Below are 55,678 nucleotides of genomic sequence, written 5' to 3'. Positions count from 1 at the left end.
CGTACCGACGTCGCCGTAGAATAATCCCCAAAACATACAAAATTATATATGATATAGTGTTGTATCTGTGTCGGATGATCGGGTTACTCACCTCGTCGCTGGACGACGCAGAACCGCTCACAGTCACCAGTTCGGATTTCGACCGCGGGACGCGACTTCCCGACTGGGCTGGCTTTACCAACGAGAACGAAAACCCCGAACTTCGGATCAGCGGCGTTCCGGACGAGGCCGAGTCCCTCCTCGTCACGATGATCCACCCCGAGGCAGCTGAGGTCGTCGATCATCCCTGGATTCACTGGATGGTCTGGGGCGTTTCACCCGAGACGGCGGTGCTCCCGAGAGACGGAATCGGCGACGACGCTACCGAGGGGTACAACGACTTCCTTCGGCAGGGGTGGGGCGGCCCGTCGCCGCCACCCGAACAGACCGAAACCTACCGGTTCCGGGTCTACGCACTCGACATCGATCTGGACCTTCCACCCGAGACGAGACGTGCTCGAGTCGCCTCGACGATCGGTCTCGAAGGAGAGATCCTGGCCGCTGGCGAGTTGACCGGCCAGTACAGCGCCGAACAGGGGTCCGTCTTCAACACCGTTGGGCCGCGCGGGCTTCGTCCCTGACGTCGCCGCCGGCTCGAGCCACACGGCCGTCAATTCGAGCGCCGAACGCAAATCCACGACGGCGTGCTGGTGATCGGTACGACAGCCGCGTTCCCATCAAGTGCAACGCTCATCGTTAACACGAGTGACGACGCACGCTCTCACATGGTACCAGATCCACGAGAAGAGGAGGGCGTCGACGAGGGCGAAAACGTCGGAACCGACCCACGAGAAGGGGAGAACGTCGAAGAATCGGACGAATTCGTCTGTCCGGTCTGCGGTGAAACGTTCGAAACGCAGCAAGCGCTAGAAGAGCACGGCGAGGAAGCACACGAAGAGAGCGAAATTCAGTCCAAACAGCCGTAGAAGTACGCCCACATTTTCTGGAACGAGACCGCCGCGATCAGCGTCGGCGCTGGCTGCCGTCGATCACTGGATCGAGTATCCTGCAGCGATGGTCAGCAGGAACACCATAAACAGCGACAGCGCCATCAGGTACGAGACCGATCGCGGTTCTTCGATCAGGTGCTGGTAGTATCCCGTGATGAGCAGCGTTTTGAATATCGCGAGGACGAGGATCCCGGCTGCTGCCATCCAGTAGGTGAAGTACTGGTCGAACGTAAAGAAGACGAACTTTCCGGTTCCCAATCCCAGCAACGCGACGTAGATCAGTGTATAGGTTCGAAGGCTCGCCATTAGTGATGCCATCTCGTACCACGCACTTATACCTTCTCCCCCGATAAAACGAGAACGACGATGGATGTGCGTTCGCTTCGACGGGGGCAGACGAGAAGCATCACCTCGACGGTCGGTCGTCTCGTCGCGACCGCCCTTGCGGTCGGGCTGGCAGTGCTATCAGTGGGTACCGGAGTCGTCGCCGCGAGCAACGTCGTCGCCGGTCTGTCGGGCTCCGGTGGTGACGTCTCCGTCCCGACGTGGCTCTATCTCGCGACCGGCGGCGGCGTCATCGGTGCGTCGGCGCTGTTGACGATGCTCGTCACCGACCGCGAGGTCATCGACGGCTACCACGACGGATCGGCGCTGTTCTCGCTCGAGGCGATCCGTGGCGCCGGCTCGCTCGTCTTCGGAACCGTGGGGATCGCCGCTCTCTCGTTCGTGGTCGTCGTCGGCCTCGTCGGCCCCAGACTCGGCTCGCTCAGCGCGGCCGTCCTGCTCACGTTCGTCGGCGTCCGGTCGGTCCTGACGATCGTCGCGTACGCCGTCGGCAGTCCGTGGCGCGCGATCAATCCCTGGCGGCGGATCGCGTCGGTGCTCCCGAACGGCTACCTGTCGTATCCGTCCGGGCTCGACGCCTGGCCGGCCGTGGCTGCGCTGCTCGCGTTCGTCTGGCTCGAGCTCGTCGCACCGCTGACCTCGTCGTCGCGAGCGCTCGTCGCGGTCGTCCTCGGCTACTCGGTGCTGACGATCGCTGGCGGGGTCGCGTTCTCGCCCGAGACGTGGTTCCGGCGAGCCGATCCGCTCTCCGTGTGGTTTCGCCTCTACGGTGCCGTCGCACCGATCCAGCGGACCGACGATGGCCTCGAGATCCGCCCGCCAGGAGCCCGACTGAGCGACAACGATCTCGTCACCGACCGCTCGACCGTCGCGTTCGTCCTCGCGCTGATCTGGGAGTTAACCTACAGCGGGTTCGTCGTGACGCCGCCGGGCGTCGCGACGGTCGAGACGCTGGTCGGCGTCGGCGTGCCACCGGCGCTCGTCTATCTCGGGCTGCTCGTGGCTGGATTCGTGCTCTTCTATCGGGTCTACCTGTACGCCGTCGACCGGACTCGAGAACTCGCCGAGACGTACGTCTCCCAGCGCTACCTCGCGGTTCGATACGCGCCGCCGCTGCTCGCGATCGCCGCCGGCTATCACTTTGCACACTACGTTGGCTTCTCGATTTCGCTGTGGCCGTCGCTCGTCGACACGATGGCTGCACCGCTCTCCCCGCCGTCGAACCCGACCGTCCTCGCGCTTCCGCCGTGGTTCGGGTACGTCGAAATCGTCGGCATCCTCCTGGGTCACGCTCTCGCCGTCTGGATCGCACACACGGTCTCGTTCGAGCTCTTCCCGGGACGACTCCAGGCGATCCGCAGCCAGTATCCGCTGATCGTCGTGATGATCTTCTTTACGATCGTGAGCCTGTATCTGGTCTCGCTACCGACGGTGAGTCCGCCGTACGTCCCGGGCTAGACGCCCGGAACGCCGACCGCCTCGAACGCCATGATTCCGACGATTGCGAGCACGTACAGGACGATCAACACCGATACCCACGCGACGAGCGTGATCCCGAGTGCCTGCACCCAGCCGCCGGGGTACCGGTAGTTGATCACGGCGAGGTACGCGAGGAGCACGAGTATCGGTCCGAGCAGCGGAATCCACCCGAGAAAGAACCCGACGATTCCCCAGACGACTGCCCCGAGCAGCGCCGTGACGACCGCGTACGTGTAGTCATGTGCGTCGACGATGAGGCTCGCTCCGACGTAGATTCCAAGCGCACCGATCAGGAGACTGACGACGAATACGACGATGCTATCGATGAGCGCCATGGCCGGAGGAACGCGGAACCTACCGTTAGTTATCAGTGCCCTAGCCACCGAAACGCTATCTGTCAGCAGGAGACCGTTTCGCCAACGTTCACGTGACTGTGACGGACGATCCGGCCCAGTCCCGGAAACGCTTCAGTACCGCTGGAACGGCCAGGTTCGTTTTTGATCCATTCGAAAAGGGGTTCACTCGATCACGTCCCGGTGAATCTATTCTCATCCGATCACGCACGCGTCTCGTTCGGGGACTCAACTGTACGACTCGCCCTCCCGATCGATCATCGTAGCCTCCTCGAGCGACTCGCGGCCGACGAGATCGCGAATCCCCGTCTGGAGGCCGATCGTCGCCTCGAAGCCGAGCGTGCGACGAGCTTTCGACACGTCCGCCCTGCTGTGTCGAACGTCACCCACCCGGGGCTCGCGGTGGACGATCGGGACGTCGGCGTCGGTCGCCTCGCGGATCGTCTCTGCCAACTCGAGGATCGACGTTCGCTCGCCGGTTCCGACGTTGTACGCCTCGCCGACGTCGTCGGTCGTCGCCGCCAGCAGGTTCGCCCGGACGAGGTCCTCGACGTGGACGAAATCGCGCGTCTGCTCCCCGTCACCCTCGACCGTGATCGGGTCGCCAGCTCGCGCCTGCTCGAGAAACGTCGAGATAACGCCGCTGTAGGGACCGCGCTGGCGCGGCCCGTAGGCGTTGAAGTACCGGAGCGCGACCGTCGGCAGGTCGTACAGATCCGCGTACAGCCGCGCGTACTCGTCGAGTGCGAGCTTCTGGATGCCGTACGGCGACGCGGGATCGGTCGAAGCTGTCTCCGAGACCGGCAGCTCGTCGGGGTGGCCGTAGACTGCCGCACTCGAGGCCAGCACGACTCTGGCGTCCTCGCGACGCGCCTGCTCGAGCAGCTCGAGGCCCGCCTCGAGGTTCACGCGGTTCGTCTCCGCGGGCTGTTCGACGGTCTCGGTCACGCCGACGACGGCCGCCTCGTGGAAGATCAGGTCGACGTCCCGGGTCGCCCGCTCGAGTGCCTGCTGGTCGCGGACGTCGCCCTCGAGGAGCGTCGCGTCGTCGTGGACGTGCTCGCGCTCGCCCGTCGAGAGGTCGTCGAGGACGCGAACGTCGTTGTCGTCGACGAGTGCGTCGACGAGGTGGCTGCCGATGAAGCCGGCACCGCCGGTGACGAGGATCGTCCGATCGCGGATCGATGGGGGAGTCATCGCTCGCGCTTCCAGCCGCCGAACGTTTAGTATCCGACTCGTACCGTGGTTCGTTGGGTGCGCGTCTCGCGAGAAAGGGGCTATTACCGTCCACTCGGTCCCCGGACGCCGTCTCGTCTGTGGTCGACGACGGGTGCGCTTATACGGTCTGCTGTCCCTATCTTCCGCAGCGACCGCGTCCCGTCGGGCGGTCGCTGCGGGACGGACGTACAGCGGTCCGTATCACAGCCTCTCGGCGCAGTGCCGACAGTACGTGTAGGCGGGATCGTTCGCGGTCGAGCAGTGCCGGCAGGAGATCCGCGTCGACTGGTTCGACTCGCGTGTACCGTCGTCAGACGCCGACTGCCGTCCGGTCTCGTCGGCGAGTTCGTACGGCTCGAGTTCGCCCGTCTGCCGCTCGCGACGGCGCTTTCGCGCATCCTCGACGATCCCCCACAGGACGGGAATCGAGACGATCAGGGCGACGATCGCCCCGAGGACGAAGACGACGGAAAGCAGTTGCAGCCCCACGGCCATGTCGGCTACCACGACCTGCAGGCACAAAGGACTCGCCGTGGCTGCCGCAGGCAACGTAAGCTATATCCGCGCCGCTCGGAAACCCACGGCAATGTCTGTCGACCTCGTCGTGGAGAACTGTACCGTCGTGACGCCCGCCGGTCGCGTTCCCGACGCGGGCGTCGCCGTCGAGGACGGCGAAATCGTCGCCGTCGGCCGCAGCGACCGCCTCCCGGCGGCCGATCGCACCATCGACGCCGCGGGGAACGTCCTCGTCCCAGGGATCGTCGACGCCCACATCCACAACCGAGAACCCGGCCTCGAGTACAAGGAAGACTGGGAGTCCGCGACTCGAGCGGCAGCGGCCGGCGGCGTCACGACCGTCGTCGGGATGCCAAACACCGACCCGGTCATCGACCGACCGGAGCACCTCCAGCTCAAGTTCGACCGCGGGGAGGCGTCGGCACACGTCGACTTCCAGAGTTTCGTCGTCGTGACCTCGGAGAACATAGATCGCATCCCGGCCCTCGACGAGGCCGGTGCCCTGGGATACAAGATCTTCCTCGGGTCGACCGTCGGCGACGTGCCACCGCCGAGCGACGGGGAAGTCCTCGAGGCGATGAAGCGGATCCGGGAGACCGGCAAACGGCTCGGCTTTCACGAGGAAAACGGCGAGATCATCGACTACTACGAAGCGCAGGTCAAAGCGGCGGGACGAAACGACCCGATCGACCACTCCCACTCCCGCCCCGTGATCGCCGAACGCGAGGCCATCGAACGGATGATCACCTTCGCCGAGGAGACCGGCGCGAAGATCCATATGTACCACGTCTCCTCGGGGTCGGGTGCCGAGGCCGTCGCCCGCGGGAAAGACCGCGGCGTCAACGTCACCGCCGAAACCTGCCCGCACTACCTCTGGTTCACCGAGGAGGTCATGCGCGAGAAGGGCAACGTCGCCCGCATCCAGCCGCCAATCCGCGACGAGGCCGAACGAACGAAGCTCTGGGACGCCTTCGACGCGGGCGCGATCGACTCAATCGCGACCGACCACGCACCCCACACGGACGACGAGAAGAAAGTCGACGACCCCTTCGGGAACACCTGGGACGCGGCCGCGGGCTTCGTCGGCCTCGAGACCGAGGTCCCCACGATGCTCACGTTCGTCGACGAAGGCCGGCTCACGCTCGAGGAGTGGGTCTACCACCACGCCACTCGCCCGGCGCAGGTCTGGGGGATGTACCCGCAGAAAGGCTCGCTGCAGGTCGGCACCGACGCGGACTTCACGATCGTCGACCCCGACCGTGAGTGGACGCTCGAGGATCGCCACGACCTCCACTCGAAGAGCACGGTGACGCCTTTCGAGGGCGAGTCGTTCGTCGGCAAAGCCACGACGACCGTCGTGCGCGGCGAGGTCGTCTACGAGGACGGCGACGTGGTCGGCGAGTCGGGGTACGGCACTCGAGTCGACGTCGACGACGCGTAGGACGTTCCTTTTCCCGTTGCTATACGAGGATACCCGAAACGCTCGAGTGAAGCCGACTGGCGGCGAGGACGGCCCAGACGACGACGAAGCCGCAGACGAGGCCGACGAGGTGGGGGTGGACGCCCGCGGTCACACGGACGGCGAGAAAGAGGTCGCTCGTCGAACCGAGAAAGATGAGCACGCCGGAGACGTAAAGCGAGACGTCGAGTGCCGCGTTCGGGTCGCGCAGCATCCGTTTGACGTTCCAGCCCGACAGGGACAGGTAGGCGAGTCCGGACACACCCAGGGGGGTGAGTACGAGCGCCGTCCAGCCGGCGTACGCCAGCGCGACGAACGTCGCGATCAGGAACAGACAGCCGCTGGTCGGTCCGGGCGGGACGGGAAACCGCAACCGCTCGCGCTGGTGGATCGCGATCGCGACCGCGAGCAGTCCCACGAGCGCGGCGACGACGAGCGAGAAGCCGGCCCCGCGGTAGTAACCGATCGCCTCGGGGGCGGTCCGTCGCAGGTACAGTTCCGAGACCAGTGCCGACAGCGGCGGCACGAAGACGAGAATCGACGCGACGGACGCGTAGTAGAAGCGACGGCGCGAGACGCCGGCGAGCAGCAGTAGCGACAGCAGCGACAGGACGAGATAGCCGAACACGTTCCCGGCGAGGTGGGCGAGGTTGGCGTGACCCACGAGCGAGAGGTACGCCGCCTGCCACCCGCTCACTCCCGGTCGGAACAGTACCGATTCGAACGTGACCGGCGAGACGTAGACGACGACCAGCGTGACGGGAACGACGAGGTGGACGGCGACGTCACGGCGACTGATCCGGTCTCGGACGAACCGCGACAACTGGGACGTGCTCATTCGAACTGGTGTAGCCGTATCGAGTGGACCCGTTCGAATGCCTCTTTCGGAGTCGACTTCGTCTCTGGCCTCGAGTCGGCCCCCGGCCGTCGATCGTGGCGGCGACTACGCTCGCCGGACGAGGTGATCGCGAACCGCTCGCTGGCAGTCCGCACAGACGGCGTCGAGTCGAACGACGGTCGCGAGCACTGGATAATCCACCGGAAAGTCGTCGTAGAGGTACGTGACCAGCGTCCGGTGAGCGACTGCACCCTTCGCAGTTTGGTTCGTCGTCTCGGCGAGGTGTGCCTGGCGGTCGCGTACGAGACGATCGCACCGTTCTCGGTGGGCGGCCAGCCGATCGTGGCGCGTCGCGAGTTCGTCGAACTCGCACTCCGACAGCGGCGTGTCGTCGGCGTCGACGAGCCAGTCGGTGATCGTCGCGATTTCGTCGCGAACGTCGGCGAGGTGCGTCGCCTCCCGATCCAGTGCCGCGGCGACGACCTGCGTCTCGTCTACCCGATCTCGAGTGCTCGAGAGAACTGCTCGTTTCAGGTCGGGCGTAAACGCTCCGTCGGGTGTCGAACCGAGTGCCGTCGCGATCGAGTCGGACAGCTCCGACGCGATCGTCTCGAGAAGCGACTCGTCGTCGTCGAGGTCGTCGACGCTGTGTGAGCGGACGGTCTCGGCGAACGCGGTTCTGACCTCGTGACGGCCGCCGTCGGTCGGCGACGAACGAGCAGCGAGCGTTCCGCCGCCGGCCGTGGTGCTGGCTCGCGTCGGTGGCGGTGTCGGATCGACGGAGACGTCTTCGACGCGAGCGACGAACCGCTCGAGTGCCGCCCGTTTGTCCTGCACTGCGTCTCGTTCCGTTCGGACTCGCTCGAGCGCGCGATCGACGGTCGTCGTGACGGTCATCGGTCGTTCGTTCGATCGTCGGGGACGGAGAGAGGTCGTGGGTCGCCCCGGGCTGTCGAGTGCGACAGCAGGACGCGGTCGGTCCCATCCTCGGCTGTCGAGGGCCTGTGATCCGACCGCCGTAGCGACGCCGGCGTCTCGACGACGGTCATGTCGTATCGGTACGTTCGCGGATCGTACCGACGCAGCGTCTCTCGGTAGACGACGACGGCTCGCATGGCTTCTTCCGCTGCCGCTCGATCGGGAAATCGTTTTCCAGTCGCGGGGAAGGGCCGTTCGCCGGTCCGTTCGCAGACGACGACGTAGGAGCCATCGTCGCTCGCGAGCGACTCGATCGTCGCCCGAATCTCGGAGAGCATCGTCGCGTCCATGCTCGTCACTCGTCTCGAGGCGACGCGCCCGTTTCGCGGTCGCTTTCGGTCGATTCACTCTCGACACCGATCCGCTCGTCACGGCCGACGGTCGCGCTGGCCGCGTACGCGGCGTCGTCGATCCACGGCGGGAGACGTCTACTCGAGCCCATATGATTTAGGCAAGCCTAAAACACTGTAAACGTATCGGTTTTTAGGGTGGCCTAAACGAAGGTCGCGACTCGACGTGACGTTCACTCGAGGTCGGCCCCGACGGCCTCCTCGACCGACTGGAAGCCGTCGCGCTGGAGCAGGTCGACCAGGCCGCGGTTGATCTCCCGGGCGGTCGACGGACCGTTGTAGACGAAACCGGTGTACAGTTGCACGAGCGAGGCCCCGGCGCGAATCTTCGCGTAGGCGCTCTCGGCCGAGTCGACGCCGCCGACGCCGACGATCGGCAGGTCGGTGTACTCGGCGAGCGTGCGGATCACGTTCGTCGATCGGTCCTCGAGCGGTTTGCCGCTCAGCCCGCCCCACTCCTCGCGCCGGTCGGATTTGATTCCCTCGCGACTCGTCGTCGTGTTGGTCGCGACGATGCCGTCGAGGTCGAACTCCTCGACGATGTCGACGAGGTCGTACAGCGACTCGGCTGGCGAGTCGGGACCGACTTTCACCAGCAGCGGCCTGTCCGCGTCGTTTTCGGCCTCGAGCGTCTCGAAGACGGTCCGCAGGTGGCCGGGCGACGCCTCGTCGAACTCGTCGGGCGTGTTCGGACAGGAGACGTTGACGACGACGTAGTCGGCGTACGGCGAGAGGCGATCGAACACCCGCCGGTAGTCCTCGACGGCCTCCTCCTCGTTCGAGGAGTTCATCTTCCCGACGTTGACGCCGATCGGGATCGACGGGAGCCCCTCGCGCTCGAGTCGCGCTTTCACGCGCTCCATTCCCTGGCCGTTGAACCCCATCCGGTTGATCATCGCCTCGTCCTCGGGGAGTCGGAACAGCCGCGGCCGTTCGTTGCCAGACTGGGGGTACGGCGTTACGGTTCCGACCTCGACGAATCCGAAGCCGAGCGCGGTCAGCGCGTGGGTGACCTCGGCGTTCTTGTCGAACCCCGCCGCGACGCCGACCGGGTTCGGGAAGGTGGTGTCGAACAGGTCGACCTCGAGTGCCGGGTGCTCGTACCGGTAGGCGTACCGGAGCGTGGCCCTGGTCGGCCACGTCGCCCCCGCCGCTCGGAGCGCCCGCTTGCCCAGGTCGTGGGCGGTCTCCGCGGGAAGCTTGAACGCGAGCGGGCGAAGCCTCGAGTAGATCGTCATTGGCCGTACGTCGGGGATTCCGATACGTAAAGTCCCCGAATGGCCCGGGTCGTGTGGGCGGAGAACGTGACCTTTGTCAGTTCGACCCCACGATCGGTTTCCGTACGCCGAAAAAACGACCAGAAGGATTCGTCTATCGGAACGGAGACTAACGGAGAACGAAATAGTTTTCCTCCGGGTACCGCTTGGTTCGACTAACAGAATTCGAGCCATGAGTCACGAAAGCCGGTCGCCTGGAGGTGTACCCCGTGGCGGATAAGCGGCTGCTCGTGCCGCTGTCGACGTCGGTGACGGTTCGCCAGACCGTCGGCTACGCGGTCCGGTCGGCGCTCGAGGGGGGCGGGCCGGCCGAACTCCACTTCGTCGTCGCGATTCCGGACGACGCGGGCATGTCGGGTGACACGCGTCACCTCGAGGAGGCCGACGACCTGCTCGAGCGCGCTCGCACGTGGGCTGACGAGGACGCAGACGACGAGTCGCTATCCATCGAGACGGCGGTACTCGGGACCGACGAGTACCTGTTCGGTCCGCGAGACTACGCCGAATCGTTCGCCACGTACGCCGACGCTCACGACGTCGACCGCGTCGTGCTCGATCCGGAGTACCAGCCGGGAGCGACGTCGCCGATGCTCCAGCCGCTCGAGCGCGAGCTCGCCGCGGTCGGACTCGCGTACGACGAAGCGCCGGTCGAGCGGCCGGCCCGGCGCGAACGGCTGGTCGGCGCCGAGAGTCTCGACCGATTCATCGGGATGTTCGGCATCTCGTTTGCCTTCTACCTCCTGCTTGGCGATCCGACCTACTGGTTCGACCTCGTCACCGGCGTGGTCGTGGCGGCGATCGTCTCGATTACGCTCTCGCACGTGACGTTCAGCGTCGCGCCACAGAAAGTCCAGTCGCCGATCCGGACCGTCCGCTTTGCGCTGTACGTCCCGCTGTTGCTGTGGGAGATCGTCAAGGCGAACGTCGCAGTCGCGGTCGTGATTCTCCGGCCATCGATGCCGATCGAGCCGAAGCTGACCCGGATAAACGCACGGGTCAGCGGCGGACTGCCCCTGCTGTCGCTCGCAAACAGCATCACGCTGACGCCGGGAACGTTGACCGTCCGGGCGAACGACCAGCGACTGGTCGTCCACACGCTCATCGAGGACGCCCGCGAGGACCTCTTCGAGGGCCGACTCGAGCGGGCGGTTCGCTTCGTCTTCTATGGCCGTGAGGCGGCCGCGATCGCCTCGCCGGAAGAACGCGGCGACGCCGAAGTCATTCGGGGTGACGAGTGGTGACGGCCGAGTTGCTCGACGACGTGTTGCTCACGGTGGCCGCGCTGTTCGTCGTCCTCGCGATCGCGATGTTCTACCGCGCGGTCGCCGGTCCAACGACCCAGGATCGGGTGCTGGCGGTGAACGTCCTCGGGACGAACACCGTCGTCATCCTCGTGTTGCTGGCGGCGGCGCTCGACGAGCCGTGGGTGCTCGACATCGCGTTGATCTACGCGCTGCTCAATTTCCTGATGGCCGTCGCCATCTCGAAGTTCACCGTCGAACGGGGTGGTGTCCTGTGATCGAGACGATCCGCTTCGGCGCGATCGTCGTCCTCGTCGTCGGCGGGCTGTTCTTCACGTTCGTCTCGACAGTCGGCGTGCTCCGACTGCCGGACGTCTACGCCCGGGCACACACGGCGTCGCAGGCCGACACTCTCGGTGCCGGGCTCACGCTCGCCGGCGTCGCGCTCGCACTCGGCTGGCAGTCGGCGACGATCTACACCGTCCTGTTACTGTTTTTCGTGTTCCTCACGAACCCGACGGCGGCACACGCGATCGCCCGCTCGGCAGCCGAGACGGGCGTCGAACCGCTGACCGACGAGGAGGGTGAGAACCGATGAGCGTGCTCGCGTACGCGCTCGTGGCGTTCGTCCTCGTGACTGCGATCGCGACGGCACTGTTTCGCGACGTGCTGTCGACGATCGTCGTCTTCGGGGCGTACAGTCTGGGGATGGCGATCCTCTACACGTACCTGCTCGCACCCGACGTCGCGATGACGGAGGCCGCGATCGGGGCCGGCGTGACGACGGTCCTGTTGCTGTTGACGATCGCCCGGACGACCCGTCCGTCGCCCGATCAGCTGTTCGAACGGCTTAACGTACCCGCGGTCGTCGCGGTCGGGGCGTTCCTGCTCGTTGCCGGCACCCAGGTGCTCCCGGAGATGTGGGCCGTCGGCGATCCGACCGCCCCCGTCTGGTCGAACGCCGAGGTCTCCCAGTACTACATCCAGAACACGTACGCCGACACGCACGTCCAGAACGCGGTGACGGCCGTCCTCGCGGCCTACCGTGGATTCGACACGTTCGGCGAAGCGGTCGTCGTCTTCGCCGCCGGCGTCGCCGTCTTGCTCGTGTTGAAACGGGAGGTGTTCGTCTGATGGCCGACGACGTAGCGGACACGTACACGGAAAGCCAGGTGATCATGACCGCAGTGAAGGTCATCGCGCCGTTTACCCTCACCTACGGGATGTTCATGACCCTTCACGGAGCCGACACGCCCGGCGGCGGCTTCCAGGGCGGGGCGATCGTCGGCGTGACCATCCTCATGCTCGCGTTCGCCTTCGGCATCGAACCGACCCGCCGGTGGCTCCGCAACTCCGTGCTGGTCTCTCTCGTCACCGGCGGCGTCGTCGTCTTCACCGGCGTCGGTCTCGCGACGCTCGCACTCGGCGGGAACTTCCTCGAGTACGATCGCTTCTCCGAGATCGGCATCGCCGGCAAGTGGGGGATGGAAGCCATCGAGGTCGGCGGCGTCTCGCTGATCGTCTCGGGCGTCGTGATCACGCTCTTTTTCGCGATGGCCGCCGGCTTCACGGCCGAACGAAGCCCGACAGCGACGGATGCGGATCGAGGAGGTGACGACTGATGCTCGAGTTACTCGCTACTCACTACGCCTACGCGCTGATGTTCGTTCTGATCGCCATCGGACTGTACATGATGATCGCCAACCAGAACCTCGTCAAGAAGGTGATCGGCGTCAGCCTGTTCCAGACGGCGATCTTCCTGTTTTTCATCTCGATGGCCTACGTCGAGGGCGGCTCGGCACCGATCGTCCCCGCCGAGGAGAACCCCGGGGAACTTGTCGTCGCCAGTCCGCTGCCGCAGGTGATCGTGCTCACGGCAATCGTCGTCGGCGTCGCGCTGACGGCCGTCGCGCTGGCGCTCGTCGTGCGAATCTACGCCGAGTACGGCACGCTCCGGGAGGATACGCTGACGGAGGTGCGTGCCGATGAGTAGCGTCGACCTCGTCCCGGTGTTGCTGATCGCCACCCCGATCCTCGCGGCGACGCTCCCAATCGCGCTCGGGCTTCGATTCGATCGCGTCGGCTGGTCGATCGCCGTGCTCACCACCACCGGCCTGTTCGCCGCGACGGCGTTCCTCGCGACCGTCGTCTACGGCGACGGGACGACCGTCACCCACGCGCTCGGGGACTTCCCGCGACAGTACGGCATCGAACTCGTCGCCGACGAGCTGTCGACGCTGATCGCGTTGCTCGTCACCGGCGTTGCGACCGGCGTGCTCGCGTACACCCGCACGGGCGGCCCGCGCGGAAACACGTTCTACACCGGCTACCTGCTGCTGACCGGCGGCCTGCTCGGCCTGACGATGACCGGCGACGTGTTCAACCTGTTCGTCTTCCTCGAGATCACGGGACTGGGAACGTACGCCATGATCTCCAGCGGCGACGGCCCCGAATCGGCGGTCGCGGCCCTGAAGTACCTGATCCTCGGCACCGTCGGCGCGTCGATGTACCTACTCGGCGTCGGCTTTCTCTTCATGGCGACGGGGACGCTCAACATGGCCGAACTCGCGACGGCGCTCCCCGACGTCGAGGGTCAGGGCGAGACCCTCGTTCGCGTCGCCTTCGCGTTCGTCTTCGTCGGCTTTTCGATCAAGGTCGCCCAGTGGCCGCTGCACACCTGGCAGCCCGACGCCTACCAGCACGCGCCCGACGGCGTGACGCCGCTGATCGCCGCACTCGTCTCGACGGTCTCGGCGTACGCGTTCGGACGGGTGGCGTTTACGGTCTTCGGCGCCGACTTTCTCGCCACCACGCCCTACGCGTCCGAGGTCGTCGTCACCGTCGGCTCGATCAGCGTCCTCGCCGGTAGCACGCTCGCCGTGATCCAGCGGCGGGTCAAGCGGATGCTGGCGTACTCGTCGGTCTCGCAGTTCGGACTGATCGTCGCCGCCTACGGGCTGGTCACCGAGACCGGCCTCGTCGGCGCGGTCGTCCACCTCGTCGGCCACGGGCTGACCAAAGCGGGGCTGTTCGCCGCCGTCGCCGTCATCTCGGTGAGCACCGGCGCTCGCACCGTCGACGAGTACGCCGGCCTCGCCAAGCGGCGGCCGGTCGCCGCGATGGCGATGACCGTCCTGCTCGTCTCGCTCGTCGGCATCCCGCCCTCGGTCGGCTTCGTCGGCAAGTGGTACATCGCACTCGGCGCTGTCGAGGCCGAACTGTGGCCGGTCGCCGCCGTGATCTTCCTGAGCACGATGCTCACGCTCGCGTACGCCGCCCGGCTGCTCGAGAAGATGTACTTCACGCCGGCGGCACCGACCGAGCGTCCAGTCCCCCCGGGTGCGGCCGCGACTGACGGCGGCTCGCCGGTCGAGACCGCCGACCCCGACCGCGTCACCGTCGGCATGATCGGCCTCGTCGTCGTTGCGGCCGTGCTGGTCGTCGCGCTCGGCTTCGCCGGTGGAACGTTCTACGACTTGCTCGAGCCGTTCGTCGAAGAGGTGTTCAACTGATGGTAGAGGTCGTCTCCGATCCGCGTCCGATCGCCGCCGTGCTGGCGTCTGCGGTCGCGGTCGTTCTGATCGTCGCGTCGCATCGCCGTCCGAACATCCGCGAGAGCTGGTCCGTCCTGGCCGCAGTGACGAAGTTCGGCCTCGTCGCGAGTATGCTCCCGGGCGTCCTCGGTGGCGTCGTCTACGAGTGGCGTCTCGGCACGTTCGTCGCCGGCGTCGACTTCGCGCTCCGTGCGGACCCGCTCGGAATGCTGTTTGCGCTGCTCGCGAGCTTCCTGTGGATCTTCACGTCGTTCTACGCGACGGGGTACATGCGCGGGCTCGACGAGCACGCCCAGACGCGCTTTTTCGCCGCGTTCGCCGCCAGTCTCTCGACGGCGGTCGGCATCGCGTTCGCCGCGAACCTGCTGACGATCTTCGTCTTCTACGAGCTGCTCTCGCTCGTGACCTACCCGCTGGTCGCCCACAACGAAGACGAAGAAGCGCGTATCGCCGGCCGGAAGTACGTCACGTACACGTTCTTTGGCGGCGGCGTGTTCCTGCTCGCCGGGACCGTCCTGGTCTACTGGCTCACCGCTGGCGTGGGCGACCCGACGCTCGCGTTCGAGGCCGGCGGCATCGGTGCGCTCGCCGAGGCGGCGAACGCCGAGCCGATGTACGCGCAGGCCGCCTTCTTCCTGCTCGCGGCCGGCTTCGGCGTGAAAGCCGCCGTCATGCCACTTCACTCGTGGCTCGCCGACGCGATGGTCGCGCCGACGCCCGTCTCCGGACTGCTCCACGCGGTCGCAGTCGTCAAGTCCGGCGCGTTCGGCATCGCTCGGCTCATCCTCGAGGTCTACGGTCCCGACCTCGCCGGCGACCTGGGCGTGAACGTCCCGCTTGCGATCCTGGCGGCGTTTACGCTCGTGGCCGCGAGCATCATCGCGATGCGCAAAGACCACCTCAAGCGTCGGCTGGCGTACTCGACGACCGCACAGCTGTCGTACATCGTCCTCGGGCTGTCGCTGTTACATCCCTACGCCATCCTCGGCGCGCTGTTTCATATCCCCGCCCACGCGTTCGGGAAGCTCACGCTGTTCTTCTGTGCGGGTTCGATCCACGTCGAGACCCACACGGACTACATCAGCGAGATGGCCGGAATCGGCAAGCGGATGCCGCTGACCATGACCGCGTTCACGGTCGGTGCGGCGGGGATGGCCGGCATGCCGCTGGTCGCCGGCTTCGTCAGCAAGTTCTACATGCTGATCGGCGCGCTCCGTGCCGACTGGTGGATCTTCGCGCTCTCCCTGCTCGTCTCGGGCGTCCTCAACATCGCCTACTTCTGGCCGGTGGTCTACACCGCATTCTTCGAGAGCGAGGACCGCCACGACGCCAAACCGCTGCTCGAGTTCCCCATCGGCGGCATTCGGGAGTCGTACTTCAGCTCTGCTCCGGCGGTCGCCGACGGCGGCACGTCCGAAGGCGAAAAGGAGTACGAGTACGCCGTCGACGAGTATCCAAGCGACCACACGGTGCCCGACGAGGACGAGGGTGACGGCGAGCACGCCGTCGAACCCGACCACGCCGCCTACGACGATCACGGCCACGACCACGATCACGATCACGACGAGGGCCACCACGGCGGCCCACCGGCCGAGGGCTGGCAGCGCCACTCGCCGCTGACCGAGAGCACGTGGCTCATGCTGGTGCCCATCGTCGTGATCGCAACCGGCGCGCTCGTCCTCGGCATCGTTCCCGACCGCGCCGTCTTCCTCGAGCTCGCCGGCTACGTCGTCGAGGTCGTCACCGGGGAGGTGATCCTCTGATGGCAATCGAGGCACTCACGATGGTCTACCCGCCGCTGGTCGTCTTCGCGGCGGCGCTGCTCGTGCTCGTCTTGCCCCGGATCGCCGGCTTCGCCGTCGGGTCGGCGAGCCTGCTCGCCGTGATCGCCCTCGCGTGGTTTACCCCAGAGGGCGCACACCTCACCGGGAGCTTCCTCGGCTTCGAGGCCACCCTGTTCCTCGTCGACGACTTTACCCGGATGCTGGGGATCGTGATGGGATTCCTGGGTGCGTTCGCGGTCGTCTACGCCTACTCGAGCGAGGCCACCCGGCGGATGACAGCCTTCGCGCTCGCGTACGTCGCGTCGGCAGTCGGAGCGGCGTTCGCGGGCGACTGGCTCGTGCTCGTGTTCATGGCCGAGATCATGGCGATGACGAGCACCCTCCTGGTGTGGGACTACGGCGGCGACGCCGTCCGGGCTGGCTTTCGGTACGCGATCGCCCACGGCATCGGCGGCAGTCTCCTGCTCTTTGCCGTCGTCGCCCACTACGCCGAGGTCGGCTCGTTCGCCTACACCGCAGACGGCATCACCACCGGGCTACCCCTGTTGCTCGCAGTGCTCGGGCTCGGCATCAACTGTGCGTTCATCGGCCTGCACACGTGGCTGCCCGATACCTACCCCAAGCCCCACTTCGCGGCCTCGGTGTTCCTCGGCGTCTACACGACGAAGACCAGCGCGTACATCCTCTACCGGGCGCTTCCCGACGACGGGAACCTGTACGTCGCCTACATGGGCGGCCTGATGGCCATCTACGGGGCGACCTTCGCGTTGCTCCAGCACGACATGCGCGCGCTCCTGTCGTATCACATCCAGGCTCAGCTCGGGTACATGGTCGCCGGCGTCGGCATCGGCAGCACCCTCGCGGTCGCCGGTGCGATGGGTCACCTGTTCAACAACGTGCTGTTCAAGAGCCTGCTGTTCATGGCCGTCGGCGTCATCATCTACCGGACCGGCGAGAACGACCTCTACGAACTCGGCGGCCTCTGGCGGGAGATGCCCCTGACCGCCGTCGGCTTCGGACTCGGTGCGTTCTCGATCACCGCCATCCCTGGTTTCAACGGCTACGTCAGCAAGGGGATGGTGATAGATGCCGCCGACCCCCACTACTACGGTGCGCCAGAGTACGAGGTGCTGTACTGGCTGTTGATGATCGGTGCCGTCGGGACGCTGCTCTCCTTTATCAAACTCGGCTACTACGCCTTCCTCCACGGCGAGAGCGACCTCGAGGTCGCCGACGCCAGACCCGGCCAGACAGTCGCGATGCTCGCGGTCGGCGGCGCGTGTCTCGCCCTGGGCCTGTGGTGGCAGGGCTTCGTCGACCTCCTCCCCGGCATCGAAGGGCAGGCGTTCGAGTACACGGGCGGTGAAGGCCACCTCCACCCCTACAGCACCGGCCACCTGCTCGACTCGGTCGTCCTCGTCACCGTCGCGGCCGTCGCGTTCAAACTCGTCCGCAAGCCACTGTCGAAACTCGGGCACGTCCCCGACGTCGAGGTGATCGTCAATCCGGCGATGTACCACCTCGGACGGGGGTCGATGCGGGCGATCACCGAGACGTTCGCCGCCGTCGACGCCGTCGCCGTCGGGTTCGTCCGCCGGTGTTACTGGATCGGCAACAACCCGACCGTCGCAGCCGACCGCGTCGCCCGCAAGGTACCCGACCGGCTCGTCGACACCCGCGACCGACGCGTGGCAAACGGCGGCCAGCCCTCGCGGCTCCTCCTGCGTGCGGGAATCGGTACGACGGTGCTGTTCGTCACAGTCTCGTTGACGATCGTACTGTGGCTGCTGGTCTAGACCAGCGGTAGTTTCGCCGAACGAGACCCTCTCCCTCGAGTTGTCGTCAGCGAGACGATGATGTTTCCCTCGACTACTCACGGTACGGCGGGACTACACCGGCCCCGTCGCACTCGATCGCTCTGCGATCGACCCACCCTCCGTCCTGCCGCCTGATATACTATCAAATATCTTTGAACTCTTTCGTTTTCCACACATAGATGGCGTAGAGACGTTCTCTACTGCCCGAAAATGTATTCTTGACTTATGGCAGCAAAGGTGAAGAATAACAATCACTCGAGGGCCGGACTACCGGGACAGATGAGGGCGAACGTGACACGACAGACGACGGTGCCGGTTCTGGACGGCGATCGGATTCGGGTGACAGTCGGACCGCCGGGGTGAGTAGACCCATGTACGACGAACACTCCGTCGCGGTGGTCGTACCGGCGTACAACGAATCGGGGCTCGTCGGCGACGTCATCGACACGATTCCCGCGTTCGTCGACCGGATCTACGTGGTCGACGACTGTTCGACCGACGGTACCTGGGACGAGATCGAGCGTCACGCAAGACGCCGCAACCGAACCGCTGTCGCGGCGTCGACGAGCGACGAGGACTCGACCACGTCCCGATCGGACGACGAGACCAGCGGTGCCGTCGCCGACGGCTCCGGGAAGACGGTCGTCCCCATCCGCCACGAGGAAAACCGGGGCGTCGGCGGCTCGATCAAGACCGGCTACCAGCACGCACTCGAGGACGAGGTCGACGTCACCGCCGTCATGGCTGGCGACGGACAGATGAACCCGGACCACCTCGAGTGGCTCCTCGATCCGATCGTCGACGGCCGGGCCGAGTACGCCAAGGGCAACCGACTCGGTGGTCGTGACCGTTCGGAGATGTCGACGTGGCGGCTGTTCGGCAACCTTACGCTCTCGTTTCTGACGAAGGTCTCGAGCGGCTACTGGCGGATGATGGACCCCCAGAACGGCTACACGGCGATCTCGCTCGAGGCGCTCGAGCGGATCGACCTCGAGCGGCTCTACGAGGAGTACGGCTTCTCGAACGACCTGCTGGTTGCGCTGAACACGCGCGGCGTGCGGATCGCCGACGTGTCGATGCCGGCGGTCTACGGCGAGGAGGAGAGTCACATCCAGTACCGGTCGTTCGTCCCGAGGCTCTCGTGGCTGTTGCTCCGGCGGTTCGCCCGGCGGCTGTCGGTCAGGTATCTGCTGACCGACTTCCACCCGCTGGCGTTGCTGTACGCGGTCGGAGTTGCGAGCGGTGCGGTCGCACTCGCCGGCCTCGCCGCCGCGTTCGGCCGTCGAATGGACGGGGGGACCGACGCGGGACCGCTGACGCCGATCGTCCTCCTGACCCACGCCGCGCTCTCGATCCTGCTCGCGATGACGTTCGACCGCGAGGAAAACGAGGATCTGGTGGTGAGAGTCGAATGAGAGTCATCGTCACGATCCAGCATCCAGCACACGTTCACTTCTACCGGAACGCGATCGACATCCTCGAGGACCGGGGCCACGACGTGTTCGTCTTCGCCCGCGAGAACGATCTCGCGGTTCCGCTGTTGCGGGAGTACGGCATCCCACACGAGGTGCTCGCGGGTCCCCAGGACTCGCTGCTCGAGCTGGCGAAAGTCCAGGCGACCTACGAATACCGGCTCTTTCGGCGGGCTCGCGAGATCGATCCCGACGTGATGACGGCCATCGGCGGCGTCGCCGTCTCGCACGTGGCACCGCTGGTCGGCGCGCGAAGCGTCGTCTTCGTCGACAACGAGGGCATCACGTCCCACCGGATCACGACGCCGTTCGCTCACGTGGTCTGTACGCCAGCGCGGTTCGGCGACCACTACGGGGACAAACACGTCCGCTACGAGGGCTACCAGGAACTCGCGTACCTCCATCCCGACCGGTTCGACCCGTCGCCGGACCGATTGCGCGAACACGGCGTCGAACCCGACGAGCGTTTCTCTCTGCTGCGCTTCAAGAAGTGGGACGCGCTCCACGACGTCGGTGAGGCCGGCCTCTCACCGGCCGGGAAACGACGTCTCGTCTCGCTGCTCGACGACTACGGCGAGGTCTACATCACCAGTTCCGACGACCTCCCGTCGAACCTCGAGCAGCACCGCCAGCCGATCCCGCCACACCTCGTCCACGACCTGCTGTACTACGCCGACTTTTACGCCGGCGACTCCGCGACGATGGCCACCGAGGCGGCCGTCCTCGGGACGCCGGCCGTCCGCGTCCAGTCGTTCGCCGACCCCGAGACGGACATGAGCAACTTCGTCGAACTCGAGGAGGAGTACGGACTGCTCCGGTCGACCGCCGACGAGGAGGAGGCGATCGACCTCGTCTCGCGGCTCGTCTCCGACCCGACGCTCGCCGAGACGTGGCGCAGACGACGCGAGCGCCTCCTCGAGGAGAAGATCGACGTGGCATCGTTCGTCGCGGACGTCCTCGTCTCGCAGACGCGAGACGGTCGCCGTCCCCGGGCGCGAGCAGTCGGCACCTCGCAGTAGTCAGCCGCCGGTCGCGACCGCGACTCGTACGGACCGCTGTAAGTCATTGTCTGAGCAACCGCGAACCGCCTGCGGTCGTGCCGGGAAATCGGTCCAGCAGACCGTCTCACTCCTCGTCCCGCTCGTCGGGTGATCGCCTGCCGTCGTCGGTTGATCCCGGTGGTCGCTGGTCGGCGACGACGACCGACTGTTCGTGTATCGTCTCGCGCAACGCCGTCCGCGTCGTCGACGCGTCCCGGCGGTAGTGGTCCTCGCCGAGGCCGCGCCGCGCCCCCCGCGGTTTGAGGTAGTCGCCGTCGATGTCGACGGCCGCGTCCTCACAGAGCCGTTTCAGGATCGAGCGAGCCCCTTCCGTCGTGATCGCCGGGGGCGCGATCGACCGCTCGCGGGCGAGTTCGCTCGCCGTCCGTTCCTCGAGGAGCGTCTCGATCTCCGCCTCGTCGTGGCCACGCTCGCGGAGGACAGAGCGGACGCGCCGCGCGATCGACGGCGCGTGACGGGTCGGGAACAGCGGCCACTCGTTCGACGGCGGATCGAGGACGACGCGATACCGGCGCAAGGGCGTCCGGGCGGCCGCCGGCAGTGGGACGTCCTCGAGTCGCTGTGACTTGCCGAGGACGCGGATCGTGCCGGTGTAGAAGTCGACGTCGTCCCAGGTCGCGCCGGTCCGGCGATCGTCCTCGGGGACGCGAAAGAGTTCGGCGCTCCGAACTCCGGTGTGGGCGAGCATCACGACCATCGCGTACTCGCGCAGCCGACGCAGTCGCTCGCTGCGGTCGGCGTCTGCGGCCTCGAGCGTGCGCTCTCTGACGTAGGTCTCGAGCGCGCGGCGCTTCTCGGGCGTCCAGAACTGTCCCTCGGAGCGGTCGGTCTCGGTCGGAAGCGCCTCCGTCGCGGCCTCCGTCGCGGCGGGGTTCGTCTCCAGGATGCCGCCACTGACACACCACGAGAGAAAGGCGCGGACGACGGCGAAGTAGGTGCTGGCCGTCGAGGCCGTGTACTCGCCGCGGTCGGTCCGCTCGTCGAGTTCGCGGGCGTACGAGCGCATGTGTTCGACCTCGAGTGCGAACAGCGAGGTGACGCCGTGTTCGTGCTCGAGCCACTCGCTGAACCGCCGCAGGATCGACTCCGCGTTGGACACGTAGGCCCCGGCACCGGGACCGTCGGGATCGCCGACGGCCTTGCGCTCGATGTACGCGTCGACGGCGTCGGCGACGCTGACGTCGGTCACGGGTCGCTCACCCCCGACGTGCTACGGACGACGACTGCAGGCGACGCAGACCTCGTCGTCGCCCGGGCGGACGCCTTCGACGGGTGCGGACAGTCGGGTGACCAGCCGTCGTCTGTCATCTACAACGAGTGACGGTCTCCGTCCCCGTAAAGTTGCCTTTCGACAGTGGCCAGGTTGCTCGATGGCCGTTCAGGGCGGTGCTCGACTAGGCGGCAGCCTCGTCGGACTCGAGTCGGTCGACGACGTCCTGGGTTTCGACGACGTCCGAGAAGATCACGTCGTGGATCGTGGCGATGGTTTCGGTGAGTGCTTCGGGATCCAGTCCGTCGATGGGGAACGCGGCGGTGGCGTCGGTGACGTACGTCGCGTCGTAGCCACGCGCATCGGCCTCCCGAGCAGTCGTATCGACGCAGACGAACGACAGGAGGCCGGTACAGACGACGTTTTCGATTCCGTTCCGTTTGAGAATGGCCTCGAGTCGGGTATCCTGGAAACAGCTCGGTTTCGTCTTCGTCAGCAGGTATTCGTCGTCTCTGATGTCGATGTCGTCGATAATCTTCGAGTTTTCGGTACCCCACGCAAACACCGGAGCGTCCCGTGTGGGCTGGACGTGGCGAGCATGGACGACGGTGACGTCTAACTCTCGAGCGCGCTCGAGGATTCGCTGGCAGTTTTCCAGTACGCGGTCACCGTTCGGGACGTACCACGGGCGGTCCTCGTCGAAATACTCCTCCTGGAGGTCGATAACGATCACAGCCGTTTTCGAATCCTTCATAGAACGATATGTGTATGTGGTATAATAAAAGCACGCCTGACAGAACTCGTCGTCTCGGAAGAGACCGATAGGCGGCCCCGTCGTGTCCTGCCGGGAGACAGGCACAGCAGGCAGATCAGTCTTCGGCCGTCGCCTGCGTCGGCGTCTCCGGCGCGGGCGCGGGCGGTTCGTGGGTGCCGAAGTCGGGGTGGGTCTCTTCCATCCACAGGTAGACGATCGCCCCGGAGACGAACATCGCGACCGCGGTCATGTAGAAGGCGGCCTCGGCGTTTACGAACTCCATCGAGAGGCCGATCAGGATCGCGCCGACGCCGTAGCCGGCGTCGCGCCACATCCGGTAGACGCCCATGCCGGCCGACCGCCAGGTCGGGTGGGCCGCGTCGCCGGGCACCGTCATCAGGTTTGGGTAGAGCAACGCCATTCCAAGTCCGGAGGCGGCCGCCATGATCGCCCACGGGAGGTAGCCGTCGACGAGCACCATTCCGAGGACGCCCGCGCCGGCGAGGAACATTCCTGCGACGACGGGCGGGCGTCGCCCGATACGGTCGGCGAGACCACCAGTGGCGATCTGGAGGAAGTACATCGCGCTGTGGACGCCGACGACGACCCCGACGGCTTCGATCGCGAGGTCCTGACTCGTGAGATACAGCGGCACGGCGATCCAGAACAGCGTGTCCACGAAGTTCTCGATGTGGCCGGCCTGGGCCGCCGCGAACAGCGTCCGATCGCCGTAGGTCGCCCGCTTCAGCACCTCGTCGAACGGGAGGTTCGCGTCGTGGTGGTCGTCGTCGCCTTCCATCTGTGCGAACTGGACGGTTTCCTTGATGAGGAAGATCGAGATCAGGAACGCCAGAACCACGACGGCGGCCAGGAAGTAGAATGGCTCCGGCCGGAGGTTCGTCTGGCCGGCGATGACGCCCGTGATCCAGGCACCGACGGCGACGCCGGTGTAGCCAAAGGCCTCGTCGATGCCGACGGCCAGCCCGCGCTGGTCGGGACCGGCGAGGTCGATCTTGGCGTTGATCGCCATACTCCAGGTCAGCGCCTGGTTGATACCCAGCAGGATGTTCCCCGCGGTGATCCACCACCAGTTGGGCGCGAAGATGAGGATCACCGGGATCGGCAACGCGGTGAGCCAGCCGGCGACGAGCACCGGCTTGCGGCCGTACTCCTCGCCCCACTTGCCGGCGTAGAGGTTGAGCAGGGCCTTGACGAACCCGAAGGAGACGACGAACGAGCCGATAACCAGGAACGACTCGACGCCGAGAACGTCCTCACCCAGAACGGGGACGACGGTCCGCTCCGACCCGATCGTCAGCCCGGTCGCAAACACCAGCAGGACGTGCAGCGAGAACTGTCCGAGGTGCTCGCGGATTCCCTGTCTCAGCTCGGTCTGCTCACTCATTGGTTACTCGACGACGCGGCGATCGGCTCTCGGCTCGAGGATGGACGACGCGGTAATTCGGACCTGACTCGCGGTCGGACGACGCTCCGTCTTCGCGGATTCCTGTCATCGTTGTCCACCAGTACGAACGAGATCCAGATGTAGGTGCTGCCGGACATGACCGGCACCGTTAATCGACTCGAGGCCAAACGTCGTCGTATGAGCCTCTACGAGGCCTCGTTCCGGGTGAAACACGAGTGCCCCTACCGGGAGATCTCAGAACGCTACCCGGATCTCACGATACGCGAGTGGTACCTGAGCGAGTGCCAGGTGCTCGAGATCACGTCCTCGGAAGCGCCGACGGACGACCTCCTCGAGGAGATCGACGGGCTGGGGACGATTCTCCACCGCTCGGTCGACGAGTCCGGACTGCACGTCGTCACCCAGTCGTGTCTCTGTTCGCTCGAGGAGTCGATCATCGACCGGTTCGAGGAGTACAACTGCCTGTACCAGCCGCCGACGATTCACCGCCAGGGGTGGGAGCACTACACGGTGATCGCGTTCGACGAGGGCGACGCTCGAGCGCTGCTCCGTGACCTCGAGGACGACCGGCACGTCGACGTCCTCGCCAAGACTGCCATCGCGGAACAGCAGATCCCACACAGTATGCTAGCCCCGGTCGATCAGCTGTTCGAGGGGCTCACCGACCGACAGCTCGCGGCGTTACAGCTGGCGCTCGAGAGCGGCTACTACGAGCAGCCGCGACAGACGTCGCTTCGCGAGCTGGCCGGCCGGACGGCCGTCGCCCGATCGACGTACGAAGAACACCTTCGCAAGGCGGAGAACAAACTTCTCACGAACGCCGGCACGTTCCTTCGGCTGGTGACCGCGACGTCGAACGATCCGCTGCGAGTCGACCGGTCGGGAACGGCCGAACAGCACGCCGACTGATCCCGTCGGTGGACGTTACGTCTCGCCGTCGTCGGTCACCTTTCCATCCAGCCGATCGGCCTCGAGCGCCGCCGGATCGCGTTCGGCGAGATCGCCGTGACCGCCGCCGCCAGGCGTTCGGACCGTCACCGTCGTACCGGCGGGGACGTCGACGGTCGTCTTCGCCGGGACCTCCTCGCCGTCGATCAGGTTCTGTCCCGTCGCGCCGTCCTCGCCGCTGGCGACGCCTTTCGGCGCGTGTCGACGGCGTTCGGTGAGCAGCGAGACCGTCGCGTCCGTTTCGACGGTGACGGCGCGCTCGAGGCCGAGTCCGCCCCGGAACCGGCCGCGACCGCCGCTGTCCGGACGCAGCGCGTACCGCTCGACGCGCATCGGGTACTCGGTCTCGATCGATTCGACTGGCGTGTTGAGCGTGTTCGTCATCCCGACCTGGACGCCGTCCATGCCGTCGCGCTCGGCGCGAGCGCCGAAGCCGCCGCCGATCGTCTCGTAGTAGGTGAACGTGCCGTCTCGCGCGCCGACAGTCAGATTGTTCATCGTGCCCTGCCCGTCCGCCGGCACGCGGTCGGGCGCGGCCGCCGCGAGGGCGGTGAAGACGACGTCGGTGACGCGCTGGCTGGTCTCGACGTTGCCGCCGACGACCGCCGCGGGCGGCGTCGGATTCAGCAGCGACCCCTCGGGCGCGTCCACGCTCACGGGGTCGTAACAGCCGTGGTTCGGCGGGATCTCGGGATCGGTGACGCAGCGCACGACGAAGTAGACGGCGCTTTTGGCCACCGAAAGCGGCGCGTTGAGGTTCCCCTCGACCTCCGGTGCGGTCCCCGAGAAGTCGACGGTGATCGTCGCGCCGTCGATCGTCACCGCCGTCGAAATTTCGACGTCCTCGTCGGTGATCCCGTCGCCCTCGAGGACGTCGCTCGCCTCGTACGTTCCGTCCGGCAGCGTTTCGATCTCGTCGGCGATCCGCTCCCGGGAGTAGTCGATCACGGCGTCGAATCCCCGCAGGACAGTCTCGCGGCCGTGCTCGTCGAACAGCGAGGCGAGACGCCGTTCCGCGCGTTCGTTCGCCGCCAGCTGGGCGCGCAGGTCGGCCCGGCGCTCGCGCGGGTTGCGGACGTTCGCGAGCACGAGCGAGCGGACGTCCTCGCGGATCTTGCCGTCCTCGACCAGCCGGATCGGGGGGAGTCGAAGTCCCTCCTGATAGATCTCCCGTGCGCCCGCGGGCATGCTGCCGGGGGCCATCCCGCCGACGTCGGCGTGGTGGGCCCTCGAGACGGCGTAGCCGACGATCTCGCCGTCCGGCGCGAGCGGCGAGACCATCGTCACGTCCGGCAGGTGCGTCCCGCCGGTGAACGGATCGTTGAGGACGAACACGTCGCCCGGCTCTGGATCGTGCTCGCGGACGGCGTCGACCGCCTCGGGCATCGCGCCGAGGTGGACCGGGATGTGTTCGGCCTGGGCGATCATCCGCCCCTCGCGGTCGAACAGCGCCGTCGAGCAGTCCCGGCGTTCCTTGATGTTCGGCGAGTAGGCCCCGCGGATCAGGGTCTGGCCCATCTCCTCGGCGACGCTCTCGAGCTGGTTGCGCAGTACCTCCAGGGTCACGGGATCGAGCTCGTCGGTCGTCATCGGTCGGCTCCCTCCTCGCGAGTCATCACGAGCGTGCCGTCGGCCAGCACGTCGCCCGACCACGCCGGCGGGACGACGGTCGTACTCTCCGCCTGTTCCAGGATCGCGGGGCCGTCGACGGTCGCGCCGGACTCGAGTCGGTCGCGGTCGTAGACGGCCGTCTCTCGCGGACCGTGGTCGGGAAAGTGCGCCTCCCGAGTGTCGATGCGAGTGTCGCCGCCGCCGTCGTGGCGGACCACCGGCTCGACGCCGGAAACGGTCGCCGTCGCACGCAGGTTGACGACCTCGACGGCCTCGTCCATCGCGTAGCCGTACGCCCGCTCGTGGGCGGCGTGGAACCGCTCTTCGACCGCCGCCGCGTCGACGGGCTCGTCGACCGGGACGGTCAACTCGAAGCTCTGTCCATCGTACCGACAGTCCGCTGCGCGTTCGACGACGGCGTCGTCGGGGTCGGATGCGTCGGCGAGGACGTCTGCGACGAGCCCCTCGTAGACGTCCTCGAGTCGGTCGCGGTCTGCCTCGGCGAGGTCGACGCCCACGGTGCGGACGGCGTCGTAGCTCTCGTCGGCTGCCAGCAGGCCAAACGCCGAGAGCACGCCGCTCGGTCGCGGGACGACGACGCGGTCGACCTCGAGCGATTCGGCGAGCGCCGCGGCGTGCATCGGCCCGGCACCGCCGAACGCGACGAGTGCGAACCCGCGCGGGTCGTGGCCGCGCTCGACCGTCACCGAGCGGATCGTCCGGGTCATCGTCGCGTTCGCCACGCGGTAGACGCCGCGGGCCGCCTCGAGCGCGTCCTCGAGGCCGGCCTCGTCGGCCAGTCGCTCGAGGGCGTCGTGGGCCGCCTCGACGTCCAAGGTCATCTCGCCGCCGAGTGCCGTCTCGGGGCCGATGTAGCCGAGCACGACGTTGGCGTCCGTGACGGTGGGTTCCGTCCCGCCGCGGCCGTAGCAGGCGGGACCGGGCTGGGCACCCGACGACCGGGGGCCGACTCGGAGTGCCCCACCCGCGTCGACCCAGGCGACCGAACCGCCGCCCGCGCCGACGGTGTTCACGTCGACCATCGGCGTGCGGATCGGGAGGTCAGCGATCTCCGAGTCGGTCGTCCGCTCGGCCTCGCCGTCGCGGACGAGGCTGACGTCACTCGAGGTGCCGCCCATGTCGAAGGTGACGAGTCCCTCGACGTCGTCGTCGGCGACGGTCGCCGCGGCACCGACGACGCCCGCGGCCGGGCCGGACATCGTCGTCGTCACGGCCCGTTCGCGGACCGTCTCAGGGCCGGCGATGCCGCCGTTTGTCTGCATGATCCGCGGGGACGGGATCCCCACCGCCGTCGCCTCGTCGACGAGGCGGCCGACGTAGCTGTCGATCGCCGGACGAACGTAGGCGTCGACGGCGGTCGTCGACGTCCGTTCGTACTCGCGAAACTCCGCGAGGACCTCGTGGGAGGCGGAGACTGGAACGTCGAGTTCCTCCCGGAGCGTCTCTGCGACGAGCCGTTCGTTCTCGGGGTCCGCGTAGGCGTGCAGCAGGCAGACGGCGACGCTCTCGACGTCGCGCTCGCGCAGGGTCGCCGCGAGGTCGCGAACATCCTCCGTGTCGACCGGCCGTTCGACGCCGTCGGGCGTCGTCCGCTCGTCGACCGTAAAGCGACGCTGCCGCGGAACGAGTGGCTCGGGTTTCTCGACCTCGAGGTCGTACAGGTCGGGTCGGTCCTGTCGGCCGATCTCGAGGACGTCCCGGAACCCCTCGGTCGTGACCAGCGCGGTGCGCGCGCCGTCGCGCTCGAGCAGGGCGTTCACCGAGACGGTCATCGCGTGGGCGAACTCGTCGATCTCGCCGGGGTCGATGCCCGCTCGCTCGCAGGCCTTGTCGATGCCCGCCAGGACGCCGACGCTCTGGTCGTCGGTCGTGGGCACCTTCGCGGTCACGAGTCGGTCGTCGACCGACAGCGCGACGTCGGTGAACGTGCCGCCGACGTCGACGCCGACTCGCGTCGCGCTGTGGCCGTCGACTGTCCGACCGCCGTCGGGCGCTTTCGGGTTGCGTTCGTCAGTCGTCTCCGATGCGTCCATCTCGTCGATCGTTGCGGAACCGTGCATATAGAATCAGCGAACCCGCGACACCGGCGGGGTGACGATCAGTCGTCCGCCGGCGCTTCCGGCCGGTACGACCGGCTGATCGTTTTCCACTTGCCGGTCGAGAACCGGTAGTAGTTGATCGCGGCGGGGACGGCCGTCTCGGCAAGGAAGGCGAGGTAAAGACCCGCGATCCCGAACGCCGGGATCGTCAACCCGGGGACGGCCACCTCGAGGAGCGGGATCGGGCCGATCGGCGGGATCGTCAGGCCGGCCGCACCGAGGTAGGCGACCGGGATCGCGACGCCGAACATCCCGAGCGCCTGGCTGTAGAACGGCCAGCGGGTGTCGCCGCTGGCGTTGAGCGGGCCGGCCGCCGCGCCCGATACCGCACGTAACGTGATGGCAGCACAGGCCGCGTGGACGAGCGATACCGCGGTCGGGATCGACAGCTCCGAGGGGTCGTCGGTGAAGGCGAGCGTGATCGGCTCCGCGAAGACGAAGACGATGGCCGCCGACACGAGGTAGACGGCGACGGCGAACCGGATGATCTCGTGGCCGTACTCCTCCGCGGTGTGCTCGTCGTTCGCGCCGAGTTCCTGGCCGACCAGACTCGAGGACGCGAGCCCGAACCCCCAGCCGGGGGTGTTCATCAGCCCCCAGATCCGCCGTGCGATGACGTACGCGGCGACGGTATCCTGACCGAAGATGTCGACGATCGCGAGCATCGGGAACTCGGCCATCGTCCAGACGAGGTTGGTCCCCATCACGGGCAGTCCGATCGTGATCAGGTCCCGGATCGTCTCGCCGTGGAGGTATGAACCGAACGGATCGATCTGCACGGGAAACGTCCCCATCCCGGGGAGTCGTCCCGCGACCAGCCCGGCCGCGAACGCCGCCGTCACGACGACGTTCGACAGGACCGTCCCGAGCGCCGCCCCGGTGACGCCGAGGTCGAGCACGAAGATCAACACGGCGTTGATCGCGACGTTCGCGATCGCGCCACCCGCCCGGAGCACCATCGGCGTCCAGGCGTCGTCCATCCCGACGAACGTTCGACTGCCGATGAGGTTGAGCCCGGCGAAGGGAATGCCGAATCCGACGACCCGCAGGTACGCCGCACCGAGCGGGACCGCCTCCGGGTCGTCGCTGATCAGCGAGAGCAGTTCCGTCGGGTACAGCCAGAACGTCGCCGTGATCGGCAGCGAGATCGCGACGACGAGGACGGTGCTCGAGCGGACGGCCTGTCCCAGTTCGTCGTAAGCCGACGCGCCGTAGCGCTGGGAGACGAGCGCGATGGTGCCGCCGGCGACGCCGCCGCCGACGGAGAACGCGAGCCCCCAGAACGGAGAGGCGAAGCCGACGCCGGCGATCGCTGCCGATCCGACGGCGATTCCGACCATCGCGACGTCGACGGCGTTTTTCGACATCCGGGCCAGCCCGGTCACGATTCGCGGCCAGGCGAGATCCGTGGTCCGGCGCGCCCGCTCTCGCTCGATCAGGCCGAGGCGTGCGAGCGCGAACCCGATCCAGAGGATCACCAGCCGGAACGGATTGGGGAGTTTCCGAACCACGAGAACCTACGGGTGGTAGTAAACCCCGGCAAAAAGCCCTTCTCGACCCGGCAGGTCGGGCCGGTTTCGATTCGATACCGTGTCGCAGAGAGCTGTCACGTCGGCGACTTTCACAGCCGATATATTCCCACAGCAGAAAGAACGGGACGGACGATGGATCTCACACGCACGCAGCTCGCGAGGGGCCTCGCCGTCAGCGTCGGCGTCTTTCTGCTCTTCGGAGTCGTCTCCGACCTCGTTCCAAATCCGCTCTACATCCGGATGGTCCCCCGGACGCCGCTCGACTACCTCTTTCTCGTGCTCACCTCGATCCTGGCCGGCGTCTACGTGATCCAGCGGTCGACGCTCGAGGAGTGCTCCGGCGACCGGTGTGCGTACGCCGGCACGATCGGGGGCTTTTTCGCGGTCGCCTGCCCGACCTGTAACGCCTTCCTGCTCGCGCTGTTCAGTTCCTCGGCGCTGATGACCTACTTCGATCCGCTCCGTCCGCTGTTCGGCGTCGTCGCCGTCTCGCTGCTCGGCGGCGTCGTCTACCGTCGTCACCGGCGAGCGAGCGGTCACTGACCGTTCTCCGAACTCTCACCGCCGACCTGTGAGTTCTGCCTCGAGTTGCTCGAGGTACTCGCGGACGAACGCCTGTCGCTGCTCGGCCAGTTCCCGTCCCGCGTCGGTGTACATTCGCTCGGGGAGGTCGAGGATCTTCGTTCGCAGGTGGTTCACGCTCGTCCGTACAGCTGCCGACTCGTCGGCGTCGATCGGATGGTCGGGATCGTGGATCGGCGCTCCGTACTCTCCGCCGTAGGAGAAGGCCCTGGCGACGCCGACCGCGCCGAGGGCATCGAGGTTGTCCGCGTCCGAGAGGAGCCGCGCTTCGGCCGTCGTCGGCTCGACGTCGTTCGAGTACCGGTGTGCCCGAACGCAGTGGCAGACGGCGTCGATCCGCTCGTCGTCGACTGCCAACTCCTCGAGGATCCGGCGGGCCTCTCGAGCGCCCCACGCGGCGTGATCGTCGATCTCGCCGGCGTCCTCTTTGGGCCGACCGATATCGTGGAGCAAGACGGCGAACTCGAGGACGTCCCCGTCGACGTCCGACCGATCCGCCACGAGACGCCGGGCGAGCGACGCCACCCGTTCGACGTGGTGCCAGTCGTGGGCAGGCGACACTCGGTCGTCGAAGTACGATCGGGCGATCGAACGGACGCGGTCGTGGCTCATACCGATCGGTTCGAAGTGTGTCACAAAGCTGTTTTGAATCGCCTGAGTGTTCGTGAGGTGATCGCAGGACAGTTCACCCCCGGACGTGAATCACGCCACAGCATGGCAAACTCCTCGGTGACGGCCGCACTCGAGACGTTCGAAGCCCGCCACGGCGTCGCCGTCGTCGCCGCCCGCGACGTCGGCAGCCGCGCCTTGAACCTCGCCGACGCCGACAGCGACTACGACGTGACGGTGCTGTTCGCCCAGCATCCACTCGAGTACGCGACGCTCGACGGCTACGAGACGTCGCTCGACGATGCCGTCGGCGACGTCGAGTGTCACGGCTGGAACGTCCGCCGGTTCGCCGAACTGGTCGTCGACTCCAACCCGACCGCCTTCGAGTTCCTCCACAGCCCGCTTCGCTACCGCGAGTTCGAGCCGCTGAAACGACTCGAGGACGACGTCGGCGACTCGTTCGCCCCGATCGCGCTCTATCACCACTACCGGTCGCTCGCCCGGAGACAGTACCGCAAGTACCTCCAGGGGCGACTGCTCGAGGACGGCGACCTCGCCTACCTCGTCCTCGACGAACGCGACGACGAGTACCTGGTTCGGCCGGCAGGCGACGGCGACGACCGCGACGATCACGACCCGCTGACGGTCCCGGCCGGCGAGTACGAGGAGGGCGCGACGGATCGGACAGTCAAACGCCACCTCTACGTCGCCCGTGCCGTCCTCTACGCGATGTACGTCCGCGAGACTCACGCGTTCCCGACGCTCGACTTCCCGCGTTTTCTCGAGGAACACGGCGAACGGTTCGATCCGGAGTTCGTCGAGCGAACGCGGGATCTCGTCGAGCGTAAGCGCCGCGGCGAGGGCGACGCCGTCGTCGGTCGGCTGTTCGACCCGGGCGAGGTTCGACTGTCGGCGATCGATCCAGCCGAGCACGCGGGTCGGAGCGTCGACCGGGCGCGCGTCGACGACTTCGTTCGCGAGGCGCTCCGGGCATTTTTCGACGGCCACCACGAGAACTGACGGCTGGTGCGGGATCAGTCGTCGTCCGCGACGGACCAGCGCAGCAACGCGCCGCCGTCCATCCGTTCGAGCCCCTCGAGCTCGAGCCGCGGGAACCGTTCGACGAATCCCTCGCCGTCGGCCAGCGTCGGCGCGTCGCGGCCGCCGATGACTGTCGGCCCGACGAACACCGAGCACTCGTCGACAAGGCCGGCCTCGAACAGCGAGAAGATCAGTTCGCCGCCGCCCTCGACCATGATCTCCTCGAGTCCCTCCCGCTCGAGGGCGGCGAACGCCCGCAGGAGGTCGACCCGCGTCTCGCCGGCGGTGACGAACTCGACGCCTGCCCGGGAGAGTTCGGCCCGGCGTTCGACGCTCGCCGCCTCGCTGACGAGCAGGTAGGTCGTCGCCGCGTCGTCGAGGATTCGCGCGTCCGTCGGGGTCCGTGCCCGCGAGTCGACGACGACGCGAGCCGGGTGTTCGGGCTCGCCCGCCTCGAGTCTGCGCGTTCGCAGGTCGGCGTCGTCGAGCGTGAGGTGTGGATCGTCGGCGAGGACGGTCCCGACGCCGACGACGACCGCGTCGCTGTCCGCGCGCAGGCGGTCGACGCGCGCGAAGTCGTCGGGACCACTGATCGCGATCTGCTCGCGACGTCTCGAGGAGAGTTTTCCGTCCGCGCTCATCGCGGCGTTGACGACGACGTGCATGCGCGGTCGGTAGACGCCGCCGCCGAAGCCAGTTTCGGTGTGGGGATCGAGCTCGACTCGAGATAAATTCACGTTGAACCAGCGGTAATGAGATCTTTCGCGATCTGCGGCGGAATAATCGACACCCGGGCCGTGATGAAACGTTCAATAGCGGATCGCGCTCGATTCGCCCGGCCGAGAGGTGAATCGGTGCGGCGCACTCGAACAACGGACGTCGTTCCGGGGACAACGATCGACCCGTTTTATTCCGATCTCGGCGCTTCTTTTGGTGGTATGAAACGATCCGTGCCGACCGTCGTTCTCCTGGCCGTGCTGTTGCTCTTCGCGGGAACGATTCCGAGTATGGCTGTACGACCGGTATCGAACGAAGACGCGCGACTGCAGCAGAATAACGACACCGTCACTGACGACGACGCGACGGCGTGTAACTACACCGACCTGTACGAGGAGACCATCACGTCGGTCGTCCAGGTACAGGTCGGAACGACGACCGATGACGACCCCCGCGGCGGCGGACTCGGGTCGGGATTCGTCTACGACCTCGAGAACGAGACGGCCTCCGTCGTCACGAACCAGCACGTCGTCAGGGAGCAAGACCAGGTGACGATCGAGTTCAGCAACGGCGTCTCGCGCGAGGGCGACGTCGTCGGCACCGACGTCGGCAGCGACCTCGCGGTCGTCGCCGTCGACGATCCACCCGAATCCGCAGACGCACTCCAGATCGTCGCGCAACCGCCCCAGCCGGGCGAACGGGTGGCCGCACTCGGCAGTCCGTTCGGCCTCCAGGGGACGATCACCGAGGGGATCGTCAGTGCAGTCGACCGCTCGATCCCCAGCCAGCAGGGCTTTCTGATCCCGAACACGGTCCAGACCGACGCGCCGATCAACCCCGGCAACAGCGGTGGCCCGCTCGTCACCTGCGACGGGACGGTCGTCGGCGTCAACAGCGCCGGCGGCGGCGAGAACCTCGGTTTCGCCATCGGCCCGTCGCTCGTCGAGCGCGTCGTCCCGGCGCTGATCGAAGACGGCGACTACGCTCACCCGTATCTCGGAGTGCAGACGATCGATGTGACGCCGACGCTGGCCGAAGCGAACGGCCTCGAGCGGACGAACGGCGTCTACGTCCAGGCGACCGTCCCCGACGGACCGTCGGCGGACGCGCTCGAGGAGTCGACCGGTACCGAGACGGTATCCGGCCAGGAGGTGCCCGTCGGCGGCGACGTCATCGTCGAAATCGACGACCGGGAGATCCGAAACGGTGAGGAACTCGGCAGTTACCTCGCGACCGAGACGTCGCCGGGTGACGACGTCGAAGTGACCGTCGTCCGCGACGGCGAGCAGACGACGGAAACCGTCACGCTGGACGAGCGGCCAGAGCCGGACGCGCGATAGCGCCGTCGATATCGCAAACGAGAGTCGTGGCTGTCGTTGGACGACGCGTCCGACCAGAACCGACGGCGATCGGTCAGATCCAGCCCGACGGGAGTTCGTCGCGGTGATCCTCGATCAACTCGAGGAACGGCCGAATCTCGTCGAACTCCGGCCCTCTGGTGACCTCGTGGCTCTCTCTGTCCCAGGTGACGTATCCCGCCTGCTCGAGCAGGGGGAGGTGCGTGTGAACGAACTTCGTCTGTAGCGCAGAGAGTTCCTTTTCGCCAGCGTGAACGCCCTCGGGGACGATTACGCGGTCTTCCTGGGGGTTGCGCTCGAAGAGTTCGACCAGCAGTCGCCGTCGATAGACGTTTTTGAGTGCCTCGAACATGGTCCCCCAGTCGGCCTCACCACCCATAGAGCATATGATGCGCTAACAACAGTTATTTCCTCGGGACGAACGAAGTTTATCACTGAGGGACTAGTTCTTTCGATATCGAATACCAGCGTTCAATACATTTCTCCACGGTATCTCGAGCCCGTCTGGAGCAGACCGGAACGAATCGAGTCGACGGGGCGGGTCCACTGACTGCGGTGACGCTCGAGTCGTCCTCAGTCCACTTTCGCCCCGCTGCGGGAACGCTTTTTATGCCCCCGGACGAAAGGCGAGTGATGGATCTCGATGATCATGCCGAGGATCTCGCCTCCGACCTCGGCGTCGACAAAGAGGAGGTCAAAAGCGACCTGGCGAACCTCGTCGAGTACAGCGTACCGATCGACGAGGCGAAACAGAGCTTGCGACGAAAGTACGGCGACGACTCCGCGGGCGGCGGCGCCACGCCGACGTCCGTCGACGTCGCGGAGATCACGCCCGACTCGAGCAACGTCACCGTCACCGCGACGGTGCTCTCGGCGGGCAAGCGCTCGATCCGCTACCAGGGATCGGACCACGTCATCGTCGAGGGACGACTCGCGGACGAGACGGGCGTCGTCGACTACACCGCCTGGGAGGACTTCGGCCTCTCGCCCGGCGACACGATCACCGCGGGAAACGCCTCCGTACGCGAGTGGGACGGCGAACCCGAACTCAACCTCGGCGAGAGCACCTCGATCGCCTTCGTGGACGACGGGCTCGAGGTGCCATACGAGATCGGCGGTGAGGCCGACCTCGCCGGCCTCCGGACGGGCGACCGTGCGGTGACGATCGAGGTCGCGGTGCTCGAGTGCGAGCGGCGGACGATCGACGGCCGCGACGGCGAGACGGACATCCTGAGCGGCGTCTTCGGTGACGAGAGCGGTCGACTGCCGTTTACCAACTGGGATCCGGATCCGGCGATCGAGGAGGGCGCGTCGGTCCGGATCGAGAACGCTTACGTCCGGGAGTTCCGCGGCGTCCCCGAGGTGAACGTCTCCGAGTTCTCCACGGTGGCGCCACTCGAGCGCGAGGTCGACGTCGGCACCGAAGCGCCGGAGATGGACGTCGGCGAGGCGGTCGCGACGGGCGGCGTCTACGACGTCTGTCTCGTCGGCAACCTGATCGCGGTCCGCGACGGCTCCGGGCTCATCCAGCGCTGTCCCGAGTGCAACCGCGTCATCCAGAAAGGACAGTGTCGCACCCACGGCAGCGTCGACGGCGTCGACGATCTGCGAGTGAAGGCGATCCTCGACGACGGGACGGGGACCGTCACCGTCGTTCTGGACGACGAACTCACCGCGCAGGTCTACGGCGGCACCCTCGAGGACGCCCTCGAGGAGGCCCGCGACGCGATGGACCAGGAAGCCGTCGCCGATACGATCCGCGAGCGTATCGTCGGCCGCGAGTACCGCGTGCGCGGACACCTCTCGGTCGACGAGTACGGTGCGAACCTCGACGCGACGTCGTTCGAGGAGAGCGCGGACGATCCGGCCGATCGAGCGGTCGCATTCCTCGCGGAGGTGGGAGCATGAGCGTCGAGGGTGGCGGTCGCGAGATCGCCTACCGCCTGTTCGCGGCGGAGTACGACGACGCGACGCTTTCCCACACCGAGAGCGACGAGGAGCGCGCACCGAACTACGTCGTCACGCCCACAGGTGCGCGGGTCAACCGGCTGTTCGTCGTGGGGACGCTCACCGAGATTACGCAGGTCAACGAGGAGATGCTCCGGGCTCGCGTGGTCGATCCGACCGGCGCGTTCGTCGTCTACGCCGGACAGTACCAGCCCGACGAACTCGCCTTCTTAGAGCAGGTCGAGCCGCCGCTTTTCGTCGCGGTCACGGGCAAGGCCCGCACGTTCCAGCCCGACGACTCCGATCGCGTCTACACCTCCATCCGACCGGAGAGCATCGCCACCGTCGACGCCGACACCCGCGACCGCTGGGTCGTCGGCACGGCCGAACAGACGATCGAGCGCATCGCCGCCTACGCGCGGGCGGCCGACCTCGACGTCTACGGCGACGCCCTCGAGGACGCGCTCCTCGAGAGCGGACTCGAGGAGGGACTTGCTGCAGGAATCCCGCTGGCACAGGACCACTACGGGACGACGCCCGCGTACCTCGAGGGACTGTACGACCTCGCGGTCGACGCCGTTCAGGTGATCGCGGGCGAGCGCGACCAGGTCGAACCGTTCGGCCGCCAGCCCGACGCGACGGCCCCCGACGCCCCGAGTTTCGCCGCACTCGCCGAGCGGGGGAGCCTCGGGGTCGACGTGGCACCTGCGAGTGCGGCGTCCACACCGGAATCCGAGCCGGTAGTCGAAGCCGACGCAGAAGCCGAAGCGACCTCGGCGACGGTCGGTGAGACGTCGTCCGGCGACGCGGAGTCTACGACACCGACGGCGACCGAGTCGACCGCCTCGAGCGAAGGCACCGAGGACGCGAGTGCGGACTCGCCCGGGTCGACCGAGGAGTCCGAGACGGTGGTCGAGTTCGACGCCGAATCCGACCGGGAGTCGGAATCGGAGCCTGCAGCCGAGTCGCCGATGGACGCCGCCGAACGTGACGGTGAGGTGCTCGACGGGTCGATGGACGACGACGGCGACGACCTCGGCGACTTCGAGTCGGGCGGCTTCGACGACGGCATGTACGAGATGGACGACGAGGAGCGACAGGAACTCGAGGAGGAGTTCGGTGCCGAGTTCTCGACCGGAGCCGAAGTCGGCGACCCGGGCGAGGCGGACATCGACGTGCCCGAACCGGACGACCGCGAGGGCGGCGACGAGACGCCGGCGGAGAGCGCCGACGAGACGCCGGCGGAGAGCGCCGAACCGGCCGAAGACGCAGTCGAGACGATCGAAGACGAGACCGAACCGGCCGAGGACCTCGAGGAGGCGACTCCGGCGGCGGCCGTCGACGAGCAGGTCGACGAGAGCGACGCGACCGACGACGACGAGGACGAAGACGACGATGCCGACCTCGAGGACGTCGACCTGCAAGCCCGCGTCGTCGAGACGATGAACGAGTTAGACGACGGGAGCGGAGCCGACCGTTCGACGGTGATCGAGACGGTCGCCGACGAGACCGGCGCGACCGAAGACGACGTCGAGTCGGCGATCCAGGACGCGCTGATGGGCGGTCAGTGTTACGAACCCGACGACGAGACGCTGAAAGCGATCTGAGTCGCGAGCCGAGATGAGAGACGAACCGCGTCGGGACGGTCCTGGACCGCTGCTCGAGCCGGTGCCCGACGAGCCGGCGGCCGTGGCACGGCTCGGCGACGAACGGGCACTCGTCGTCGCCGACTACCACGCGGGCTACGAGGCCGGCTTGCGCTACGAACGCGGCGTCGACGTGCCGAGCCGCGCCGACGAGCGACGGGAGCGGCTGCTGGCGCTCGTCGAGCGGACGGCTCCGGATCGGCTCGTCGTCCTCGGCGATCTGATGCACTCGATCGGCGACCCCGGCGGTGCCGAACGGGGCGAACTCGAGGTCCTGCTCGAGTCGTTGCCGCCGACGCTTTCGGTGACGGTGGTGAAGGGCAATCACGACGGGATGATCGAGACGTGGTTCGGTGACCAGCGGGCGGGCGGCGTGGAGATCGTTCCGGGCGACGGCGTCCGACTCGGCGACGTCGGCGTCTGTCACGGCCACACCTGGCCGGCCCGCGAGGTGCTCGAGGCCGACGTCGTCTGTATCGGCCACGAGCACCCGTGCGTGCGCCTCGAGGACGGGGTCGGCGGGAGTCGCGTCGAACCGGCGTGGCTGCGAGGCAGGGTCGATCCCGCGCCGTTCGCCGAGCGATCGGCCTACCAGGGGCTCCCGTGGCTCGAGGGCGGAACGCCGCCCCGACTCGTCGTCGTCCCGGCGTTCAACGACCTTGCCGGCGGGACGTGGGTGAACGTCGAGGGACAGTCGTTTCTCGCGCCGTTTCTGCCCGGCGGGCTGGCCGACGGCGAGGCCTACCTCCTCGACGGGACGCGACTCGGACCGTATCGATCCGTCTGACCCGCCTGGTTTCTGTCTCGGGATGTCGTGCTGACTGGCTCCGAGCACCGGCCAACGCTTAGGGTGGTCGACGCCATCTGTCCACGAGAACAGCATGACTGGCTCGAACGAACCGGTGCTCTCGTCGCCGATCACCGTCGTCGGCGACGACGAGGTGACGATGGCCGGCGACGACCTCGCGGCGCTCCCGTCTCGAGAGCGACCGGTCCGCATCGACTGTAACTCGGGCGACCACTACACGGCCGCCTGGCGCGGCGTCGAGGTGTCGGCGCTGCTCGAGTTGGCGTCGGTTCCCGGGGAAACGACACACGTGCTCGTCGAGTCGGCAGACGGGTATCGGGTCTGCGTCGACGTCGAAACCGCCCTCGACGGGCTGCTCGCGTTCTTTCGCGACGGCCGACCGCTCGCCGAGGTCGCCGACTACGAGTCGCGGTTCGTCGCGACGGGCGTTGGCGGCCCACGGACGACGAAAGACGTCGCGACACTCGAGGCCGTGGCGCTCTCGCCGGCGGAGGATCCCGAGCGCCGCGAGGAGTTGCTGTTGAACGAACGGAGCGATTGACGTTCGTCGGCGTTCGAGCCGACGGGCCGTGTGATCCTTCTCTCGGTCGTCGACGGGGATCGTGTCGCGACGACTCCGTTTCGACCGGCGAATGTGACAGGAATTGCATAGAAAATACCATGGTTCGAGATAACATACCTTGAGTGGGTAACACTATGAGCGATACCGAGGACCACGCCCACAGCCACGCAGAACACGCCCACGAACACCCGGACGTCGAGGGGCCGGGCTATCCGACGCCAGCGGCCATGCGGACCGAATCCGAACGCGAGAAGACCGCGTACGTGATGGCACCGCGGGTGGGGATGGAACAGCAAGGACCCGGCTTCGTCGGCATCGTCGACGTCGACCCGCAGTCGGAGACGTACAGCGAACTCGTCGACGTCGTCGAGATGCCAAACGAGGGTGACGAACTCCACCACTTCGGCTGGAACGCCTGTTCGTCGTCCTGTCACGCCGAGGGGCTCTCCCGGCAGTACCTCGTCGTCCCCGGCCAGCGTTCCTCGCGCATCCACATCATCGACGTCGAGGATCCACGAAATCCGGAGATGGTGAAGGTGATCGAACCCGAGGAGATCTTCGAGCACGACCTCTCGGCCCCGCACACGGTCCACTGTGTCCCCGGCGGAAAAGTCGTCATCAGCATGCTCGGGAACGCCGACGGCGAACTCCCCGGTGGCTTCCTCCAGCTCGACCAGGACGACTTCACGATCGACGGCCACTGGGAGGCAGACCGCGGCGAGATGGAGATGAACTACGACTACTGGTACCAACCGCGCCACGACGTCATGATCTCGACGGAGTGGGCCGCGCCGAATACCTACTACCCTGGCTTCGACCTCGACGACGTCGAGGCAGGCAAGTACGGCGACAGCATCCACATCTGGGACTGGGAGAGCCGCGAGCACGTCCAGACCCTCGAGTTCGGCGAGGAGGGCCAGATCCCACTCGAGGTTCGGATGAGCCACAATCCCGAGGAGACCCAGGGCTACGTCGGCGCGGCGCTGTCCTCGAACATCATCCGCTTTTTCGAGGAGAGCGACGGCACCTGGGACTGGGAGGTCGCCATCGACGAGGAGCCACGCGAGCACGAGGACTGGGACATGCCCGTGCCGCCGCTGATCACCGACATCGTCCTCTCGCTGGACGACCAGTACCTGTTCTACTCGAACTGGCTCCACGGCGACGTCCGCATGTACGACGTCAGCGACATGGGTAACCCGCGGCTGGTCGACCGGATCTGGGCCGGCGGCCTCTTCGGCGACCGCCAGGAGGTCAAGGGCACCGAGATCCGCGGCGCACCACAGATGCTGCAACTCTCCCGGGACGGCCGTCGGCTCTACTGGACGACGTCGCTGTTCTCGACGTGGGACAACCAGTTCTACCCGGAGATCGCCGAGGAAGGGTCGCTCATGCTAAAAGCCGACGTCTTCCCCGACGAGGGCCGGATGGAACTCGACGAGGAGTTCCTGGTCGACTTCGGCGACGCGCCCGGCGGCCCCGCCCGCGCCCACGAGATCCGGTGGCCCGGCGGCGACTGCACCAGCGACGTCTGGCAGTGAGCCGATGGGGTCTTCGGATTCCGATTCCGACTCCGATCCCGATCCCGACCTCGACTCCGTGTCCCGTTCCCGGAACCGAGACTCCCACACCGTCTCCCTCGTCTGGGACGACGGCCGGGAGGAGACGATCGCCGTCGGTCGGGGCGAGACGATCATCGACGCCGCGGAAGCAGCTGGCCTGTCCGTCCCCTACGGCTGCCTGTACGGCGCGTGCGGGACCTGTACCGCACAGCTACTCGAGGGCGAGGTCACCCACGTCGAAGTCCCTCGCGGACTGAAAGAGCGCGCCCGCAATCGAGGGTTCGTCCTCGCCTGCGTCGCGACGCCGGAGTCGGACTGCCGACTGCGCGTCGGCCACGGCATTCAGGCCGAGGTGATGGGGACGCCCTGGAAGTAGCGGCCGACCGAAACGGCACCTGCAAGCCCGAATCCCTTGTTTTTGTGCGAACTCCGACCAGTGTGTCGATGGAAACGTACCGACTCGAGATACGGGAGATGGAAACCGGCGGCGGCATCGACGCCGACGTCTACGGCGAGGACGACCTGATCGAGGCGTCGACGCAGATCGCCTACGAGGACTACGACCTCGAGTCCCCTTCCGCCGGTCGGCCGTCGCCGATCGTCCGGGAGGTGACCGCGGACGTGACGACGATCGATCTCCAGTTCGAGCGCGACGACGCCGGCTTCGTCTTTCGCGTCCTCGGCGATCGAGACGACCTCGCGACCGAACGGCTCGAGGACGAAGAGTGGGGGCTCGAGTGATCGCTCGGATCGCTCAAACCGGTCTGTAATGTGCGAAACAACGGTCTTATCCGACGTTCGCCCGTAGTCGGATCCGATGACCGACGGGGACGTCGCGGCGTTCACCCACCTCGGTTCGACGGTTCGTCAGGCCCTCTCCGAACGCGGCTTCTCGACGCCGACAGCGCCACAGCGACTCGCGATTCCGCCACTCGCCGCCGGCGAGGACACGCTCGTGATCGCGCCGACCGGGAGTGGCAAGACCGAGACCGCGATGTTGCCCGTCTTCGACGACCTCGTCGCCGACCCGCCAGACGGTTTCGGTGCGCTGTACGTCACGCCGCTGCGAGCGCTCAACCGCGACATGCGCGAACGTCTCGAGTGGTGGGGCGAGACGCTCGACCTCGAGGTGGACGTCCGCCACGGCGACACGACCCAGTATCGACGGGGAAAGCAGGCCGAGGACCCGCCGGACGTGCTGATCACGACGCCGGAGACCCTGCAGGCAATGTTGACGGGCGAACGCCTGCGCGAGGCGCTCGCCGACGTCTCCCACGTCGTGATCGACGAGGTCCACGAACTCGCCGCCTCCAAGCGCGGGGCGCAACTGGCGGTCGGCCTGGAGCGCCTGCGCGAGCTGTCGGGCCCGTTCCAGCGGATCGGTCTCTCGGCGACCGTCGGCGACCCCGAGGCGGTCGGACAGTTCCTGACGGGCGCTCGCCCCTGCGAGATCCGCGAGATCGACGTCGGGAGTAACGTCTCCGTGGCGGTCCGGGAGCCCGAGATCACCGAGGAGGACGAACGCCTCGCCGGCAAACTGATGACCGAACCCGAGACGGCGAGTCACGTCCGCCTGATTCGGGACCTCGTCGCCGACCACGAGTCGACGCTGATCTTCGTCAACACTCGACAGACGGCCGAGGCGCTGGGCTCCCGATTTCGGGAACTCGACCTGCCGATCGGCGTCCACCACGGCTCGCTCTCGAAGGAGGCCCGGATCGACGTCGAAGACCGGTTCAAGGCGGGCGAACTCGAGGGCCTGCTCTGTACCTCCTCGATGGAACTGGGTATCGACGTGGGCAGCGTCGACCACGTGGTCCAGTACCAGAGCCCGCGCCAGGTGACGCGCCTGCTCCAGCGGATCGGGCGGGCGGGCCACCGCATGGACGCCGTCTCTCGGGGGACGATCGTCACGACGCGGCCGGACGACACACTCGAGGCGCTGGCGATCGCCCGTCGCGCCCGCGCCGGTGAGGTCGAACCCGCGGCGATCCACGAGGGGAGTCTCGACGTCGTCGCGAACCAGATCCCCGGCATCGTCCAGAGCCAGGGCGCGACGTTCGTCGAGACCGCCTACGAGATCGTCTCGCGGTCGTACCCCTTCCGGGCCCTCACGGAAGCGCAGTTCCGCGACGTCCTCTCGGAACTCCACCGCAATCGGATCGTCTGGTTCGACGAGAGCGAGGACCGCATCGAGACGAGCGGCGGCACCTGGCAGTACGTCTACGCGAACCTCTCGATGATCCCCGACGAGGAGACCTACGAGGTCACGGACATCGCCTCGAGCAAGCAGATCGGGACCCTGGACGAGCGGTTCGTCGTCAACTTCGCCACGCCGGGTGAGGTGTTCGTCCAGCGTGGCGAGATGTGGCGCATCGCGGAGGTCGACGACGACGAGGGCGTCGTGAAGGTCAGCCCCATCGAGGACCCCGCCGGCGAGATCCCCTCCTGGATCGGCCAGGAGATCCCCGTCCCGTACGCCGTCGCCCAGGAGGTTGGAGAGATACGCGACGTCGCCGAAGCGCAACTCGCCGCCGGAGCCGACGGGGCCGCCGTCGCTCGAGAACTGGCGAGTCGCTACCCCGGCGACGAGTACACCGTCGAACGGGCGGTCGACCCGCTCGAGCGCCACGTCGAGAGCGGCGCGCCAATGCCGACCGACGACCGGGTGCTGGTCGAACGCGAGGGCCGGACGGTCGTCGTCAACGCCCACCTCGGTCACATGGCCAACGAGACGCTCGGTCGGGTGCTCTCGGCGCTGCTCGGCCAGCGAACCGGCTCCTCCGTCGGTCTGGAGATCGACCCCTACCGGATCGAACTCGAGGTGCCGACGTCGATCGCGACGAGCGACGTCCTCGAGGTGCTGGAGGAGACCGACCCCGGCCACGTAGAGACGATCGTCGAACTCGGACTCAAGCGCTCCGACGCCCTCGCCTTTCGACTCTCGCAGGTGTCGGCGAAGTTCGGCGCGCTCAAACGCTGGCAGGGGTCCGGCCGACTGTCGAACGACCGCCTGCTGGCCGCACTCGAGGACACGCCGATGTACGCAGAGGCCGTCCGCGAGGTGTTCCACGAGGACCTGGATGTCGAGCAGGCGAGTCGCGTGCTCGAGGCGATCCGAGAGGGTGATCTCGAGGTGGCGACGACCCGGGGACACAGCCCGGTCGGACGGGGCGGTCGCTCGGCGGGGAAGGAACTGCTCGCGCCCGAGAACGCCGACGCGAGCGTCATCGAGACGGTCCGCGAGCGCATCCGGAACGATCGCGTCATCTTGCTGTGTACCCACTGCAAGGAGTGGCAGTCGAAGACGAAGGTCCGACGGGTCCGCGAGCAACCGGAGTGTCCGAACTGCGGATCGACCCGAATCGCGGCACTGAACCCGTGGGACGAGGAGGCGGTCGCGGCCGTCCGCGCCGAAGAGAAAGACGAGGAACAGGAGCGGCTGACCGAACGCGCCTACCGGAGTGCGAGTCTGGTCCAGAGCCACGGCAAGAAGGCCGTGATCGCGATGGCCGCCCGCGGGGTCGGACCGCACAACGCCGCCCGGATCATCAACAAACTCCGCGAGGACGAGGACGACTTCTACCGGGACATCCTGCGCCAGGAACGCGAGTACGCACGGACCCAGTCGTTCTGGGACTGATACCGACGGACTAGTGGCTCGACTCTGTGCGATACGTTCGGGGAGACGAGTAACGTCGCCGACTCTAGGATACGACGGCCGATTCGATGGAGACGCACGCCACGAGAGCGTGAACCAGGCCGAGAGCGTGAAACTGGTGTGACACAGGAGGCCGCCTCGAGTACGTAGAATCCAACCGCGGAATCCGCTGTCTTCATCGCCGGTCGCTCCACATGCGGGTCATCATTGGGAGTGTGCGGAGAATATAACCCGAACGACCGATCAACGCTACCATGGATAGTGAAAAAGAGAAGATGCTGAACGGGGAGCTGTACGACGCCGACGACCCCGAACTTGTGGCCGAGCGGAAACGCGCACGTGACCTCACGAGACGCTACAATCGCACGACGGCACACGACCAAACCGAACGACGGGAACTGTTAGAAGAGCTTCTCGGCTCTTGTGGTGAAGAATGCGAGATAGAACCGCCATTTCGCTGTGACTATGGGTACAACATCCACGTCGGCGAAAACTTCTATGCGAACTTCGATTGCGTCATCCTGGACGTGTGTCGGGTGGAAATCGGACAGAACTGCCAGATCGCACCGGGCGTCCACATCTACACGGCGACGCATCCGCTCGATGCGAGCGAGCGAATCGAGGGGCCGGAGTACGGCAAACCGGTCACAGTCGGTGATAACGTCTGGATCGGCGGCCAAGCGGTTCTCAATCCCGGCGTGACGGTCGGCGATAGCTCCGTTATCGCATCCGGTGCCGTCGTCACCAAGGACGTTCCAGACGAAGTCGTTGTCCAGGGGAATCCGGCAGCAGTGGTGAAAGAACTGGATTGAGAAATATGCGCTGTGTATTTAGCAAATCTCGAGCAGACTACCGAGGCGCTGTCAAAAGAAGCGTGCTACATATAGACGTGCGATCTAGCACAGTGACATCTACAGGGGAGTAGGGTATTCACAGCGCGTACCATCTTATCAGTTTTCAATCACGATACTCTACGTGTGCACCGTACGCACTACCAAATGCTGAAAAGAACGAGGCTAATCCGACAGCGAGAAACAGTTCCCACGGTGTCGGCCAGATTAGTGAAGCAATATAGGTTATGATCAATGTTACTGTGAGCGAAATAACTCCCGCAATAGCTGATTTTTTGAGCACCTTCGAACCCATACAGCAAACCACCCGACAACGTTACAAAGAACTTGTCCACAGTTCCTTCGCGCGTTCTCTTATCTTCACAAATTATAAACATAATGCTGTCTCTTATCCCACATGTTATTAATTACTATAAATATAATTTGAATAGAACCCACATCAGTTATGAACACAGACACGTTAGCAGTCGTATGGCTGATACGAAAGTCGCAGTAGTGACAGCGGCGGGAAGCGGTATCGGGGAAGCCTGTGCCCGGCGGCTAGACGAGGATGGATACACGCCGGTTCTGTTGTCACGGTCGGGAAGCGCCGTCGAAGTTGCGAACGACCTCGGCGGAGATGGGTTCGAAGGGTCGGTGACCGATCCCGATGACCTGGCAGCCCTCGTCGAGGCGACGTACGAGCGCTACGGTCGTATCGACGCGGTAGTGAACAACACGGGCCACCCACCGTCTGGTGATCTCCTCGGCATCTCCGACGAGGAGTGGCACGAGGGACTGGACCTCGTGCTGTTGAACACCGTCCGGATGGCGCGACTCGTCACACCCATCATGGAAGAACAGGGCCACGGGTCGATCGTGAACATCTCCACGTTCTCTGCGTTCGAACCGTCGAGTTCGTTCCCCGTCTCGTCGGTGCTTCGGGCTGGACTCGGGAGTTTCACCAAGCTCTACGCCGACCAGTACGCAGCGGCCGGAATCCGGATGAACACGGTTCAACCCGGCTTCGTCGACAGTTACGACGTAGACGAGGAAACGAGAGAGCGAATCCCGATGGGACGCCCGGCACAGACCGCAGAGATTGCAGACGCAGTCGCGTACCTGCTCTCACCTGCTTCGAGCTACATCACCGGTCAGAACATCCGCGTCGATGGGGGGATTACGGCGTCCGTTTGAACTATCCGAAGCGCGGGGAGTACGATGCCCGCTCGAGTCGTACGGCCTGCGGTACCGATGTACCGGTGCAATCGCGACCGGCCTGCGGGACACCGGAACTGACGGACAGCAGCCCGTATCAGGCCTCGAGGTGTTCGATGCTGGCGTAGCGGCTGGCCCGCCAGCCGGTGACGACCGCGACGACCGTCCCGACGCAGAGCGCGAGGGCGAAGCCGGCGACGTAGACTTCGAGTGGCGTCCGCAGGAGTCGTTCGAAGCCGACGACGGACGTGGCAAACCGGTTCAGTCCGGCCGCAATCGGCGGTGTGGCCGCGACACCGACGACGCCGCCCACGAGTCCGATGAGGAGTCCCTGGACGCCGATCGTCCCCGCGAGCACCCGCCTGGAGAGGCCGATGGCACGCAGCGCCGCGAGTTCGTCTCGCTGCTGGTAGGCCACGAGCGCGAACAGGTTGATCGTGAGGACCACGCCGCCGACTACCGCCAGGCCGACGAGCGTCACGCCGCTCGCGAGCACGAGCGTTCGTTCCTGGAACATCGACTCGAGTTGTTCGTCGCTGGTGCGGACGTCGTACTGCGGGTACTCCGCGGCGAGGTCGTCCCTGACGGCGTCCCGGTCTGCTCCCTCCGCGACGTCGGCAGTGATGAACGTCGCCCGGTCCGTGCCCGACGTTCCGGCGACCGCCTGGAGGTCCGCGAGCGGAACCGTCACCGCGGGCGAGCCCAGGTACGTCGAGTAGTACGAGGAGGTGCCGACGACGGTGAACTCGTATCGGGCCGTCTCCCGGCTGGTGCCGACGTAGATCGTCTCGCCGACCGAGACGCCGAGGTCGTCGGCGAGTCGGGGATCGATCACGATCTCCTCCCGCGTTGGTTCGTCGGTGGGTTCGCGGACGTAGGGATCTCCCTCGGGTTCGAACCCGCGGCCCGCCTCGAAGTCGAACCCGTCGTGGGTTTGCTGGACGCCGACGGCGGGCACGCGCTCGAGTTCCGAGGGATCGGTGCCGACGTAGACGTCGTGCATCGCGATCGGCGAGGCGGTGCGGACGTCGGCGCGGGCGGTGAGGTCCGCCGAGATCTCGTGTGCGCCGACGATCGGGTTCTCCGTGCCGCTCGAGGACGGGTCGATCGGGTCGTTCGTGATCCAGATATCCCGGTTCGCCCGATCTAACCCCTCCTCGCCCATCTCGACGACGCCGACGCCGAGGCTCGCGAGCAGCGTCACCGAGAGCACCGCCAGCGCGACCGCGAGCGTGGTGAGGACGGTCCGACCGGGCGATCGACGAAGCTGTGCGAGCGCGAGTCCGACGACGGCGTTCGCTCGAGCGGCCGCTCCGCGAACGCTCATCGGCTCACCTCCTCCAGGATGGTCGTCCGGGCAGCGACCGCGAGCGGGTAGGGGACGGCCACCAGTCCGGACAGCAGCGCGACGACGATGGCGTACGGTACGAACAGGGGGTGGGCGACCGCGACGGTTCCCGGGGCAACCGTTGCACCGGCGACGGCGTTGACGGCGGCGATTCCCGCGACGCCGAGCCCAACGCCCAGGAGTGCGCCACACAGCGTCGTGACAAGCGTCGAAATCGCGACGACCGCGAGCCGGCTGTGCGTCGGGAACCCGACAGCCTCGAGGACGGCGAGCGTTCGGCGATCCTCGTCGACGGTCATCCCCATGGTCGTCGCGACGAACGACGCACAGATCGTCACGCCGACGAGCAGCGCGATCGCGCTCGTCGCGAACGCGAGTCCGTCGTCGAACAGCGCCGCTGGATCGACGCCGCGCTCGGACGCGACCGCCGCGTCCGGATACGCGTCGACGGCGGCCGACTCGGCCGCGCCGGCCTCGCCCCACACCAGTACCCAGTCGGCCAGTTCGCCGTCGTCACCGCCCGACAGGGACTGGAGTTCGCTGAGGTGGACGAGCGCGACCGGCACGTCGGCGTCGCGTCCGTCCGCCGCGGCGTCGACGGCCGTCACGGTGAACGACGGTGCGTCGTCGCTCGTCCGCACGCTCGAGGCAGCGAGTTCGTCGCTGGTCGACGCGCCGAGCCGTTCGGCCGCGTCACGGGAGAGGACGAGTTCGCCGGTTCGGGGCCCGTCGTACGATCCCTCGGCGTAGTGGGGGTCGCCCGACTCGAGGGAGTCCGTCGACAGCCCCGCGACGGTTCGTGGCCTCTCGTCGGAGACGACGCCGACGACGAGGACGTGGGCCGTGTCGCCATCTGCCGTCTCGAGTTGCACCGTCTCGACGAGGACGGGCGAGGCGTGCTCGACGTCCGCTTGCGAGCGGATCGCCGCGGCCCGTTCGTTGGTCGAACCGAGTCGCGGGCCCTCGACGCCGTCGACGGCCGACAGCGTCCCGCTCTCTTCGGGCGCGACTCGGACGGCAGCGTCGTCCGTGGCCACGGCACCCCCGCCGGCAAGCGCCAGGGCGATCCCGGTGACGACCAGCAAGAGCGCGATCGTCAGCGCGACCGCGCCGGTCGTCGCCGCGACGCGACCCGCCGTGGTCCGCGTCGCGCGTTTCCACAGCCTGGTGGTCGAGAGGCCGACGAGGCCGGCCCACCGCGTTCGCCGTCGCCCGCCGTCGTCACCGCTCATCGTCGACCACCGTTCCGTCGCGAAGCGAGACCACTCGATTGGCGACGGCCAGCGTCGCGGCGTCGTGGGACGCCACCAGCACCGCCCGGTCGCGGCCGACGTCGGTCAACACCTCGAGGACGTCCGCGCCGGTCGCCGTGTCGAGTTCACCCGTCGGCTCGTCGGCGACGATCACGTCCGGGTCCGTCGCCAGCGCCCGGGCGATCGCGACGCGCTGGCACTCGCCGCCGCTGAGCTCGCCGGGGAGGTGGGTGACGCGATCGCCGAGTCCCACCTGCTCGAGCAGCGTGGTCGCGCGCTCGCGCCGTCTGGATCGCGGGATGCCCGCCTGGACGAGCGGCAACGCGACGTTCGCGCGGGCCGACAGCGACGGGAGCAGGTGAAAGCGCTGGAAGACGATGCCCACGTGGCGACGTCGCAGTCGCGCTCGCTCCCGGTCGGAGAGAGCGGTGACGTCGGTCCCGAGCAGTTCGACGGTGCCGTCGGTCGGCACTAGGAGGCCGGCGACAGCGTGGAGGATCGTCGACTTGCCGCTCCCGCTCGGTCCGGAGAGGCCGACGACGTCACCCGCCCGCACCTCGAAGGAGACTCCCCGGAGTGCGGTCACCGATCGCTCGCCGCTCGAGCGAAATCGTCGGCCACTCGAGCCGTACTCGTGGGTGACGTCGGCGAGACGAACTGCTGCCGTCGAGTCGTCCTCGTCGCTCGTCCCTGCAGTCGACGAGAACGTGTTCCGAAGTGAGCGGTGGATCATCCTTACGGACTCAACTCGATCCAGCGGACGGCACGACGACCCATTGTTTCTGTCTACCTTATCGTCGACCATGCAGTCGTTTACCGTCGTGGCTGAACGCTTCCCGTCTCGTCGTCGATATCCACACTGTGATCGTCCGCAGACCGTCTTCGTCGCCGACTGCTGTGTTTTCAGGACGGTACTCGCCGTGACACCGTCAGCGACGCTTGAGCTTCGTCAGTCGTGATCGTTCGACGCCGCTACAGGCAGGTCGAAATTCGAACGTACAGCTGACTGTTCGATTTCCGTGACGGTTCGGACGACAACGAATTGAACGATCGTGACCGAACGGGGTCATAATCGATCCATGGCCGCCCTCTACGCGATTTCGTCCGGCAGCCGACACGTGCTCGAGGTCCGTATCTCGCTGGAAAAGGACGGTACTACCGTCGGCGGATCGTCGGTAGCCGGCAAATAGAGCTGATCAGTTTCGAAGAGAGTCACGATAGTGAACTCTTACAGCGGGACGGCGGTTGGCGACGGGACGGGAGCGCGGTCGTCGACGCCAATCCCGTAACTGCCAAACCACTCCGGTCCGATTGCCTCAGCATGAACTTTGCACCCGGGGCGTGGCGGTACGCCGTTTTCCCCCTGCTCGCCGCGCCGTTCGCGTTCGTCTTCAGCGTGACCGCGAGCGTCCTGACGCTTGCGCTGGGCGTCGCGACGCTCGCGTTCTTTCGTGATCCGGAACGCTCTCCGCCGCCGGCGGGGACCGTCTCGCCCGCCGACGGCAAAGTTTCGGTCATCAGAGAGGAGGGCGATCGGGTCCGTCTGGGCGTCTTCATGAACGTCTGGAACGTCCACGTCGTCCGGGCACCGTTCGGCGGCACCGTCGAGGCGGTCGACCACTCGCCGGGTGCGCACAGACCGGCGTTCTCGAAGGATTCGGATCGAAACGAGAAGGTTCGCGTTCAGTTCGCCGGCGACGAGGACGACGACCACGAGGTGACGCTCATCGCCGGCGCGTTCGCCCGCCGCATTCACCCCTACGTCGAACCCGGAGACGACCTCGAGCGGGGCGAGCGGCTCGGCCACATCGCCTTCGGGAGTCGCGTCGACGTGCTCTTTCCGCCCGCCGTCGACCGCGAGGACGTCGCCGTCGAACTGGGCGAGAAGGTAACGGCGGGCGAGACCATCGTCCTCGAGGAAGACGCCGGGTTCGCGGTCGACTCCGTACTCGGGGACGATGAGGAGGGCGATCTCGAGGACGTATCTGACGAAACGGATTTGAGCGACGACGATAAATCGGACGACGGTGAACGTTCGTGGACCTGACGCGTCGACAACTGCTCGCGGCCGCCGCCGGTGGCGGCGCCGTCATCGGCGGCGGGAAGGCGGTCGACAACGTCTTTCTCGGCTACGACCGACTGACGGGAACGAACCTGCAACGGCAGGACCTCGATCCGCTCGTCGCCGAGCGGCTGTATCCCTCCGGCGAGCGCGTCGCGACGGTCGACGGCTACCGGATTACACAGGACGACGGCGTCGTCTCGGTCCGCGACGGTGACGGCGATGGCGACGAGCCGATCGCGTCGTTCGACCCGTCGACGGCCGACCCCGAAGACGCCGCCGCAGTCGACGAGGACCTTGGCCTCGCCGACGGCCCGCTCGAGCAACTGGTCGCTGACCTGGGGGCGCTCGAGGCGGGCGACGTACAGTTTCGCTACGACAGCTACCCCGACTTTTTCGATCTCGTCGCCGCGAGCGAGGATCGCCCTTACACCGTGTCGGCGCTTCGGGGCCGGCGCTCCGTGAACGCGACACTGATCGAGGGGTTCGCGAACGCCGATCCGACCGATCCGGAAGCGATCGTCGAAGGGCTCGTCGACGGCTTTCGCGAGCACACGTTCTACGACGTGCCGCGGTACGCCGCCGGGTCGGTCGAGGACAACGTCATCTTCGGGTTGCGCGATCTCCGCCAGTACTTCGAGTCGTCGACCGACTTCGCGTCGATCACCGACGGCGGGAACACCGGCCTGTTCTGTTACGAGCTCACCCGTCGGTCCGTCGACGCACTCCAGGCCGTCCACGCCACGGAGCAGACCACGCCGGTCTTCGCGGGCTACGTCAAAGACGACCGACACAAACACGTCTACACGATCGTCGCGAGCGCGATCCGTGAAGACGGCGCGCTCGTCGTCCCCGTGACGTTCGTCGATTACACCCACTCGACGCTGTACGACGACCTCCGCCTTCGCTGGCTCCTCGGGGAAGGGCTCGACGCCTACGACGCCCGCCACAGGGCGACGAGCGTCGACTGGTACCGGTAGCTCATACTGCTGGACGAAACGGGTCACACACTGATCGCACGTGAGACGCTGTCGGCGTGGCGACAGCCGTCGAGTCGCGATCAGGTGTGTACTGACTGTTGTTCAGTAGTATCACTCGAGGACGACCCCGACCTCGTTTCGCCGCAAGAACGGCGGCGTGAACGGGTCGTTGTACTGCAACACGAACGGCTCGGCTGCCGGCTCGAGGTCGTGGGCCGCGAGCGTCTCGAGGAGGTCGCGCTCGTACCGCTCGACGCGCTCGTCGGTCGCGTACCACGAGAACGGCCGGACCGCGACGGTCTTTGGCTCCTCGAGAACCAGGTCGACCGACGGATCGGTCGGGACGGGTGCCGACTCGCCGTCGTACTCCTGTGGAAGGTAAAAGCCCATGGTCACGCCGTCGTCTGCCGAACTCGAGCGAACAGGCGTGGTCATCGCGATGCGGGCGCTCTCCGTGCGAACTGGGGCCGTCATCTCGATTTCGGATCGCTGGGCGTTCGTCCCCGTAATGTACTGGTAGAGTCGTCCGAACGCCGTCCGCGAGTCCGGCGCGGTCGTCTCCGCGAGAATCGCCGCGGGATAGCGCCTGATCTCGACGCCGTCGAGCGTCCGTAGCGTCGTGTACTCGATCCGTTCGGTCGTCTCCCTGACGTACAGCCCCCAGCCGATCCACAGCGCCACGAGTCCACCCACGACGCCCACTAGTCGGGCAATTCGTCCCATGCCGGACCCTCGTCGGCCAGGGAAAAATATGGCGTTTACGTCGAACCGGACAGTCCCGAGAGCCGACCGGTCCAGACGGGACGTCGCTCAGCGACTCGCGTCGATCGCCTCCCGGGCGGCCTCGAGGTGGCTTCGCTCGACGACGACCTCGTCGGCCCGGTCGTTCGCCTCCTCGGGGCCGTACTCGCTCGCGACCTCGCGGATCGCCTGCATCGATGCGTCCCGGACAAGCGCCTGGACGTCCGCCCCGGTGTACCCCTCGAGGTCGGCCGCGAGGTCGGCGAGGTCGACGTCGTCGGCCAGCGGTTTGCCACGCGTGTGGACCTCGAGAATCTTCGTTCGCGCGTCGGCGTCGGGTTCGGGAACGAGGACGTGGGTATCGAGTCGCCCCGGTCGGAGGAGTGCGGGATCGATGTGTTCCTTTCGGTTGGTCGCCGCGAGGACGACGAGGTTGGGGTTCTCGCTCATCCCGTCGAGTTCCGTCAGCAGTTGCGAGACGACCCGTTCGGTCACCTCGTGGCTCTCGCCGCGTGCGGCCGCGATGGCGTCGATCTCGTCGAAGAAGACGATCGACGGGGCGGCCTGTCGGGCCCGCTCGAACACCTTCCGGATCGCCTTCTCGGACTCGCCGACGTAGCGGTCGACGATCTCGGGTCCGTCGACGTGGACGAAGTTCACGTCCGTCTCGCCAGCCAGCGCGCGTGCGAGCAGGGTCTTGCCGGTCCCTGGCGGGCCGTAGAGCAAGACGCCCGAGGGCGGGTTCGTATTCGTCCGCTCGAACAGCCGATCGTAGGTCAGAGGCCATTCGACCGATTCGCGGAGGGTCGATTTCGCCTCTTCGAGACCGCCGACGTCAGAAAAGTCCGTCTCCGGGGACTCGGCGACGTACTCGCGCATCGCCGAGGGCTCGACCGACGCGAGCGCCGCGTCGAAGTCGGCTTTCGTCACCTCGGGATCGCGGTTCCACGCGGCCCGGTCCTCGGCGTCGGTCGGTCGCCGCCGGATCGCAGCCATCGCCGCCTCGCTCGCGACCGCGTCGAGATCCGCCCCGACGAATCCGTGCGTCCGGGCGGCGAGTTTCTCGGTCGAGACGTCGTCGGCCAGTGGCATGCCGCGGGTGTGAACCTGCAGAATCTCGAGTCGGCCTCGTTCGTCGGGGACGCCGATCTGGATCTCCCGATCGAACCGGCCACCCCGACGCAGCGCCGGATCCAGCGTGTCGACGCGGTTCGTCGCCCCGATGACGATCACCTCGCCGCGAGCGTCCAGTCCGTCCATCAGAGTCAAGAGTTGCCCGACGACACGGCTCTCGGCGTCGCCGTCGTCGTCTCGAGTGCTCGCGATCGAGTCGATCTCGTCGAAAAAGAGGATCGACGGCGCATTCTCGCTTGCCTCCTGGAACTTCTCGCGGAGCCGTTCTTCGCTCTCGCCTTTGTACTTCGACATGATCTCCGGCCCGGAGACGGAGACGAAGTGCGCATCGACCTCGTTCGCGACCGCGCGGGCGATCAGCGTCTTTCCAGTTCCCGGCGGGCCGTAGAGCAAGACGCCAGAAGGCGGATCGATCCCCAGCCGCTGGAACAGTTCGGGCTCCGACAGCGGCAGTTCGATCATCTCCCGGACGAGTTCGAGTTCCTCGTCTAAGCCGCCGATGTCCTCGTAGGTGACGCCCGACGTCGTCGCGTCGCCCTCGGCGTCGACGTTCCGGCTGACCGACGGGGACACACTCGAACTCGAGTCGCTCCCTGCACGTTCGCCAGCCCGTTCGGTGCCGGTGACGTCGACTGTCGTCGACCCAGTGATGCGAACGTCACCCGTCGGGTCGGTCTCGAGGACGGTAAACGGCTCCGGGGCGACGCCCTCGATCCGAATCTGTTCGCCCGCGCGGATCGGCCGGTTCCGGAGCTTCTGATTCGCGACGCGTTCGGCGAGTCGCGCCTCCGCCGCCGACAGCGACGGCGGTGGCGACAGCGTCACCGTCTTCGCCTCCTGGATCGCGGACTGATCTTTGGCGCGGACGGTGACGGTGTCGTCGACGTGAACGCCAGCGTTCGCTCGAGTGTCGCCGTCGATCTGGACGACGTTTTCCGGGACGGTAGGATCTGCGGGCCACATCTTGGCGACGGTGCTCTCTTCGCCCTCGATGACGACGGTGTCGCCGCTGAGAACGCCCAGCTTTCGCCGTGCCATCTCGGGAATGCGGGCGACGCCGCGGCCGGCGTCGCGCTTCTCGGCAGCGCGAACGGTGAGAGTAACGCCGACGTCCGACTCGCTCATATCGATTCCTTTCGGCCCGGTCGTCTTGAGAATTGCCCCGTCGACGCCGCGGGCATCGGCGATCGGTACGCTCGGACGTAGCTCTCGCTACCTTCCATGCGTTTAAGAACGTCGTCGTCGAAGTGCGTCTTGCTTCCGGGCGTCCGGAAGCGGGTATGCGAG

The 55,678-nt window shown here is 66.7% G+C and carries 55 protein-coding genes; 31 read left to right on the top strand and 24 right to left on the bottom strand.

Annotated features, from left to right (window positions below):
• The first annotated feature begins 74 nt into the window (after window positions 1-74).
• Complete coding sequence (locus MU558_RS00275) at window positions 75-620, top strand: YbhB/YbcL family Raf kinase inhibitor-like protein (RefSeq protein ID WP_246970870.1); 546 nt, start codon at window positions 75-77, stop codon at window positions 618-620.
• A 144-nt stretch (window positions 621-764) separates the two neighbouring features.
• Window positions 765-965, top strand: a complete 201-nt coding sequence (locus MU558_RS00270; RefSeq protein WP_246970867.1) for a C2H2-type zinc finger protein — start codon at window positions 765-767, stop codon at window positions 963-965.
• 63 nt (window positions 966-1,028) lie between these two features.
• Here the strand turns inward: MU558_RS00270 and MU558_RS00265 are convergent, their stop codons facing one another.
• Window positions 1,029-1,295 carry a cytochrome C oxidase subunit IV family protein gene (locus tag MU558_RS00265; RefSeq protein WP_246970864.1) on the bottom strand — a complete coding sequence of 89 codons (267 nt, stop codon included), beginning with the start codon at window positions 1,293-1,295 and terminating at the stop codon, window positions 1,029-1,031.
• Between the two features lie 60 nt (window positions 1,296-1,355).
• On the opposite strand from MU558_RS00265, the gene MU558_RS00260 reads away from it, so the two are divergent.
• A complete protein-coding gene (locus MU558_RS00260) occupies window positions 1,356-2,792 on the top strand; it encodes a hypothetical protein (protein ID WP_246970861.1) in 1,437 nt (478 codons plus the stop codon).
• Here the strand turns inward: MU558_RS00260 and MU558_RS00255 are convergent.
• The 3 genes from MU558_RS00255 to MU558_RS00245 all read right to left on the bottom strand — a co-directional run bounded on the left by MU558_RS00255 (window position 2,789) and on the right by MU558_RS00245 (window position 4,879).
• Window positions 2,789-3,148 carry a hypothetical protein gene (locus MU558_RS00255; RefSeq protein ID WP_246970858.1) on the bottom strand — a complete coding sequence of 120 codons (360 nt, stop codon included), beginning with the start codon at window positions 3,146-3,148 and terminating at the stop codon, window positions 2,789-2,791. The two genes, MU558_RS00260 and MU558_RS00255, sit on opposite strands and share 4 nt — an antisense overlap.
• Before the next feature lie 246 nt (window positions 3,149-3,394).
• Window positions 3,395-4,363 (bottom strand): NAD-dependent epimerase/dehydratase family protein, encoded by a 969-nt coding sequence (locus MU558_RS00250; RefSeq protein WP_246970855.1) that lies wholly within the window; start codon window positions 4,361-4,363, stop codon window positions 3,395-3,397.
• A gap of 222 nt (window positions 4,364-4,585) precedes the next feature.
• Window positions 4,586-4,879, bottom strand: a complete 294-nt coding sequence (locus MU558_RS00245) for a DUF7577 domain-containing protein (protein ID WP_246970852.1) — start codon at window positions 4,877-4,879, stop codon at window positions 4,586-4,588.
• 91 nt (window positions 4,880-4,970) lie between these two features.
• On the opposite strand from MU558_RS00245, the gene allB reads away from it, so the two are divergent.
• Window positions 4,971-6,341, top strand: a complete 1,371-nt coding sequence (gene allB / locus MU558_RS00240) for an allantoinase AllB (RefSeq protein WP_246970849.1) — start codon at window positions 4,971-4,973, stop codon at window positions 6,339-6,341.
• Window positions 6,342-6,360: 19 nt separating this feature from the next.
• On the opposite strand, the gene MU558_RS00235 is transcribed toward allB, so the two are convergent.
• The 5 genes from MU558_RS00235 to MU558_RS00215 all read right to left on the bottom strand — a co-directional run bounded on the left by MU558_RS00235 (window position 6,361) and on the right by MU558_RS00215 (window position 9,763).
• Window positions 6,361-7,197 (bottom strand): hypothetical protein, encoded by an 837-nt coding sequence (locus tag MU558_RS00235; protein WP_246970847.1) that lies wholly within the window; start codon window positions 7,195-7,197, stop codon window positions 6,361-6,363.
• A gap of 105 nt (window positions 7,198-7,302) precedes the next feature.
• Window positions 7,303-8,094 carry a DUF7260 family protein gene (locus MU558_RS00230; RefSeq protein ID WP_246970845.1) on the bottom strand — a complete coding sequence of 264 codons (792 nt, stop codon included), beginning with the start codon at window positions 8,092-8,094 and terminating at the stop codon, window positions 7,303-7,305.
• Window positions 8,091-8,465 (bottom strand): DUF7552 domain-containing protein, encoded by a 375-nt coding sequence (locus MU558_RS23340; protein WP_246970843.1) that lies wholly within the window; start codon window positions 8,463-8,465, stop codon window positions 8,091-8,093. Before MU558_RS23340 ends, MU558_RS00230 begins: the two co-directional genes overlap by 4 nt.
• A gap of 5 nt (window positions 8,466-8,470) precedes the next feature.
• On the bottom strand, window positions 8,471-8,617 hold the full coding sequence (locus MU558_RS00220) for a hypothetical protein (RefSeq protein ID WP_246970841.1): 147 nt from the start codon (window positions 8,615-8,617) through the stop codon (window positions 8,471-8,473).
• Window positions 8,618-8,698: 81 nt separating this feature from the next.
• A complete protein-coding gene (locus tag MU558_RS00215) occupies window positions 8,699-9,763 on the bottom strand; it encodes a quinone-dependent dihydroorotate dehydrogenase (RefSeq protein WP_246970839.1) in 1,065 nt (354 codons plus the stop codon).
• Window positions 9,764-10,011: 248 nt separating this feature from the next.
• On the opposite strand from MU558_RS00215, the gene MU558_RS00210 reads away from it, so the two are divergent.
• The 11 genes from MU558_RS00210 (at window position 10,012) to MU558_RS00160 (ending at window position 20,689) form a co-directional block, all read left to right on the top strand.
• The gene (locus MU558_RS00210; RefSeq protein ID WP_246970837.1) at window positions 10,012-11,043 is read left to right on the top strand and encodes a monovalent cation/H+ antiporter subunit E; all 1,032 of its coding nucleotides are present in this window, start codon (window positions 10,012-10,014) and stop codon (window positions 11,041-11,043) included.
• Window positions 11,040-11,321, top strand: coding sequence for a cation:proton antiporter (locus MU558_RS00205; RefSeq protein WP_246970835.1), 282 nt, complete (start codon window positions 11,040-11,042; stop codon window positions 11,319-11,321). Before MU558_RS00210 ends, MU558_RS00205 begins: the two co-directional genes overlap by 4 nt.
• The gene (gene mnhG / locus MU558_RS00200; RefSeq protein WP_246970832.1) at window positions 11,318-11,641 is read left to right on the top strand and encodes a monovalent cation/H(+) antiporter subunit G; all 324 of its coding nucleotides are present in this window, start codon (window positions 11,318-11,320) and stop codon (window positions 11,639-11,641) included. The genes MU558_RS00205 and mnhG overlap by 4 nt, the downstream gene beginning before the upstream one ends.
• On the top strand, window positions 11,638-12,177 hold the full coding sequence (locus tag MU558_RS00195) for a DUF4040 domain-containing protein (protein ID WP_246970829.1): 540 nt from the start codon (window positions 11,638-11,640) through the stop codon (window positions 12,175-12,177). Before mnhG ends, MU558_RS00195 begins: the two co-directional genes overlap by 4 nt.
• The gene (locus tag MU558_RS00190) at window positions 12,177-12,665 is read left to right on the top strand and encodes an MnhB domain-containing protein (protein WP_246970827.1); all 489 of its coding nucleotides are present in this window, start codon (window positions 12,177-12,179) and stop codon (window positions 12,663-12,665) included. Before MU558_RS00195 ends, MU558_RS00190 begins: the two co-directional genes overlap by 1 nt.
• Window positions 12,665-13,036 carry a cation:proton antiporter subunit C gene (locus MU558_RS00185; protein WP_246970825.1) on the top strand — a complete coding sequence of 124 codons (372 nt, stop codon included), beginning with the start codon at window positions 12,665-12,667 and terminating at the stop codon, window positions 13,034-13,036. Before MU558_RS00190 ends, MU558_RS00185 begins: the two co-directional genes overlap by 1 nt.
• Window positions 13,029-14,555, top strand: coding sequence for a proton-conducting transporter transmembrane domain-containing protein (locus tag MU558_RS00180; RefSeq protein ID WP_246970823.1), 1,527 nt, complete (start codon window positions 13,029-13,031; stop codon window positions 14,553-14,555). Before MU558_RS00185 ends, MU558_RS00180 begins: the two co-directional genes overlap by 8 nt.
• Window positions 14,555-16,360: a monovalent cation/H+ antiporter subunit D family protein gene (locus tag MU558_RS00175; RefSeq protein WP_246970821.1), complete on the top strand. Its 1,806-nt coding sequence runs from the start codon at window positions 14,555-14,557 to the stop codon at window positions 16,358-16,360. Before MU558_RS00180 ends, MU558_RS00175 begins: the two co-directional genes overlap by 1 nt.
• Entirely contained in the window at window positions 16,360-18,177 is a 1,818-nt protein-coding gene (locus MU558_RS00170; RefSeq protein ID WP_246970819.1) for a Na(+)/H(+) antiporter subunit D, read from the top strand. Before MU558_RS00175 ends, MU558_RS00170 begins: the two co-directional genes overlap by 1 nt.
• A 392-nt stretch (window positions 18,178-18,569) precedes the next feature.
• On the top strand, window positions 18,570-19,613 hold the full coding sequence (locus tag MU558_RS00165; RefSeq protein ID WP_246970817.1) for a glycosyltransferase family 2 protein: 1,044 nt from the start codon (window positions 18,570-18,572) through the stop codon (window positions 19,611-19,613).
• Window positions 19,610-20,689: a DUF354 domain-containing protein gene (locus MU558_RS00160; RefSeq protein ID WP_246970815.1), complete on the top strand. Its 1,080-nt coding sequence runs from the start codon at window positions 19,610-19,612 to the stop codon at window positions 20,687-20,689. Before MU558_RS00165 ends, MU558_RS00160 begins: the two co-directional genes overlap by 4 nt.
• A 106-nt stretch (window positions 20,690-20,795) precedes the next feature.
• On the opposite strand, the gene MU558_RS00155 is transcribed toward MU558_RS00160, so the two are convergent.
• The 3 genes from MU558_RS00155 to MU558_RS00145 all read right to left on the bottom strand — a co-directional run bounded on the left by MU558_RS00155 (window position 20,796) and on the right by MU558_RS00145 (window position 24,100).
• Complete coding sequence (locus MU558_RS00155) at window positions 20,796-21,920, bottom strand: tyrosine-type recombinase/integrase (protein WP_246970811.1); 1,125 nt, start codon at window positions 21,918-21,920, stop codon at window positions 20,796-20,798.
• Window positions 21,921-22,125: 205 nt separating this feature from the next.
• On the bottom strand, window positions 22,126-22,695 hold the full coding sequence (locus MU558_RS00150) for a cysteine hydrolase family protein (RefSeq protein ID WP_246970808.1): 570 nt from the start codon (window positions 22,693-22,695) through the stop codon (window positions 22,126-22,128).
• Window positions 22,696-22,810: 115 nt separating this feature from the next.
• Window positions 22,811-24,100, bottom strand: a complete 1,290-nt coding sequence (locus MU558_RS00145; RefSeq protein WP_246970804.1) for an MFS transporter — start codon at window positions 24,098-24,100, stop codon at window positions 22,811-22,813.
• A gap of 198 nt (window positions 24,101-24,298) precedes the next feature.
• On the opposite strand from MU558_RS00145, the gene MU558_RS00140 reads away from it, so the two are divergent.
• Window positions 24,299-25,030, top strand: a complete 732-nt coding sequence (locus MU558_RS00140; protein WP_246970802.1) for a helix-turn-helix domain-containing protein — start codon at window positions 24,299-24,301, stop codon at window positions 25,028-25,030.
• 15 nt (window positions 25,031-25,045) lie between these two features.
• On the opposite strand, the gene MU558_RS00135 is transcribed toward MU558_RS00140, so the two are convergent.
• The 3 genes from MU558_RS00135 to MU558_RS00125 all read right to left on the bottom strand — a co-directional run bounded on the left by MU558_RS00135 (window position 25,046) and on the right by MU558_RS00125 (window position 30,311).
• Complete coding sequence (locus MU558_RS00135) at window positions 25,046-26,659, bottom strand: hydantoinase B/oxoprolinase family protein (protein ID WP_246970799.1); 1,614 nt, start codon at window positions 26,657-26,659, stop codon at window positions 25,046-25,048.
• Window positions 26,656-28,734, bottom strand: coding sequence for a hydantoinase/oxoprolinase family protein (locus MU558_RS00130; protein WP_377071388.1), 2,079 nt, complete (start codon window positions 28,732-28,734; stop codon window positions 26,656-26,658). Before MU558_RS00130 ends, MU558_RS00135 begins: the two co-directional genes overlap by 4 nt.
• Window positions 28,735-28,799: 65 nt before the next feature.
• Window positions 28,800-30,311, bottom strand: a complete 1,512-nt coding sequence (locus tag MU558_RS00125; protein WP_246970796.1) for an MATE family efflux transporter — start codon at window positions 30,309-30,311, stop codon at window positions 28,800-28,802.
• Between the two features lie 153 nt (window positions 30,312-30,464).
• On the opposite strand from MU558_RS00125, the gene MU558_RS00120 reads away from it, so the two are divergent.
• A complete protein-coding gene (locus tag MU558_RS00120; protein WP_246970795.1) occupies window positions 30,465-30,875 on the top strand; it encodes a DUF4407 domain-containing protein in 411 nt (136 codons plus the stop codon).
• A gap of 15 nt (window positions 30,876-30,890) precedes the next feature.
• Here the strand turns inward: MU558_RS00120 and MU558_RS00115 are convergent, their stop codons facing one another.
• Window positions 30,891-31,526 (bottom strand): HD domain-containing protein, encoded by a 636-nt coding sequence (locus MU558_RS00115; RefSeq protein WP_246970794.1) that lies wholly within the window; start codon window positions 31,524-31,526, stop codon window positions 30,891-30,893.
• A gap of 102 nt (window positions 31,527-31,628) precedes the next feature.
• Here MU558_RS00115 and MU558_RS00110 point away from each other — a divergent pair, with 102 nt between their 5' ends.
• A complete protein-coding gene (locus MU558_RS00110) occupies window positions 31,629-32,543 on the top strand; it encodes a nucleotidyltransferase domain-containing protein (protein WP_246970793.1) in 915 nt (304 codons plus the stop codon).
• Window positions 32,544-32,557: 14 nt separating this feature from the next.
• Here the strand turns inward: MU558_RS00110 and MU558_RS00105 are convergent, their stop codons facing one another.
• Window positions 32,558-33,229, bottom strand: coding sequence for a 2,5-diamino-6-(ribosylamino)-4(3H)-pyrimidinone 5'-phosphate reductase (locus MU558_RS00105; protein WP_246975057.1), 672 nt, complete (start codon window positions 33,227-33,229; stop codon window positions 32,558-32,560).
• Between the two features lie 273 nt (window positions 33,230-33,502).
• Here MU558_RS00105 and MU558_RS00100 point away from each other — a divergent pair, with 273 nt between their 5' ends.
• A complete protein-coding gene (locus MU558_RS00100; RefSeq protein WP_246970792.1) occupies window positions 33,503-34,621 on the top strand; it encodes a S1C family serine protease in 1,119 nt (372 codons plus the stop codon).
• 73 nt (window positions 34,622-34,694) lie between these two features.
• Here the strand turns inward: MU558_RS00100 and MU558_RS00095 are convergent, their stop codons facing one another.
• A complete protein-coding gene (locus MU558_RS00095; protein ID WP_246970791.1) occupies window positions 34,695-35,018 on the bottom strand; it encodes an ArsR family transcriptional regulator in 324 nt (107 codons plus the stop codon).
• A 254-nt stretch (window positions 35,019-35,272) separates the two neighbouring features.
• Between MU558_RS00095 and MU558_RS00090 the strand changes: the two genes are divergently transcribed.
• From MU558_RS00090 to MU558_RS00050, 9 genes are all read left to right on the top strand, one after another.
• Window positions 35,273-36,547, top strand: a complete 1,275-nt coding sequence (locus tag MU558_RS00090) for a Single-stranded DNA binding protein (protein WP_246970790.1) — start codon at window positions 35,273-35,275, stop codon at window positions 36,545-36,547.
• Window positions 36,544-38,193: a hypothetical protein gene (locus tag MU558_RS00085; RefSeq protein WP_246970788.1), complete on the top strand. Its 1,650-nt coding sequence runs from the start codon at window positions 36,544-36,546 to the stop codon at window positions 38,191-38,193. Before MU558_RS00090 ends, MU558_RS00085 begins: the two co-directional genes overlap by 4 nt.
• Before the next feature lie 13 nt (window positions 38,194-38,206).
• Window positions 38,207-39,019, top strand: a complete 813-nt coding sequence (locus tag MU558_RS00080) for a metallophosphoesterase (protein WP_246970786.1) — start codon at window positions 38,207-38,209, stop codon at window positions 39,017-39,019.
• Between the two features lie 94 nt (window positions 39,020-39,113).
• The gene (locus MU558_RS00075) at window positions 39,114-39,581 is read left to right on the top strand and encodes a molybdopterin-dependent oxidoreductase (protein ID WP_246970784.1); all 468 of its coding nucleotides are present in this window, start codon (window positions 39,114-39,116) and stop codon (window positions 39,579-39,581) included.
• 155 nt (window positions 39,582-39,736) lie between these two features.
• Window positions 39,737-41,143: a selenium-binding family protein gene (locus tag MU558_RS00070; protein WP_246970782.1), complete on the top strand. Its 1,407-nt coding sequence runs from the start codon at window positions 39,737-39,739 to the stop codon at window positions 41,141-41,143.
• 4 nt (window positions 41,144-41,147) lie between these two features.
• Window positions 41,148-41,540, top strand: a complete 393-nt coding sequence (locus MU558_RS00065) for a 2Fe-2S iron-sulfur cluster-binding protein (RefSeq protein ID WP_246970781.1) — start codon at window positions 41,148-41,150, stop codon at window positions 41,538-41,540.
• Window positions 41,541-41,602: 62 nt separating this feature from the next.
• The gene (locus tag MU558_RS00060) at window positions 41,603-41,905 is read left to right on the top strand and encodes a hypothetical protein (RefSeq protein ID WP_246970779.1); all 303 of its coding nucleotides are present in this window, start codon (window positions 41,603-41,605) and stop codon (window positions 41,903-41,905) included.
• Between the two features lie 76 nt (window positions 41,906-41,981).
• Entirely contained in the window at window positions 41,982-44,807 is a 2,826-nt protein-coding gene (locus MU558_RS00055; RefSeq protein WP_246970777.1) for a DEAD/DEAH box helicase, read from the top strand.
• A 272-nt stretch (window positions 44,808-45,079) separates the two neighbouring features.
• A complete protein-coding gene (locus tag MU558_RS00050) occupies window positions 45,080-45,637 on the top strand; it encodes a sugar O-acetyltransferase (RefSeq protein WP_246970775.1) in 558 nt (185 codons plus the stop codon).
• 145 nt (window positions 45,638-45,782) lie between these two features.
• Here the strand turns inward: MU558_RS00050 and MU558_RS00045 are convergent, their stop codons facing one another.
• Window positions 45,783-45,971, bottom strand: a complete 189-nt coding sequence (locus tag MU558_RS00045) for a hypothetical protein (protein WP_246970772.1) — start codon at window positions 45,969-45,971, stop codon at window positions 45,783-45,785.
• A 176-nt stretch (window positions 45,972-46,147) separates the two neighbouring features.
• On the opposite strand from MU558_RS00045, the gene MU558_RS00040 reads away from it, so the two are divergent.
• Window positions 46,148-46,852: an SDR family oxidoreductase gene (locus tag MU558_RS00040; protein WP_246970769.1), complete on the top strand. Its 705-nt coding sequence runs from the start codon at window positions 46,148-46,150 to the stop codon at window positions 46,850-46,852.
• A 118-nt stretch (window positions 46,853-46,970) separates the two neighbouring features.
• Here MU558_RS00040 and MU558_RS00035 read toward each other — a convergent pair whose 3' ends face one another.
• The 3 genes from MU558_RS00035 to MU558_RS00025 are packed head-to-tail and all read right to left on the bottom strand — an operon-like array spanning window position 46,971 to window position 50,207.
• Window positions 46,971-48,200, bottom strand: a complete 1,230-nt coding sequence (locus MU558_RS00035) for an ABC transporter permease (RefSeq protein ID WP_246970766.1) — start codon at window positions 48,198-48,200, stop codon at window positions 46,971-46,973.
• Window positions 48,197-49,453: an ABC transporter permease gene (locus MU558_RS00030; protein WP_246970764.1), complete on the bottom strand. Its 1,257-nt coding sequence runs from the start codon at window positions 49,451-49,453 to the stop codon at window positions 48,197-48,199. The genes MU558_RS00035 and MU558_RS00030 overlap by 4 nt, the downstream gene beginning before the upstream one ends.
• On the bottom strand, window positions 49,443-50,207 hold the full coding sequence (locus MU558_RS00025) for an ABC transporter ATP-binding protein (RefSeq protein WP_246970762.1): 765 nt from the start codon (window positions 50,205-50,207) through the stop codon (window positions 49,443-49,445). Before MU558_RS00025 ends, MU558_RS00030 begins: the two co-directional genes overlap by 11 nt.
• 588 nt (window positions 50,208-50,795) lie before the next feature.
• Here MU558_RS00025 and MU558_RS00020 point away from each other — a divergent pair.
• Window positions 50,796-51,521, top strand: coding sequence for a protein sorting system archaetidylserine decarboxylase (locus tag MU558_RS00020; RefSeq protein ID WP_246970760.1), 726 nt, complete (start codon window positions 50,796-50,798; stop codon window positions 51,519-51,521).
• Window positions 51,512-52,516, top strand: a complete 1,005-nt coding sequence (locus MU558_RS00015) for a hypothetical protein (RefSeq protein WP_246970758.1) — start codon at window positions 51,512-51,514, stop codon at window positions 52,514-52,516. The genes MU558_RS00020 and MU558_RS00015 overlap by 10 nt, the downstream gene beginning before the upstream one ends.
• A 111-nt stretch (window positions 52,517-52,627) precedes the next feature.
• On the opposite strand, the gene MU558_RS00010 is transcribed toward MU558_RS00015, so the two are convergent.
• Both MU558_RS00010 and MU558_RS00005 read right to left on the bottom strand, forming a co-directional pair.
• Window positions 52,628-53,239, bottom strand: coding sequence for an SOUL family heme-binding protein (locus MU558_RS00010; protein ID WP_246970756.1), 612 nt, complete (start codon window positions 53,237-53,239; stop codon window positions 52,628-52,630).
• An 87-nt stretch (window positions 53,240-53,326) separates the two neighbouring features.
• Window positions 53,327-55,516 carry a CDC48 family AAA ATPase gene (locus MU558_RS00005; protein ID WP_246970754.1) on the bottom strand — a complete coding sequence of 730 codons (2,190 nt, stop codon included), beginning with the start codon at window positions 55,514-55,516 and terminating at the stop codon, window positions 53,327-53,329.
• Window positions 55,517-55,678 lie beyond the last annotated feature (162 nt).

The sequence above is a fragment of the Natribaculum luteum genome (assembly GCF_023008545.1).
GTDB classification, from domain to species: Archaea; Halobacteriota; Halobacteria; order Halobacteriales; family Natrialbaceae; genus Natribaculum; species Natribaculum luteum.
This window is presented reverse-complemented; position numbering and strand designations above follow the sequence as displayed.

What these genes read in the sequence shown, in the direction of transcription:
- MU558_RS00275 (WP_246970870.1), top strand. Translation starts at nt 75, where the DNA reads ATGATCGGGTTACTCACCTCGTCGCTGGACGACGCAGAACCGCTCACA.
- MU558_RS00270 (WP_246970867.1), top strand. Translation starts at nt 765, where the DNA reads ATGGTACCAGATCCACGAGAAGAGGAGGGCGTCGACGAGGGCGAAAAC.
- MU558_RS00265 (WP_246970864.1), bottom strand. Translation starts at nt 1,295, where the DNA reads ATGGCGAGCCTTCGAACCTATACACTGATCTACGTCGCGTTGCTGGGA.
- MU558_RS00260 (WP_246970861.1), top strand. Translation starts at nt 1,356, where the DNA reads ATGGATGTGCGTTCGCTTCGACGGGGGCAGACGAGAAGCATCACCTCG.
- MU558_RS00255 (WP_246970858.1), bottom strand. Translation starts at nt 3,148, where the DNA reads ATGGCGCTCATCGATAGCATCGTCGTATTCGTCGTCAGTCTCCTGATC.
- MU558_RS00250 (WP_246970855.1), bottom strand. Translation starts at nt 4,363, where the DNA reads ATGACTCCCCCATCGATCCGCGATCGGACGATCCTCGTCACCGGCGGT.
- MU558_RS00245 (WP_246970852.1), bottom strand. Translation starts at nt 4,879, where the DNA reads ATGGCCGTGGGGCTGCAACTGCTTTCCGTCGTCTTCGTCCTCGGGGCG.
- allB (WP_246970849.1), top strand. Translation starts at nt 4,971, where the DNA reads ATGTCTGTCGACCTCGTCGTGGAGAACTGTACCGTCGTGACGCCCGCC.
- MU558_RS00235 (WP_246970847.1), bottom strand. Translation starts at nt 7,197, where the DNA reads ATGAGCACGTCCCAGTTGTCGCGGTTCGTCCGAGACCGGATCAGTCGC.
- MU558_RS00230 (WP_246970845.1), bottom strand. Translation starts at nt 8,094, where the DNA reads ATGACCGTCACGACGACCGTCGATCGCGCGCTCGAGCGAGTCCGAACG.
- MU558_RS23340 (WP_246970843.1), bottom strand. Translation starts at nt 8,465, where the DNA reads ATGGACGCGACGATGCTCTCCGAGATTCGGGCGACGATCGAGTCGCTC.
- MU558_RS00220 (WP_246970841.1), bottom strand. Translation starts at nt 8,617, where the DNA reads ATGGGCTCGAGTAGACGTCTCCCGCCGTGGATCGACGACGCCGCGTAC.
- MU558_RS00215 (WP_246970839.1), bottom strand. Translation starts at nt 9,763, where the DNA reads ATGACGATCTACTCGAGGCTTCGCCCGCTCGCGTTCAAGCTTCCCGCG.
- MU558_RS00195 (WP_246970829.1), top strand. Translation starts at nt 11,638, where the DNA reads ATGAGCGTGCTCGCGTACGCGCTCGTGGCGTTCGTCCTCGTGACTGCG.
- MU558_RS00190 (WP_246970827.1), top strand. Translation starts at nt 12,177, where the DNA reads ATGGCCGACGACGTAGCGGACACGTACACGGAAAGCCAGGTGATCATG.
- MU558_RS00185 (WP_246970825.1), top strand. Translation starts at nt 12,665, where the DNA reads ATGCTCGAGTTACTCGCTACTCACTACGCCTACGCGCTGATGTTCGTT.
- MU558_RS00180 (WP_246970823.1), top strand. Translation starts at nt 13,029, where the DNA reads ATGAGTAGCGTCGACCTCGTCCCGGTGTTGCTGATCGCCACCCCGATC.
- MU558_RS00175 (WP_246970821.1), top strand. Translation starts at nt 14,555, where the DNA reads ATGGTAGAGGTCGTCTCCGATCCGCGTCCGATCGCCGCCGTGCTGGCG.
- MU558_RS00170 (WP_246970819.1), top strand. Translation starts at nt 16,360, where the DNA reads ATGGCAATCGAGGCACTCACGATGGTCTACCCGCCGCTGGTCGTCTTC.
- MU558_RS00165 (WP_246970817.1), top strand. Translation starts at nt 18,570, where the DNA reads ATGTACGACGAACACTCCGTCGCGGTGGTCGTACCGGCGTACAACGAA.
- MU558_RS00160 (WP_246970815.1), top strand. Translation starts at nt 19,610, where the DNA reads ATGAGAGTCATCGTCACGATCCAGCATCCAGCACACGTTCACTTCTAC.
- MU558_RS00150 (WP_246970808.1), bottom strand. Translation starts at nt 22,695, where the DNA reads ATGAAGGATTCGAAAACGGCTGTGATCGTTATCGACCTCCAGGAGGAG.
- MU558_RS00145 (WP_246970804.1), bottom strand. Translation starts at nt 24,100, where the DNA reads ATGAGTGAGCAGACCGAGCTGAGACAGGGAATCCGCGAGCACCTCGGA.
- MU558_RS00140 (WP_246970802.1), top strand. Translation starts at nt 24,299, where the DNA reads ATGAGCCTCTACGAGGCCTCGTTCCGGGTGAAACACGAGTGCCCCTAC.
- MU558_RS00135 (WP_246970799.1), bottom strand. Translation starts at nt 26,659, where the DNA reads ATGACGACCGACGAGCTCGATCCCGTGACCCTGGAGGTACTGCGCAAC.
- MU558_RS00130 (WP_377071388.1), bottom strand. Translation starts at nt 28,734, where the DNA reads ATGGACGCATCGGAGACGACTGACGAACGCAACCCGAAAGCGCCCGAC.
- MU558_RS00120 (WP_246970795.1), top strand. Translation starts at nt 30,465, where the DNA reads ATGGATCTCACACGCACGCAGCTCGCGAGGGGCCTCGCCGTCAGCGTC.
- MU558_RS00115 (WP_246970794.1), bottom strand. Translation starts at nt 31,526, where the DNA reads ATGAGCCACGACCGCGTCCGTTCGATCGCCCGATCGTACTTCGACGAC.
- MU558_RS00110 (WP_246970793.1), top strand. Translation starts at nt 31,629, where the DNA reads ATGGCAAACTCCTCGGTGACGGCCGCACTCGAGACGTTCGAAGCCCGC.
- MU558_RS00105 (WP_246975057.1), bottom strand. Translation starts at nt 33,229, where the DNA reads ATGCACGTCGTCGTCAACGCCGCGATGAGCGCGGACGGAAAACTCTCC.
- MU558_RS00100 (WP_246970792.1), top strand. Translation starts at nt 33,503, where the DNA reads ATGAAACGATCCGTGCCGACCGTCGTTCTCCTGGCCGTGCTGTTGCTC.
- MU558_RS00095 (WP_246970791.1), bottom strand. Translation starts at nt 35,018, where the DNA reads ATGGGTGGTGAGGCCGACTGGGGGACCATGTTCGAGGCACTCAAAAAC.
- MU558_RS00090 (WP_246970790.1), top strand. Translation starts at nt 35,273, where the DNA reads ATGGATCTCGATGATCATGCCGAGGATCTCGCCTCCGACCTCGGCGTC.
- MU558_RS00085 (WP_246970788.1), top strand. Translation starts at nt 36,544, where the DNA reads ATGAGCGTCGAGGGTGGCGGTCGCGAGATCGCCTACCGCCTGTTCGCG.
- MU558_RS00080 (WP_246970786.1), top strand. Translation starts at nt 38,207, where the DNA reads ATGAGAGACGAACCGCGTCGGGACGGTCCTGGACCGCTGCTCGAGCCG.
- MU558_RS00075 (WP_246970784.1), top strand. Translation starts at nt 39,114, where the DNA reads ATGACTGGCTCGAACGAACCGGTGCTCTCGTCGCCGATCACCGTCGTC.
- MU558_RS00070 (WP_246970782.1), top strand. Translation starts at nt 39,737, where the DNA reads ATGAGCGATACCGAGGACCACGCCCACAGCCACGCAGAACACGCCCAC.
- MU558_RS00065 (WP_246970781.1), top strand. Translation starts at nt 41,148, where the DNA reads ATGGGGTCTTCGGATTCCGATTCCGACTCCGATCCCGATCCCGACCTC.
- MU558_RS00055 (WP_246970777.1), top strand. Translation starts at nt 41,982, where the DNA reads ATGACCGACGGGGACGTCGCGGCGTTCACCCACCTCGGTTCGACGGTT.
- MU558_RS00050 (WP_246970775.1), top strand. Translation starts at nt 45,080, where the DNA reads ATGGATAGTGAAAAAGAGAAGATGCTGAACGGGGAGCTGTACGACGCC.
- MU558_RS00045 (WP_246970772.1), bottom strand. Translation starts at nt 45,971, where the DNA reads ATGGGTTCGAAGGTGCTCAAAAAATCAGCTATTGCGGGAGTTATTTCG.
- MU558_RS00040 (WP_246970769.1), top strand. Translation starts at nt 46,148, where the DNA reads ATGGCTGATACGAAAGTCGCAGTAGTGACAGCGGCGGGAAGCGGTATC.
- MU558_RS00035 (WP_246970766.1), bottom strand. Translation starts at nt 48,200, where the DNA reads ATGAGCGTTCGCGGAGCGGCCGCTCGAGCGAACGCCGTCGTCGGACTC.
- MU558_RS00030 (WP_246970764.1), bottom strand. Translation starts at nt 49,453, where the DNA reads ATGAGCGGTGACGACGGCGGGCGACGGCGAACGCGGTGGGCCGGCCTC.
- MU558_RS00025 (WP_246970762.1), bottom strand. Translation starts at nt 50,207, where the DNA reads ATGATCCACCGCTCACTTCGGAACACGTTCTCGTCGACTGCAGGGACG.
- MU558_RS00020 (WP_246970760.1), top strand. Translation starts at nt 50,796, where the DNA reads ATGAACTTTGCACCCGGGGCGTGGCGGTACGCCGTTTTCCCCCTGCTC.
- MU558_RS00010 (WP_246970756.1), bottom strand. Translation starts at nt 53,239, where the DNA reads ATGGGACGAATTGCCCGACTAGTGGGCGTCGTGGGTGGACTCGTGGCG.
- MU558_RS00005 (WP_246970754.1), bottom strand. Translation starts at nt 55,516, where the DNA reads ATGAGCGAGTCGGACGTCGGCGTTACTCTCACCGTTCGCGCTGCCGAG.